The organism is Paenibacillus pabuli, from assembly GCF_039831995.1.
GTDB lineage: Bacteria > Bacillota > Bacilli > Paenibacillales > Paenibacillaceae > Paenibacillus > Paenibacillus pabuli_C.
In genome coordinates, this window is sequence record NZ_JBDOIO010000005.1 from 1038090 (window position 1) to 1095760 (window position 57671).

The window sequence follows — 57671 nt, forward strand, 5'->3', positions numbered from 1 at the left end:
GGGCAGGGAAGCAGGAAGATGATCTGGATGAACTTATTGCGCAGCTGGAGAGAGAAATGAACGCGGAAGCGGGTAATAGTGACAATAAAGCTCCGAGTGCGGAGGAAGAACTCACAGCAATTCAGGAGAAGCTAAAGAATAATTAGGATGGATACGATTATATTTCGTTAATATTGAGGTGAGCAGATGCCAGTTATTGAATACAAGTGTCCCAACTGTGGCAGTGGTATGGTTTTTGACAGCGCGACAGGTTCATTATCCTGCCCAAGCTGTGGGCGACAGGACAACATTGAGCAAATCCCGGACCCGCTCAAGAAACAGGTGTTCACGGAAAATGAAGTGAAGCAGTATCACTGTAACAGCTGCGGCGCGGATATCGTCACGGAACCGGAGACGAGTGCAACCACGTGCAGCTTTTGCGGGGCAGCTGTTGTGCTGAGCGATCGGCTGACGGGTGATCTGGCACCCGTCATGGTTATTCCGTTTTCCATCAGCAAGGAGCAGGCGAAGCAGGCATTCAAAAAGTGGTGCCGGAACGGCCTGCTGACCCCGAGCGGATTCATGAGCGCAGATCGGATTCAGAATATTACCGGGATGTATGTGCCGTTCTGGTTATATGAGTTACATAACAACATCGAAGTTCACGGCCGCGGAACCAAGGTGCGAACCTACACGCAAGGCGACTACCATTATACGGAAACACAGCATTTTGATATTTATCGGAAAATCCGGCTCAACTATGTGAACCTGCCCATTGACGCTTCGGAGAAAATGAAGGATGAGCTGATGGATAAGCTGGAGCCGTTTCCCTATAACGAGTTGAAAGAGTTCAAAACCCCGTATCTTGCGGGATACATTGCAGAAAAATACAGCTATACCGATGAAGAGTTATATCCACGGGCCAAGGAGAAGACCCGATCTTATATTGATTCGTATATCGCTTCAACCGTATCCGGTTATAACAGTGTGAGTTACACGGACAAACAAATTGATACGACGCTTAAAAATGCAGACTATGTGCTGCTTCCCGTATGGATGGTCTATTATGACTTCAATCGTTCCCAATATACCTTTGCCATGAATGGTCAAACGGGGAAGGTGGTCGGCAAACCTCCGATTAGCAAAGCCAAAGTGGCCGGATGGTTCGCCGGCGTTTCCGCCGTGTCCTTATTGTCCTTGAAACTGGTCTCCTGGATGATGGGAGGTGGATTCCTGTGAAACAGGCCAAACAGCTTGCAATGGTGACCACCCTGGTAATGATGGTGTTTGGTCTGGCATTCTCCTTTTTGACGGTTCAGACCGCCTCGGCAGCCGAAAGTAAAAATCTCATCTATGATGAGGCCAATCTGCTGAGTGAGCAGGAGAAAAGTGAATTGAATGCACTGGCGAATGAATATGGTGCCGAGAGACAGACGGATTTTATTATTTTTACTTCTAATAATGAAGAGCACAAGAATGAAGAATTGCTAACGGAGGATTTCTACGACGAGCGAGCGCCCGGTTACGATAAGGCTCACGGAAACACGGTCATTTTGACACTTGATATGTACAATCGAAAAATGTATTTGGCTGGCTTTTACAAAGGAGAAGAGTATATCGACAACGGGAGGGCTGTTAAAATTACAGCCAAAATAGCCCCGGATGTAACGGACGGGAATTATAGACTGGCTTTTGAAAAATATCTGGACCTGTCCTATGAATATATGGGAATTAAGCCTGGTGTGAACCCGGATAACATTCTTTTCAAAACCTGGTTTCAACTCGCTGCATCCTTGGCAATCGGAGGAATCGTTGTTGGTGTGATGGCCTACCGTTCAGGAGGGAGGGTTACCGTCAATCGAGCGACATATGAGGATTCCGGTTCCTCCAGTGTCATTGATCGTCAGGATCGGTATATCCGTACAACGGTCACCAAACAAAAAATAGAAAGAAACAATAACAACGGCGGCGGAGGCGGCGGTGGTGGAGGTACCACCCGAGGCGGCCATTCACATAGCGGCAGCAGTAGATCTTTTTAGCATATAAAGGACCACATAGAAGGGATGGGAACGAGTATGGGATTTTTCAAAAATCAATTTTCGAATGTAGTAGAATGGGAAGAATTCAGAGACGACATGATTTTTTGGAAATGGAGCAACCGGGAGATCAAGAAGGGCAGTAAACTGATTATCCGTTCGGGTCAGGATGCGATCTTTTTGAACAACGGAAAGGTTGAGGGAATCTTTGAAGATGAGGGCTCATTTAATATCGATTCTGAGATCATTCCGTTTCTATCTACATTAAAAGGGTTTAAATTCGGGTTCAACAGCGGCATGCGGGTCGAAGTGCTGTTTGTGAATACAAAGGAATTTACCGTTCGGTGGGGAACGCAAAGTCCTGTACTGATTCCGACACCTCAGCTTCCGGGCGGAATGCCGATTCGGGCCAATGGTACGTTCAACTTCAAGGTGAGTGACTACGTCACGCTCATTGATAAAATTGCCGGCATCAAGCAGAGCTATCTGGTCGAGGATGTCAAAATTCGCATGACTTCTGTACTGGATCAGCTGCTTATGAAGTGGATTAGCCGTGAGGGCAAGGATATGTTCAACCTGCAGGCGAACGCGTCGGAGATTGCAAAAGGCATACAAGAAGACCTGGATATGCAAATGATGGACATCGGAATCGGCATTACCGGATTCCAGGTGATGAGTTTCAATTACCCACAAGAGATTCAGGATATGATTACGAAGACCGCTTCGCATGAGATGATCGGTAATCTGCAGAAATACCAGCAGGTTAGCATGACGGATGGCATCGCATCCGGCAAGGTGAAAGGCGGCGGCGCAGCATCGGATATGGCGGGCATGATGATGGGCATGAATATGGCTAACGAAATGATGAAGAACATGAACCAGAATCAAGGCCAGAATCAAAATAATAATAACAACAGTTCAGGCCAAAATACGGATCAACCATCCGCGCCCAAGGGAGGAGCTTCTTCTGAGGGGGTCAAGAAGCCGAACTTCTGTCCCAACTGTGGTGCCAAAAATGAAGGAGCCAACTTCTGTCCGAACTGTGGTCAAAAGCTGGTTTAACATAACGGTATTTAAGAAGGGCTCACATCGGAGTGGAAACTCCGTATGGAGCCTTTTTTTCTTTTGTTATTTCATTTTGATAAAAGTGTTGACAATAACTCAAAAATGATTTATCTTTAATTTAAGATATTTAATTCAAAGGAAAATGACACCAAGAAAAATATCTGAATCCAAATTACAAGGAGAGAGATCAAGATGATGATTCCAACATTGACCAGAATAAATGAACTTTCCAGAAAAGCTAAAGAGGCAGAACTGACAGAGATGGAGAAAGCGGAACAAATTCGTCTGCGCCAGGAATACCTGCAAATCTTTCGCGGTTCGATCAATGATATTCTGCTGAATGTCACCATCTATGATCCGAACGGCGATGACGTTACTCCGGATAAACTGAAACAGGAACAGGCAAGCCAAAATAACAACTAAATTCAATCGGTCATATATCTTAATTTAAAGATAATACAAATTACAATAAATAATAAATGGCTTAAACCACCATATCCCATTCGAAAATCCAAGGAGGAATTTTTTATGACACTTCAAACTGCAGGTATCCACCATATTACGGCTTTTGCGGGAGATCCACAGGCCAATGTCGACTTTTACGCAGGGGTTCTGGGACTACGTCTTGTGAAAAAAACAATTAACTTCGATGCACCAGACGTGTATCATCTGTACTTCGGGGATGAAAAAGGCAGCCCGGGAACCATTATTACCTTCTTCCCGTCTGCCGGATCACCTCGGGGCAAAATTGGCGGTGGCCAAGTGGGCATTACCTCTTATGTCATTCCACCTGGGACTATTGGCTTCTGGCAGGATCGGTTGGAACGGTATAACATTGAGGTAACCAAAACAAGTCGCTTCAACGAAGAGCTTCTCCAATTCGAAGACAGCGAAGGCCTGCGGCTTGAACTTGTTGAACGGGAAGAAGGGGCTGCCAGCACATGGGAGCATGAAGGAATTCCGGCAGACAAAGCCATCAAAGGCTTCGGCGGTGCAGTCTTGTTCAGTGTGAATCCACAGAGAACAATGGATGCGCTGGAGAACATTCTGGGATTTGTCAGAGTGGATGAAAATGAAGAGTATGCCCGTTTCCGTTCCAGCGGAGATATCGGTAACGTCGTGGACGTTCCGGTTACGCGGATACCTCTGGGTGTAGGCGGCTCAGGCACAGTACACCACATTGCGTGGCGTGCCAAAGATTTTGAAGAGCATGAGGCATGGAGAGGGGCCGTATATCAATATGGCTACCAACCTACCCCAGTCCGTGACCGTCAATATTTTAACGCCATCTACTTCAGAGAAGCAGGCGGAATCCTGTTTGAGATTGCGACAGATCCACCGGGATTTGCCAAAGATGAACCTGCCGATGCACTCGGACAAAAACTGATGCTGCCGGAGTGGTTCGAACAATACCGTGAACAAATTGAAGGCAATCTGCAGCCGATTGTGGTAAGAACATTGGAACCTGCAACAGCTGCTGGGTAATGGACAATATAAACCATAGCGGCCAGAACGATGTTCCGGCCGCGAATGGATTAACTTTTACATAAGGCACATAATGACTTGAAATCAAAGGAGCATCGAAGGATGATGGAGAAAAAGGTTACCTGGCTGGAGCTGTTTTACGATCTGCTCTTCGTCGCAGCCGTATCCAAAGCAGGTCATGTCCTGCTGCATGCCGAGCACGGCGTCATTACGTTTGAATATCTAATGAAATTTGTATTGATCTTCATCCCCGTCTGGTGGGCATGGGTGGGACAGACCCTATTCATTAATCGATACGGTCAGGATGTCCTCAGCCATCGCATCTTTCTCATCCTTCAGCTTCTGTCGGTTCTCGTGATGACGGCAAGTCTTTCGACCCATTTTGATCAGTATTACCTGTCATTCTTCGTAGGGTATATCGGTTCGAGGGCGTTTACCGCGATTCAGTATCTTACGGTTCACAAGTCCAAAAGCCCACATCAACAACAGGCGGCCCGCTATCTGGGGATCTGCTTTATCATCGGTATTCTAATCTCCTCCGGTTCCCTGTTCTTCGATTCATGGGTGCGCTACGTCGTGCTGTATGCGGGGATTGCGGTAGATATCGTGCTTCCGCTGATTGGACGCAAAAATCTGGTAAAGGTACCGATTCAGACGCATCACCTGCTCGAACGCTTTGCACTCTTTACACTCATCCTGCTCGGTGAGTCGGTAGTTAGTATTATTGCTGTACTGCAGGCCGATCACTGGGATCTGAGATCCATCCTGTTTGCCGCCTTTACTTCCATATTCGTCATTGCGATGTGGTGGCAGTATTTCGATAACGTGGAGAAAAAGGTCAGCAAGGAAATTCAGACGGCCGGGCAAGCGATCATCTATGGCCATCTGTTCATCTACATTTCAATGAGCATGATCGCTGCTTCAATTCAGCTGCTGTACCTGAATGAGCTTAATTATGTATTCATGCTGGGATTTGGCTTCGGATCTGTACTGCTCTACTTCTTGTCGACCTCGCTCGTATTTCATCGTTACCGACATGCACACTCAAGACTTCGTCCGTTTCATCTGGTAACGATGGTTGGCGTGCTGGCTGCATTTGTCATTGTGGATCTGATCTATCAGGTTCCGAACTACGTTATCGTGGGTGAAGATATGTTATTCTTTCTTCTATATGCGAAGCTGACGACTTAAATAGCGGATTGAAATTATATCGAAAGTCACGAACGGATTGCGTTCGTGGCTTTTTTTAATTAACGATTTTTCTAAAATGCATGTCGACAATGTGAAAAAGCGGTTTCGTGAGTTATTTTCTTCTATAGAATCTGTTAATATGGGACTATGTACAAGTGAATCTACCAAATCATTGAATAGGATAACGATTCGTGAATTATGGGGATGACAATCAGGAGGGAAATCATTGAGTACACATCAAATCGGAGTTCCATTGGAAGGGTTTGCAGAATTTAGCCGCACAGTTGCCGCAGAAGGCGCGGTGCTTTTGAAAAACGAGGGTCAGGTTCTTCCGCTTCGTGACAACGAAAACGTTTCAGTTTTTGGCCGGATTCAAGTCAACTACTATCGTAGTGGCACAGGTTCAGGCGGAAGCGTGCATGTAGCGTATACTACGAATCTGCTGGATGGGCTTCGTAGCAAAAAGAATATCACCGTTAATGAAGAGCTGGCCGCTGTTTATGAAAAGTGGATTGAGGAAAATCCATTTGATGATGGCGGAAAAGTGTGGGCCGCTGAACCTTGGAACCAGAAGGAAATGCCTTTGGCAGATGAGTTGGTTGCACAAGCGAGAAGCAAGTCCAGCAAAGCGATTGTCGTGATTGGGCGTACAGCAGGGGAAGATCAGGACAATGCCGATGCACCAGGCAGCTACCAGCTGACCGAAGATGAGAAAGCCATGCTGAAGCAGGTTACGACGCATTTTGAACACACCGTTGTGGTGCTGAATGTCTCGAATATTATCGATATGAGCTGGTTGAACGAAACGTATGTGCATCCGATTCAGGGCGTCATTTACTCCTGGCATGGTGGCATGGAAGGTGGTAACGCGATTGCCGATGTACTCGCAGGTGACGTTACACCGAGCGGTAAGCTGACGGATACGATTGCCTATTCGATTGAAGATTATCCTTCGACAAGCAACTACGGCAATGAGTTCAAGAACCTGTATCAGGAAGATATCTATGTGGGTTATCGTTATTTCGAAACGTTTCGACCTGAAAAGGTGCAATTTGAATTCGGTTACGGACTGTCTTATACGACGTTTGCCATTCAACCGCAAGATGCTCGCACGATTTCCACAGAAGGCCAAACCTTCATTGAAGTCCGTGTAAACGTGACCAACTCGGGCACGACATATGCGGGTAAAGAGGTTGTACAGGTGTACTACGAAGCCCCGCAAGGCAAGCTCGGACAACCTGTGAAAGCACTGGCTGCCTTCGGCAAAACGGGACTGCTTCAGCCGGGAGAATCGGAGCTGCTGATCGTAAGCTTCCCGGTACATGCCATGGCATCCTACGATGATGCAGGTGTCACGGGTCATGCTTCCGCTTACGTTCTCGAAGAGGGCACGTATCGATTGCATGTGGGTACCAGTGTGAAACAGGCAGAGCACATCGCAATTGACGGTCACGAAGGGTACATCGTAGAAACGATTCAATTGGTGGAGCAGCTGCAAGAAGCAATGGCTCCAACCGAAGACTTCACGCGGATGAAACCAGGTGTGCGCAAGGCGGATGGGTCGTACGAGCTCATTTATGTAGACGTGCCGAAGCGCCAGGTTTCCATGGCAGACCGGATTGAGCGGAACCTGCCGCAAACGCTGGAGCAAACGGGGAACCAGGGTTACAAATTGAGTGATGTCAAAAACGGAAAAGTAACTCTGGAAGCCTTCATCGCCCAATTGAGCGATCAGGATCTGGCTGCGATCGTGCGAGGCGAAGGGATGAGCAGTCCGCTCGTTACCTCCGGTACAGCATCCGCATTCGGTGGTGTCAGCGATAGCCTGTTTAACTACGGCATTCCTGTAGCCTGCACAGCGGACGGCCCGTCCGGTATTCGTATGGATAGCGGGGAGAAAGCCACGCAAGTTTCGATTGGTACGCTGCTGGCAGCAACATGGAATACGGATCTGGTTGAAGAGCTGTACGTCATGGAAGGTCAGGAGCTGCTGAGAAATCAGGTGGATACCCTGCTCGGACCTGGACTCAATATTCGCCGCAGTCCGCTCAACGGTCGTAACTTCGAGTACTTCTCCGAAGACCCGCTGATCTCGGGTGTGTTTGCTGCAGCATGCACCAAAGGCATTATGAAGGGCGGATCCAACGCGACCCTGAAGCACTTTGCCTGCAACAATCAGGAGAAACACCGCAGCAAGGTTGATGCCGTAGTCTCGGAGCGTGCACTGCGTGAGATTTACCTGAAAGGGTTCGAAATTGCCGTGAAACAAGGCGGCGCCAATTCCATCATGACCTCCTACAACCCGATCAACGGACACTGGGCTGCGTCCAACTACGATCTGAACACGACCATTCTTCGCGGAGAGTGGAATTTCGACGGGATCGTTATGACAGACTGGTGGGCCATTATGAACGATGTGGTCGAAGGTGGAGAAGCTGACCGTAAATACACAAACTGGATGATCCGTGCCCAGAACGATCTGTACATGGTTGTCCCAAACTATGGTGCAGAGATTAACGGCTGGGATGATAACACGATTGAATCCTTGGCAAATGGAACCCTGACACGCGGAGAGCTGCAGCGCTCGGCGATCAATATATGCAAGTTCATCATGAATGCACCGGTTTCCTCGAGAAAACATGAAATTGTGGAGAACGTGGCTTCATTCCAGGCCAATGCGTCCCTTGCTGCAGAAGAGGCTCAAGTTCTGGGCGAGAATGCACAGGTGAAGCCTGCTGTAAACGAGCCAGTCTACATGAAAGTGGACGAGGCAGGCCAATATCGGATTATCGTACAGATCATGTCCCCTGAGCCGGAACTGGCCCAAAGCGCATGTAATGTACTTTTGAACGATCAGTTGATGACAACCATTCAGACCAATGGTACAGAGGGCAAATGGATCAGACAGAAGCTTGTAAAAGTCGAGCTTGAAGTAGGACTGTATGAGTTGAAGCTGGACTTCACCAAACCGGGTCTACAGATTGACTGGATTGAATTCAAACAGGTCTAGGACAGGCATCCAGACATTTGGTGATGGGCATGTTGTCACTGGACAGGCTGACTGTTATGATGTTGTTAGGAGATCCTGGAATTCTGAACAATCTGGTCAGGAGTGTTGCGAAGGATGAGAAGGTATAATTTTTGGAGTCCAATCCTGCTGATTGCAGTGGCGCTGATCGTAAGAAGCCTGGTAACCAACCTGGGCATTCTGTTTGGCATGTCACAGGAAGCAGCGAGTAGTATCGCCATGATTGCCATGGTGATTGCCGCACTTATTATGTTTAATCGAATGACGAAGGCTCGTCGCAAAAAATAAAAGAAGCCTGGATGACCGACAAAGAAATCCAAGGCAAGAGGACACCCTGCGGGGTGTCTTTTTTTGTATTGACGTTCTGAACCTAACGTTTTAGACTAAACCTAAATCATAATAACGATGTATCGATAACAAAAATAACAAATTGTGATCATCCAAAGGAGATTCCATTCGATGGATAGTCCGCGTACTCCACTGGTTGTTCCCTTTTCAGTCGATAATGGCCGGACTTGGGGTGATGAATTCGTACTGGAACCTGACCGTTAACCCATAGTGATAAGTAAGGACCGCAATTGCGCGAGTGATGCGCTTTGTCGGTCCTTATGTCATATGGCGTGGACGGAACTGGTTCGGTGAGAGTCCGGTACCCCGTCTAAATTGCCTGGAGAAGTGGCTGACAGAGTGATAACCGAGTTCATCCGCGATATCCTCAATGGTCTTATTGGTACTGACGAGCAGCTGCTTTGCATGGTTAAGCTTCTTCTCCGTGACATATTGCCGTGGGGAGATACCATATATTTCTTTAAATATTTTGGTGCACTGGCTGCGGCTCAGGTTCAGTTCTTCGGCCATCTGCGTGATGGAACCTTCACTTGAGATCATGGTCTGCAGCTGCTCTTCGATGCGGTGTGCCGTGTCGGCCTTATGCATGGTAGCCTCCGGTATGGCGTCAGGGATATGTTCAGCTTCTCCGGATTGCAGCAGGATGATCTCCTGAATAATCAGGAGGATGTAGGCTTGCAGTGCCATTTTCTGAACCGAGGTCAGGGTGATTCTGGTTTCAGAGCCATTCTGGGCTGACAGTGAAGCCGAGGAAAGACTGTGCTGCATCTCCCGTTCAATCCTGGCTACATAAGCAGGCAGTTCGGTGGTAGCTGCCTTGCTGTGGGGAATGAGGCGATATTCACGCTGGCTCAGCGTTCTTCGCATCTCGGAATCATCAATGTCGAAGTGAATATTGAAAAAGGCAAAACATGAATGTTGGATTAGTTCTATTTCGCCCGTGGACTCATGGGTATAGGCATTCTCCATCTGGTGTCTGGCGCCTGCCCGGATGAATAACCAGTCTCCTGAACCGACCAGAATTTCATCTGTGCCGATCTGCAGTCTGCCTTCTCCGGATTGGCAGTACAGGACTTCATATAAATGATGATGGTGCTTCGGATAGACCCAGCCGGGTGATTTCCTGCCAAAATGACATCCCGTAACCTGGAGTGTGCTCGTCATATTGGGAAAGATCACATCCGTATCCATGGAATCACCGCCTCGAACTTGTTGTCACAGATTATACCACTCGGCAAGTAGGCACAAAAGGTCAAAAAACCGGACGCTTTGTGAATGGTGAGAAGCCTCGAGGACTTATATATTGGAAGAAACGAAGGGGGTCATCAATATGAAGAGACAGCCCATACTGGAAGTGATTGCAATGGATGCAGCAGATGCCCGGGCAGCGGAGCAGGGTGGAGCAGATCGGATTGAACTGGTCTCTGCCATGTCTGAAGGAGGTCTTACCCCCAGCGTTGGCATCATCGAGCAAGTGGTGTCCCGAGTTTCCATTCCGGTATATGTCATGATTCGTCCGCATAGCCGCTCGTTCTGCTATAGCGCCGAGGACATCCGTGTTATGACCCAGAAGGTGCGTATAGCTAAAGAACTTGGTGCCTCCGGCATCGTGATTGGTGCCCTGTCGGAAGGCGGAGAAGTTGATCGGGTAACCATGGAATCCTGTCTAGCCGAGGCTCAGGGACTGGGCGTTACATTTCATCGGGCCATGGATGTGAGCGCAAGTCTGACAGGGACGCTCAAGTCCATCAGCAAGCTGGGCCAGGTAGAGCGTGTACTGACATCCGGAGGAAAACGGACAGCGCCTGAAGCCATGACTGAATTGAAACAGCTTCATGAACTGGGGCAAGCATTGGGTGTCACGGTCATGGCAGGCTCAGGGGTAACCTTGGACAGGATTAGGGATTTGGTAAGGCAAACGGGTATCACGGAAATACATATGGGTTCAGGTGTCCGATATGGAGGCAGTTTTCAAGAGCCCATTCATCCGCAATGGGTCGCAGAAGCCAAACAGCATCTGTTGGGTGCATTCCAATCCACGAATGACGGGAGTGATACGCTATGAGTCATGGACTGCAAGCAGCCGATTGGATCAAGACTGCAGCACAAGTCAGCCCATCCGATCGTCAGCTGAAATGGCAGGAGATGGAGTTCTACGCCTTTATTCATTTTACGGTAAATACATTCACGGATCGCGAGTGGGGGACCGGCGAAGAAAACCCGGCAATCTTCAATCCTGCGGCACTGAATGCAAAGCAATGGGTAGAGACGTGTAAGGCAGCAGGCATGAAGGGATTGATTTTGACGTGCAAGCATCACGACGGGTTTTGTTTGTGGCCCAGTCAGTTTACGGAGCATACAGTCGCAGCAAGTCCATGGAGAAGCGGCACAGGTGACCTGGTAAAAGAAGTGGCCGAAGCCTGCCGCGAGGGCGGTCTGAAGTTCGGGGTGTATCTGTCCCCTTGGGATCGCCATGAGGCATCATACGGTGATTCAGAGAAGTATAACGAATTTTTCCTCCATCAGTTGCGCGAGCTGCTCACGAATTATGGCGACATCTTCTGTGTATGGTTTGACGGCGCATGCGGCGAAGGTCCGAATGGCAAAAGTCAGATCTACGACTGGGACGCATACTATGCGCTTATTCGGGAACTCCAGCCGGAAGCTGTGATATCGGTATGTGGACCGGATGTCCGCTGGTGCGGCAACGAGGCTGGTCATACACGGGATTCGGAATGGAGTGTAGTACCGGCGCATATGCAGGATAATGAGAAGATTCAGGAGCAATCCCAGCAGGTGGATGATGGGGAGTTTGCCAGAAGGATCAATACACAGGACAGTGATTTGGGAAGCAGAGAGGTCATCCGTGACTTAGGTGACGAGCTGATCTGGTACCCTGCCGAGGTGAATACATCCATTCGTCCAGGGTGGTTCTATCATGCAAGTGAGGATCATCAAGTCAAAACACTGGAGGAGCTGCTTGCCGTCTACTACGGCGCAGTAGGAGGAAACGCCAGTTTTCTACTCAACCTGCCGCCGGATCCGCGTGGCCTTATTCACGAACAGGATGTGGAACGGCTGCAGGAATTGGGAGATGTCCTGCGTACTACTTTTCAGGAAAACCTGGCATTGCATGCACAGGCTGAAGCATCTGAGACGATGGATGAACAACATGCAGTCTCGGAAGTGCTGAATGAACAACGGGATACATATTGGTGTCCGCGCGAAGGAACGGAGCAGGCGTGGATGGAGCTGGATTTGCTGACGGAAAAAGCATTTGACCGAGTAGTGCTAATGGAACATATCCAGACAGGTCAGCGGATTGAGCGTTTTACACTGGAGGTGTGCAGGCAAGACGGCACCTGGAATGTGATATATACCGGAACGGTTGTAGGGTACAAGCGAATCTGTCGCTTTCCGCAGGTTACATCGAGAAAGATTCGATTAACCATCCATCAGTCACGGTGGTACCCTACGTTGTCCAGGCTGGGCGTATATCTGAGCGAGCGGGGAGATGTGTAGTATGGCGGTTTTGACGTATCAGGGTTCACAATTCATGTATGATAACAAACCGATTCAAATTTTATCAGGAGCCATCCATTATTTCAGGGTAGTCCCCGAATATTGGGAGGATCGACTGTTGAAGCTGAAAGCTTGCGGTTTTAATACTGTGGAGACATACGTGCCATGGAATTTCCATGAGCCGCAGCCGGGGCAATATCGTTTTGAAGGCATGGCGGATCTGGAACGTTTTATTCAAATTGCAGGAGATGTGGGACTGTATGTGATTGTTCGTCCGAGTCCTTATATATGTGCCGAATGGGAATTCGGAGGATTGCCTTCCTGGCTTCTGGCAGATGATGCCATCCGCCTTCGATGTGATGATGAGCTGTTTCTGGCGAATGTGGATCGTTATTATGATGTTCTTCTGCCCAAATTGCAACCGCTTCTTAGCACCCAAGGCGGACCGATCATCGCAATGCAGATTGAAAACGAATATGGCAGCTTCGGAAATGATGCGAGCTATTTGAAATACTTGCGTGATGGCATGGTGCGGCGTGGTATCGATGTACTGCTCTTTACCTCGGACGGACCGACAGACCACATGCTGCAGGCCGGATCACTGCCGGGGCATCTGGCTACGGTCAATTTTGGCTCAGGGACACAAGGGGCATTTGCCAAGCTGCGCGAATATCAAGCCGAGGAACCGCTGATGTGTATGGAATACTGGAACGGCTGGTTTGATCACTGGGGAGAGTCGCACCACACTCGTGATGCAGAGGATGTAGCTGGTGTATTGGAGGAGATGCTGCGAGAAGGAGCTTCGGTTAACTTTTATATGTTTCATGGCGGAACGAACTTTGGATTCTACAATGGGGCCAATTGTCAGCAGAAGAATCAATATGAACCTACCATTACAAGTTACGATTACGATTCTCCGCTCAGCGAGTCAGGGGAGCCGACAGCGAAATTCCATGCGGTACGTGATCTTATTGCCCGGTACAGCGGCCGCGATATGGGAGAGCTTGTGCTGCCTGAATCAAAGGGTACCTTCGCCTACGGGCAAGTGAAGTTGACGGAACAGGCCGAACTGCTGAAGCAGGTGGACCGGATCTCGTCCCCCGTTCAACGGACTAATCCGGAACCGATGGAGAAGCTCGGTCAGGATTATGGATTTATTTTGTACCAAACCCGAATTTCCGGGCCCAGAGAGCGACAGGAGCTGGTGGTTCAGGAGGTGCATGACCGTGCACTGGTGTTTGTAGATGGGCAATTCCAGGGCGTACTGGAACGCGGAAACACAGCATTATCGGTATCATTTGAAGTGCCTGAAGAGGGCGCGGACATAGCGATCCTTGTTGAAAACATGGGGCGAATCAATTATGGCCCTTATCTCAGAGATCCGAAGGGCATTACGGAGGGGGTACGTCATGGCTTTCAGTTTTTGTTCGATTGGACGATTCATTGTCTGCCGTTGACGGAGTTGTCAGGATTGCAATTCGGCGGAATATCTCCTGAAGTTGAGGGCCCAGCCTTTTACCGGGGGACCTTTCAAGTAAGCGAAGCGAAGGATACCTTTCTGCGTCTGGACAATTGGACGAAGGGCGTCGCTTATGTAAACGGATTCAACCTGGGACGATACTGGGATAAAGGACCTCAAAAAACATGGTATGTACCTGCGCCGCTGCTGCGTCAAGGTGTAAATGAAATCATTTTGTTTGAGCTTCATAAGACGACAGATCCGAGTGTAACTTTTGTGAATAAGGCCGATTTGGGCTAGAAAAAGGAAAAAAGCATAGCAAACGATTATTGAGAATTGTCGTGCCATCCGGAAAAAGGTATACGTTGGGTATGGACATCGACAACAAGAGAGGATGAGGAGAAGTATGAAAGTTGGACTCAGTACGTATAGTCTGCAACAGGCACTGGATCGCAAAGAATTGACCGTGCCGGATGCCATCCGATTTATCGCCGAACAGGGCGGTGAACATGTGGAGATTGTGCCGATGGGATTCAGTTTGATCGACAATCCGGAGTTGATTGATGAAATTAAGAATACCGCAGAAGAAGTCGGAATCGACATTTCCAATTATGCCATTGGTGCAAATTTCGCTGTACAGGAGGATGCCGACGCACTGGAGCAAGAGATTCAAAATGTGATGCGACATGTGGACGTGGCAGCTGCGCTGGGTGTTAAGCTTATGCGTCATGATGTGGCTTTTCGCCCGGCCCTAGAAGGGACTGTAGCGCAGTTTGAGACGGACCTGCCGGTACTGGTGAAGGCCTGTCAGCGAATTGCCGATTATGCAGCAGGTTTCGGGATCACCACGAGTGTGGAGAATCACGGGTACTATGTGCAGTCCAGCGAGCGGATTCAGCGTTTGGTGCATGAGACGGCACGGGAAAATTTCAAAACCACGCTGGATGTCGGTAATTTCCTCTGTGTGGATGAAGATCCGGTGAGTGCCGTGAAAAACAACATTCCATACGCGTCGATTGTGCACGCCAAAGACTTCTACTGGAGATCTTCGTACCGCAATCCCGGTGAAGGCTGGTTCCAAACCTCGCACGGCAATTACCTGCGCGGTGCCATTGTAGGCCATGGCGATATCGACATGCCTGAGGTGTTCCGTGTACTGAAGCAATCAGGATATGACGGATATATTTCGGTTGAATTCGAGGGTATGGAAAATTGCCAAACCGCCTCACGCATTGCGATGGATAACGTTCGCCGCCTATGGGAAGAGGCATAGGGCTGAGTACTTGTTTTAAATAAATGTATCGAATCAAATTCTAAAGAAGGCGTGAGTAACAGAGGGGAAGCTTGGAACTGTAAGAGCGGAAGCGACCGCCTTTGTCTGCGGATTTCAACTGCCAGAGCGGTCGATAAAAGAAATTTGCAGACAACAGCGGCCGAAAGTCCAAGCATTCACCGTCGTTACGTTAAGCCGAATATTATAATTACTTGAGTCAATTCATATGAAAACGATGGAGGGATCAGCACAATGTCCAAATTGAAAGTCGCCGTCATCGGTGCCGGGTCAATATCTGATTGTCACTTGCAAGCCTATGCCAGTAACCCTGACGTTGAGATATACGCCATATGCGACCTGAACGAAGCACGTGCCGCAGACATGGCGAAAAAATATGATGCAACTCATGTATTCACCGATTACAAGGAACTGCTGGCCTTGCCCGAGATCCATTCTGTCAGCATCTGCACATGGAATGATTCCCATGCGGAGATCAGTATTGCTGCACTGGATGCGGGTAAAAACGTGCTGTGTGAAAAGCCGCTCTGCCAAACCGTAGAGGATGCACTCGAAGTGGAGAAAGCCGTTCATCGCAGCGGCAAGCTGCTGCAGGTCGGTTTTGTACGCCGCTATAGTGACAATGCGCAGATTCTGAAGAAGTTCATTGATGCGGGTGAGCTTGGCGAGATTTATTATGCCAAAGCATCTAGCTTGCGTCGCCTCGGAAACCCGGGCGGCTGGTTCTCGGATATCAACCGTTCCGGCGGCGGTCCACTGATTGATATTGGTGTACATGTCATCGATATTTGCTGGTATCTGATGGGCAGACCAAAGGTGAAATCCGTTTCTGCCAACGTGTCCAATCGACTTGGCAATCGTGCCCATATCAAAAATCTGTCATTTTACAAGGCCGCAGACTATGACGCTGAACAGAACACCGTCGAGGATATGGCGAATGCCCTGATTCGTTTCGAGAATGGTGCAAGCCTGCTTGTGGACGTCAGCTTCACGCTTCATGCGAAAGCAGATGAAACCTCGGTCAAACTATATGGTGATAAGGGCGGCGCCGAACTGGAGCCGGAAATCTCGATCATTGGCGAGAAGTTCAACACCATTTTGAACATGACCCCGCAGGTGGATTTCAAATCATTCGATTTTATGGGCTCGTTCCGCAATGAAATCAACCATTTTATCGACAGTACACAGGGCCGCAAGGAAACACTTAGTCCGGTAGAGGATGGCGTCGAAGTAATGAAAATGCTCTGCGCCATCTACGAGTCAGCACGCGAGGGCCGCGAAATTTCACTGTGAAAATGGTTCCGTGATCAGAAGAAGATATCACACTCAAAGTAGTCAGTGTTCACCATGTCCTCACTTGTAAAATTAAACATTTACGCCAAAGCGGGGAGGGTAGAACCAATCTGAAGAGGCACAGTAAAAAACCTTTCTAAAAAGAAGGCTGCTTCGTAACTGTAATCCGAAGATGATACCGCACTCGAAGTGACGAGACTTACTATGCCTTTATTTGTTGAACTGAACGTTTAAGCCAAAACGGAGAGTGCAGAACCAATCTGAAGAAGCGCAGCGTGCGCCTTTATCCCCGGATTTTTATCGATTATAGAGTGAATTCAAAAAAATCCGGGGATAACAGCGATCGGAAGATGGTTCTGCAATCGGAGTGCCAGGGATTAACCTGTGTAGTTTATCTTATATCTAATCCGAAGGAGATGAACGGGATGAGCGAAACCAAAGACGTGGTGCTGGAACAGGAAGAACAGGTCGTTGAAGCCGGGGTACACAATTTTAGCAAAGAGGAAGAATGGGTCAAACCGGAAGATCCGCTGCTCCTTGAGCGGCTGGAGTGGTTCAAGGACCAGAAGCTGGGGCTGATGATGCACTGGGGTCCCTATTCCCAGCTTGGACTTGTGGAGTCCTGGGCACTGAGCGATGAGGATGGCGATTGGTCGCGCGATGACATCGACTGGACAGATGACATGGAGGATTTCAAGCGGGAATATTTCGATCTGAACAAAACCTTTAACCCGATTCGCTTTCAACCTGAAGAATGGGCACAGATGGCAGCAGACAATGGCTTCAAATATTTCCTGTTCACCACCAAGCACCACGACGGTTTCTGCATGTGGGATACCCATACAACCGATTATCGGATCACGGGCAAGGATACCCCGTTTCATACCCATAAATATGCGGACATTTGCAGAGTACTGTTTGACGCTTTTCGGGCCAAAGGGCTTGGCATCTCGGCGTATTTCTCCAAAGCGGACTGGCATACCCCGTATTACTGGGCGCCGGGCATGGAGCGTGGACGTCATATGTGGCGCGGGCCATCGTATGATCCCCACAAGTATCCGTGGCTGTGGGAGAAGTTTGTGGAGTTCACACATGAGCAGATCATGGAGCTGCTGACGAATTACGGCCGGATCGAATGTCTGTGGCTGGATGCCGGTTGGGTACGTGAGGGTCGCCACGGCCAGGATATCCGGCTGGGAGAAGTTGTGGAGAGGGCACGTCAGACAACTCAGCCATGGCTTCTGTCAGCAGACCGCACCGTAGGTGGGCCATACGAGAATATTGTTACCCCAGAGCAGACCATCCCGGAACATCCGATGAATATCCCTTGGGAGAGCTGCATTACGGTGGGCAATTCCTTTGCCTTCGCATTCGATGACCAGTATAAATCGGGGAGACAGCTGGCACATATTTTGCTGGAAGTGGTGTCCAAGGGTGGCAACCTGGCGCTGAATGTTGGACCGCAGCCGGATGGTCGTCTTCCAAAAGGTGCAGTGAGAGGCATCAAGGCACTTGGTGAATGGCTCGCGATTCACGGAGAAGGCATCTATGGAACCCGGATCTGCGGACCTTACTTTACGAAGGATTGGGCCTTTACGCAGAAGGAAGATATCAACACCGTGTACGCCTTCCGTTTATACAGAAACGAGAATGAAGTAGTAGAATCACAAGTCATCATCCCTTATTTGGAAAAGGTAGAGCGAGTCGAACTTGTTGGTACCAATGACGTAATTTCGTATCAGCAGACAGAGAGTGGACTTGTTGTCGATCTGCCACCATCTGCTGTTTCTGGAGCAGCACCGATCACGCATACGTTCAAATTGTTAACAAGTGGGTAGATGGCATGTGAATTCCGGGGGAGCAATCAGGGCCTCCGGGATTTTTGTATTCAAACATATGGAGGTGAATTCCGCATAATAAAGGCGCATAAATGCTTGTGCCGCAAGGGTTTATAGAATATGGAGAGGTGGGAGAAAATTACGAATTGATCAAAAAACACGGTTCCATGTACTATCGAATTAAGAAAGCGCTACCTGATACTATTGCTAACACAGTATGCGCCACAACATCAATATGAGCGAAAAAGAGGATGTTTTAGAGAAGTGAATGTAATGTATTATTACACTTGAGGTGTAGAAGGAGTGACGCAAATGAGTCGAGCTACGGAAAGCATACCCGCCAGCCTGGAACTCCAGCAAAGGAACCATGTGGAGCCCAAAAGGCAGCATCCATTCATCAAAAGCCTCAAGAAGCATTGGGAGCTCTATCTGCTCGTTCTGCCTCCCGTGTTGTATCTGTTGATCTTCAAGTACATCCCTATGGTAGGGGTCCAGATTGCCTTTAAGGATTTTAGTGTAGTCAAAGGAATCTGGGGAAGTCCGTGGGTCGGATTCAAACACTTCGAGGCATTCTTCGAATCCCCGAACTTCTGGCTCCTGATCAAAAACACGATTGGCATCAGCTTTTACTCCCTGATTGCCGGGTTCCCCATTCCGATCCTGCTTGCGCTGGCGCTGAATGAGATCCGGACAGGTTACTTTAAGAAGACCGTCCAGATGGTCACCTATGCTCCGCATTTTATCTCCACGGTCGTGATGGTATCCATTATTATTCTGATGCTGTCCCCGCATGTGGGCGTAGTAGACAAGCTGTTCACACTGCTCGGCTTCCCGATGACCAACTTCATGGGCATCCCGGAATACTTCAAATCGATCTATGTCTGGTCTGGTGTATGGCAGGGCATGGGATATTCATCGATCATATACATCGCTGCCCTTGCTGGTGTTGATCCATCACTGTATGAAGCAGCAAAGATGGACGGCGCTTCAAGACTTCGGAAAATTTGGCATATTGACCTTCCGACGCTCGTTCCAGTCACCGTTATCATGCTGATTCTGAGTTTGGGCAGCATTATGGGCGTTGGCTTCGAAAAAATATATCTGATGCAGAATCCGCTCAACACAAGCGCTTCGGAGGTCATCTCCACGTATGTGTACAAGGTAGGTCTGATCGGTGCGAATTTCAGCTTCTCCTCGGCAGTAGGATTGTTCAACTCCATTATCAACCTGATCCTGCTGATCATCGTCAACGGCATTTCCCGCAAAGTATCCCAGAACAGCTTGTGGTAAAGGAGGAGCTCATCCATGTTCAACCTGTTTAATCGTAACCGGATCAAGGATCCACTCGGTGACCGCATCTTCATGACACTCAACTATATCTTTCTTTTCGCCATACTGTTAACGGTGTTTTACCCCCTTTTGTATATCATCAGCTCTTCATTCAGCTCTTCCCGAGCCGTTACATCCGGTCAGGTGTGGCTGTTCCCGGTGGACTTTAACATCAAGGCATACATTTCCATTTTTAAAAGCCAACAGCTTATGCTCGGTTTCTACAACACGATCATCTATACCGTGGTCGGCACATTCATTAACGTGGCACTGACCGTCATGCTGGCTTATCCTTTGTCACGCAAGTCGTTCTATGGACGAGGAGTCATTATCATTTTCATGATGATTACGATGTTCTTCGATGGCGGTCTGATTCCAACCTACCTCCTGATGAAGGATCTGCATCTGCTGGATACACGCTGGGCGATGTGGCTGCCAGGGGCGCTCGCGGTGTTCCAGGTTATCGTGGCGAGAACGTTCTTCCAGTCTTCCATCCCAGAGGAGCTGGGAGAGGCCGCGGAAATGGATGGATGCCGGGATATCCGATATTTGATCAGCGTTGTTCTTCCATTGTCGAAGCCCATACTGGCAGTCATGACACTCATGTATGCCGTAGGGCACTGGAATGCCTACTTTGATGCCCTGATCTATCTGCGTTCCGAAAAGTTGTTCCCGCTGCAATACGTACTGCGCAACCTGCTCATCCTGAATGCGGCTGATCCGGCGATGCTCGCCAACACCAGTCAACAGATGCGGGATCAGGGCTTCGAGCAGGTATTGAAATATGCACTAATCGTTGTCGCGAGTATTCCAATTTTAATCATGTATCCGTTTGTACAAAAGCATTTTGTCAAAGGGGTCATGGTTGGTTCCCTCAAGGGATAATTCACAGAAATGTTGCCCGGCTGGCCTCTTGAAAGGAGGTGGAAGGAACACGCCGGCTTCCGGGATCGGTTTTAAACGAGTTGCAGTAAACGAGTGGTATGCCGTTTTGAACAAAAAGGAGGAGTCAGATTGAGAAAATCTTGGATTTCGATGTTGTTTCTGGTCTTTGCTTCGATGGCTTTGTTGTCCGCATGCGGTTCATCCGAAGAATCGGGTGCAGGTAGCGACGGTAGCGGCGAGAGCGGTGGCCCTGTAACAATGACTTTCTTTGCCCCGCAAGGCAAAGCGTCCATGGAAGAGAATGAGTTCACCCAATTTATCGAAGACAAGTTCGACGTTACCCTGAAATGGGATCTGGCCCCGACAGACGCATTGCAGGACCGCAGACAATTGCTGCTCGCCAGTGGTGATTATCCCGAAGTGTTCCTTCACGGCAAGTTCACCACCTCAGATCTTCAGAACTATGGAAAACAAGGCGTGTTCCTTCCGCTGCAGGATCTGATTAAGGAATATGGCCCGAATCTGACCAAGATCATGGAAGAGAAACCATATTTCAAAGAAGCGATTACAGCTCCGGACGGCAACATCTATGCCCTGCCAATCTTCAACGAATGTTACCACTGTACGTATGCCCAGAAGTACTGGATCAACACGGAATGGCTCGATAATCTGGGCCTGAAAATGCCAACAACGACGGATGAACTCTACACGGTGCTGAAGGCGTTCAAAGAGCAGGACCCCAACGGCAACGGCAAGGCCGATGAGATTCCACTCACTGGCGCACCGAACAAGTACGTATGGAACGGCAACATTGATGCCTACCTGATGAACAGCTTTATTTACAACGATAACGACAAGTACCTGATTGTGAATGATGGCAAGGTTGATTTTGCGGCAAACAAGGAAGAGTGGAAAAAGGGACTGGAGTACATGCACAAGCTGTACGCGGAAGGTCTGATTGATCCGGCTTCCTTTACGCAAAACGACCAAGCCATTGGACAGCTGGGCAATAAGGAAGGCGACGAAGTGGTCGGCTCCATTACGACGGCGCTAGTTAGCTATCTCGTGAACACTTATGACAAAGATATTACACGTCACCAGCATTGGGAGATCGTTCCCCCATTGAAAGGACCGGATGGCGTACAGACGACAGGTGCTACACAGAGCGTAGGCGAGTTTGAGTTTGCCATCACCAATAAGGCAACAGAAGCCCAGCAGATTGCGGCTATCAAAATTGTGGATTACATGTTCAGTGAAGAAGGTGCGCTGTACGCAGAGTATGGTCCGACGGAAGGCAAGGGATGGAAGAAGGCTGATGCAGATGAGAAAAACATTAATGGTGAGCCTGCCAAATACAGCTACTACAACCTGCCTGAACGGGACCCGAACGTCGTCGTTAACGAAAGCTGGTCGCAGATCGGAGCACATGACTTGTCCAACACGTTCCGCAACCTGTTTGCCGAAGGTCAAAATCCATTAGAGGCAGAAGGCTACGGTACCCGTCTGGCTCAAGCGACCAATGTGTATGAACCATATGCACCAAAAGAAGTATACCCGGCGAACGTATTTATTCGTCCGGAGGATACCGAATCGGCTGCACAGCTCACCACCGCAATCAAGGATTACGTGCAGACCAATATGGCGCAGTTCATTATCGGCAGCAAAAGCATCGATAAGGAATGGGATTCATATGTCAAAGGCTTCGATGGACTGGGACTCAGCAATTACCTTGAGATCTACCAGCGTGCAATTGAGAAGGATCAATAATAGTTGAGGAATTCAAGATCGAGACTGTCCCCAAGTCACTCGTGACCGGGACAGTCTTATCCTTTGACAACCCCACTTCCTCCGATATAATACGGATTATTTATAGGTAGTTAACGACCAGAGCGAGTGGTTGTCGTCACATGTATAAACAGTGGTGGGGGGACCTTGGGGATGAACAACAATTGGTTTAGACGTTTGCTGCTTTCGTATCTGCCTGTGTTCTTTATTGTGACTACGATTCTATTTATTATCTTCTTCCAGATTTTCAATGAACAGAACCGCAAGGAAGCGCTAAAGGCCAATGAATTTCTGGCTTCACAAGTGACGCAGTATTTGGATAATTCCCTGCGCTCGATCGATTTCAAGGTGCTGCGCGAGATTTTGACCAATCCGAATCTGAAAAATTATTACGCGGTAACCGGAAGTGATGATGTCTATGCCGGCATTCAGGCAGTTCAGGTTATCGACGAATTGAAAATAGAATATCCGCTGATCGACTCTATTTATATGGTCCGTTACAGGGATGACAAGGTATTCAGCAATGGCAAGCCCGTGCCCATCGAGGAGTTCCCGGATGCGGCATTTATAGAAGACAGCCGGGCTGCAGAAACGCAGAAATGGGTCGGCGGAAGAACCTTCAGGGCCTTTCCCACAGAGGAAGGGAAACAGGTCATTACACTGATCCGCGGAGTCGGCAATGGGAGTGGCCTGATTGTGGTGAATGTTGATCTGCAGACGCTGCAGAAGTCCATTATGCAGATGTATGATCCGGAGTTCACCTTCGTCAACATATTCAACCGGTCGGGCGGCAATCTGTGGGACAGCGGTGTGACAGAGGAGCATGCAGCCAAAGCCTCTTCCGGCGAAGTTTTCTCTGAGTTTACTTCAAGCTATAGCGGTTGGAAGGTACAAACGGGACTGAACAACGGCAAAGTCATCAAATTTGCCCTGAAATTCTACAATATTTGGTTTGTGTTTGCCGTGGCTGTTGTTCTGATTGGTGTGGTGTGGGTGATCTATGTAACTCGCAGGAATTACAAGCCGATTCAGCAGATCGTCACGTTAATTGAGACGGTTGCTTCACAGAAACAGCCAGGCATGGGCCATTCCAAGGAGAACGAATTCCGATTTATCCAGGCCACGCTGGAACAAATGATTGACCAGACGAAGCAGTATCAGGAGGAGTATGAAGAGAATCTGATCTTGAAGAAGAAATACTTCTTTCAAGAACTGCTGGAGGGAACGAAGGAGTTTACCGCCGATGAACTCTCTGCTGAGATGAACAGGTTTAGCCTGCCGCAATTGGATGACAGATGGACCGTAATGGTCGTTGAGATCGACCGCTATTCCCGCTTTATTGAAGAATATCACGTGCAGGACCAGTCCCTTCTGAAATTTGTATTGTCCAGCATTCTGCAGGAGAGCGCCCGCAAGGAAGATACGGAGGTATGGGCGGAGTGGATCTCGGACCATCGCCTGTATGCCATCTTATGGTTGCCGGACACACCGCAGCCGGAAGAGAGTGAACGCAGGCTGTTGGAAGGCTATCTGGACCAGGTCGAGCAGTATCTGAACTTTACGGTAACCATTGGAATTGGGCGGGTGGCTGTCGATCTGCGCGGCCTCAGAGCTTCTTTCAAGGAAGCTGTCCATGCGCTCGATTACAAAGCGGTGCTGGGTGTGAACCGAATTATTCCGTATGGTGATGTACCAGGCTCAACCAATGATGTGTATGAGTTCTTGAAGACTATATCGCTGTTGGTGCAGGCCATGCGGCTGTCTGATGACGATTGGGATAAGCATTTTGACAAACTGTTTAAGCAGATTCATGCCTCGATGCTATCCCGTCAGGAAATTATGAACACGATCCAGCTGCTGTTCCAGCATGTGAACCGGGAATTCGCAGAGCTGCCGCGTGAGTATCACGAGCTGTGGGCAGAGGTCATGGGTCATCTGCTTCGGAATGTGGAGGATTGGGAAACGGCCGAAGATCTGCAGGAATTGTGCAAGGATGGCTTCCAAAAACTTGCCGGACAGATGCAGGCGCTCCGTTGTTCCAAAAAACATCGGACGCATATTCTGGAGATTCGCAAGTATATCGAAGAGAACTATAACAATCCTGATCTATCTTTGAATTATTTGAGTGACCTGTTCGATATTAATCCGAAATATTTAAGCAAGCTTTTCAAGGATGAGATTGGTGAGAAATTTGTGGATTTGCTGATCAGTCAGCGGATTGAGAAGGCCAAACAGTTGATGCAGGAGACGGATAAGGCCATTCAGGAGATCAGTGAGGAAGTCGGATACACGAATTACAACTCATTCAACCGGGCCTTCAAAAATGTGGTAGGGGTCGCACCGAGCGATTACCGAAAAGCCATTTGATCGCAAGTGGAACACAAGCAGCAAGCCAAGCCAAATGCATAAGGAGAATGTGCACATGGATTATAGAGATGCTTCGTTACCGATCCCCGAGCGGGTACAGAATTTGCTTGAACAGATGACTACGGAAGAGAAAATCGGTCAGCTGATTCAGCCGATGGGCTGGAAGACATACCGGAAAGAGTCGGATGGCACCGTACAAGTGACGGAGGAATTCAAGGAGAATATCGCGCAAGGTGGCGTTGGTTCACTATACGGCGTGCTTCGTGCCGATCCGTGGACCGAGGTAACACTGGAAACCGGATTGACCCCGGGCCAGGGAGCGGCTGCCACCAATGAAATTCAGCGCTATGCGATTGAAAACTCGCGTCTGGGCATTCCCATTTTGTTCGGGGAAGAATGTTCGCATGGCCATATGGCGATCGGGGCAACGGTATTTCCGGTGCCGCTGACCGTAGGAAGCACGTGGAACACGGAATTATACCGCAAGATGTGTGAGGCCATTGCGGTCGAGACTCGCAGCCAGGGCGGAGCAGCAACCTATTCGCCTGTGCTGGATGTGGTACGGGACCCAAGATGGGGACGGACCGAGGAGTGTTTTGCCGAAGACCCGTATCTGATTGGTGAGTTGGCAGTGGAAGCGATTAGGGGATTGCAGGGAGATCGTCTCGATTCGGACCGGACCATTATTGCAACGCTGAAGCATTTTGCGGGATATGGAAGCTCGGAAGGAGGTCGTAACGCTGCTCCTGTTCATATGGGTCTGCGCGAGCTGCATGAGGTAGACCTGCTGCCCTTCAAAAAGGCGGTGGAAGCCGGCGCTTGCTCTGTGATGACTGCGTACAACGAGATTGACGGTGTACCCTGCACATCCAGCACGTATCTGTTGAACGATCTCCTGCGCGAGCAGTGGGGCTTTGAGGGGTTTGTGATTACCGACTTCGGTGCCATTCAGATGTTGGTTAACGGACATAACACAGCAGAGAACGGGGAGCAGGCCGTAGCTCAATCCCTTCAAGCCGGTGTGGACATGGAGATGTCCGGATTCATGTATCGTAAACATCTGGCGCATGCGCTGGAGCAGGGATTGATTCGTAATCAGGATCTGGACACAGCGGTATGGCGGATTTTGGAGATGAAGTTTAGATTGGGGCTGTTTGAGCAGCCTTATGTCGATCCTGACTTCGCGGAGCGAGTAATTGGTTGCGAAGAGCATGTGGAGCTTGCGAGGAAGGCAGCCCAGGAAGGGATTGTTTTGCTCAAAAATGAGGGGAATCTCCTTCCGCTCAGCAAGACGAATGTGAAACTTGCCGTGATTGGCCCGAATGCCAATCATACATATAACCAGCTGGGAGACTACACTTCTCCACAACCGAGTGGACAGATTGTAACGGTGCTGGACGGCATACGCCGAAAGCTCGGGGCAGATGCGGATCAAGTCCTGTATGCACCTGGCTGCCGGATCAAGGGCGATTCCAGGGAGGGCTTTGCCCAGGCGCTTGCTTGTGCTGAACAGGCCGACGTGATCGTAATGGTTATGGGTGGATCAAGTGCTCGTGACTTTGGGGAAGGCACGATTGATCTGCGGACGGGTGCATCGGTAGTAACGGATGGCCCCTGGAATGATATGGAATGTGGTGAGGGCATCGACCGTTCATCGCTGAATCTGATGGGTGTTCAACTGGAGCTGGTGCAGGAAGTGCATAAGCTGGGCAAACCCGTGGTTGTCGTATATATTAACGGACGGCCTATTGCAGAACCTTGGATCGACAAGCATGTCCATGCCATTTTGGAGGCCTGGTACCCGGGACAGGAGGGTGGCAATGCGGTTGCGGACATTCTGTTTGGGGATGTGAATCCGTCCGGGCGTCTGACCATCTCCATTCCCAAACATGTCGGACAGCTCCCCGTGGTTTACAATGCCAGGCGTACCCGTGGGAAGAGATATCTGGAGATGGATCTGGAGCCACAATATCCGTTTGGCTTCGGACTCAGCTATACCGAATTCCAATATGACCATGTGAGAGTTGTGCCTGAAATTATTGACCCGAATGGAGAGGCCGAGGTTCAGGTGGAGGTCACGAATACCGGTACGGTAGCCGGAGCTGAGGTTGTGCAATTTTATATTACGGACGAGGCGGCTTCTGTTACTCGGCCAGAAATATCACTTAAGGGATTTCGCAAGATCCATCTGGAGCCTGGACAGACCCGAACCGTCACTTTTCCCGTGAATGCAGAGCACCTGGAACTCATGGACTCCCGCCATCAGTGGGTGGTTGAGCCAGGCAGGTTCCGGCTGATGGTTGGTAGCAGTTCTAAGGAATGGAAGGCATGCGATTTACAAGTGCGAAGTGAGGTGGGGCCAGCATGATACGGATAAGCCGATTTATAGAGGATATGTCACAGCAGCAATGGTTAGCGAAGATGGAGCTGCCAGAATGGTTGATGCAGAGGGCCAGGTATATACGGCCTGGAGAATACCGGATGGAGCAGGAAGAAGCCTCTATTGAGTCTGTGAATCCCCTTCATAGTACACACGGAACGACTCATTTTATGAGCAAGTTAATTGAAATCCCGGACGAATGGGAGGATCAAGCGATTGCTATGATCTTTGAAGCGGGTGGTGAAGGATTGCTGAAGGTGAACGGCAAGCCGTATCACGGACTGGATCGCAATCATTGGCTGGTCCCACTCCCCAGGAGCCGGGTCGGGGCATCACCCCTGCTGGAGATTGAGCTGTATGATCCCATTCCGGAGCCGCATGACCCACTGAACCGCCAAGCAGTCATACAACCGCCGATCCGGGGCATACATACAGCCCTGGTACATATCAATCGCCCTCTGCAAAGCCTCATGTACAGCGTAACGGTACTTGCAGAATCTCTGAAGGTACTGCCTGAAAAAGACTTGAAGCGGTTCCGGCTGGTTCGTGCCATTCATGAGGTTATGGATGAGATGTACAACGAGCCTAATCGTTGGGTGGAGGCAGCTTGGGTGCGGCGCTTCGAACAGTCACTTGCACAAATCGTACAAGAGCAGGAGCCGGAAGAACAACGGGATGGATTCATGCATCTCGTAGGGCAGTCACATATTGATATCGCTTGGCTCTGGCCTGTACGGGAAACGGTGCGCAAGTCCAGCCGTACCTTCTCTACGATGTGTACCTTGATGGACGAGCATCCGGGGTTCGTGTATTCACAGAGCCAGCCGCAGCTATATGCCTTCGTGAAGGAGCATTATCCGGATCTTTACGAACGGATCAAGGCTCGCATTGCCGAGGGTCGATGGGAACTCGTCGGTGGCATGTGGGTAGAACCGGACTTGAATATCCCGAGCGGCGAGTCCCTGGTAAGGCAAATTTTGTACGGACAGAACTTCTACCAGGAGGAGTTTGGCAAGCGCTCAAGCATCGAATGGCTGCCGGATACCTTCGGCTACTGTGCTTCCTTGCCACAAATACTGCAGCTCGCGGATGTTCCCTATTTCATGACCACCAAGCTCAATTGGAACGACACCAACGTGTTTCCATATGATCTGTTCGACTGGGTAGGGATTGATGGTACCTCGGTACTGGCGTATCTTAACCACGGAGTAAATGAGCATACGCGTCCCAAGGATGTGGATGAACACTGGCAATCCTACAAACAGAAGGATCTGCATCCGGAGCAAATGCTCCTCTATGGACATGGAGACGGCGGGGGCGGGGTTACGCATGAGATGGTCGAATTCGCCGAGCGGTCCCAGTTCATGGTGGGCCAGCCAATCAGCACATTCAGCACGGCTCAGGCCTTTTTCGAAGGAATTTCAACCAATAAACCGACGCTGCCGAAATGGCATGGCGACTTGTATCTGGAACTGCATCGCGGGACGTATACGACCCATGCGCGAAATAAACGAAGCAATCGCAAGGCAGAAGTGCTGTATCGGGATGCGGAGATCTGGGGGCAGTTTGCCGGGACTGAAGCAGGCCAGGTGAAGAGCAACCTGGATGAGGGATGGAAGCTGCTGATGCTTAATCAGTTCCATGATATTATCCCGGGTACATCCATTCCGGAGGCATACGTTACGTCCGCGGAAGAGTACACGAAGGTGTTTGAACTGGGCACAACAGCTCTGAACGACTCACTCGGCAACCTTACGCAGCGCATTGCAACCGATGGATGGGAAGGTGTACCGTATGCCATATTTAACAGTCTGGGCTGGGAGCGCAGAGAAGTAGTGACCCTTAGTGGGGGCGCTGAACTAAGCGGCATGGCAGCGTTTGACCAGCAGGGTAACCGAATGGATTGTGATCTGGTGGAAAAGGAAGACGTACTGACCCTGTCTGTCGATATCCCATCCATCCCTGCGTTTGGTTATACCACGATATGGCTCCGTCCAGACAAGCAACCTGCTCCGGCTGCACTGAAGGATGACTCGTTCCCTTCCGTATGGGAGACCCCATTTTATAGGGTTGAGTTCAACGATATCGGCGAGATTACCAGATGGTATGACAAAACGGTCCGACGGGAGTGGTTGAAGCCGGGCGACAAGGCGAATGAGCTGCAATTTTTCCAAGACAAACCCACCTACTGGGATGCATGGGATATTGATCCCAGATTCGAATCTCAGCTTGCGGGCAAGGTGCAATTGGTCTCGAAGGAGGTTGTACAGCGAGGTGTAACCAAGGATGTACTGCGGTTTCACTGGAAGCTGAATGAATCTGACATCAGCCAGGATATCTTATTTTATCGTCATCAGCGCCGGGTGGATTTCCAGACGAAGGTCAGCTGGAATGAGAGTCATAAGCTGCTCAAGGTTGCCTTTCCGGTGGATCTGGTGGCTGCCAAGGCAACGTATGAAATCCCGTTTGGTGCGCTGGAACGGCCGACACATAACAACACCAGCTGGGAACAGGCACAGTTTGAGGTCTGCGGGCATCGCTGGGCAGATGTCTCCGAGGGCAATAGCGGAGTAAGCCTTCTCAATGATTGCAAGTATGGATACGACATCAAGGATCGGATGATACGCCTGTCTCTCCTGCGTGCTCCGAAGTGGCCGGATGAACATGCTGATCAGGGCGACCATGAATTTACGTATTCGTTATTGCCCCACCAGGGGGATTGGCGGGAAGCTGGGGTCGTTAGGCGGGCGATGGAGCTGAATCATCCGGTTCAGGTAGTTGCAGCAGGCCGGCATGCGGGCATTCTACCTGCGGAGCATGCCTGGATTGAGTATCAGAGCGAGCATGTCATCCTGGACACGGTTAAGGCCTCGGAAGATGGTACGGGAACGGTACTTCGTTTCTATGAATCGTCGGGTGGTCGGGAAACCGTACAGGTCCAGTGGAAGGGACAGAATGTGCAGGCATCCATCGTCAATCTGCTGGAGGATGAAATCGATCCGCTAACTTCTCAGGCGGGCGGATTCGAGCTGACGTTTAGGCCCTACGAGATCAAATCGGTGAAACTCTGCTTCATTAATTAGGAATTGGGCAGGCATAGCCTGGAGAGCGTGGAACATACACGTAAGTAGATATGAAAAAACTGCCGAATTCATGTGACGATGATTCATACTTTAGTTATGATGAGGAAGAGTCGCTTCTCTACCATTAGCGATCTATGATTGGAGGAGGGCTCGGATCGTTCCCTGTTTCGAAAATACCAACTCATGGGAGGGCATGGCATGACATTAACGAACAAGATTGGTGTAATCGTGGATAGCTTCGGCGTAGGTGTACGTGAAGGATTGAAAAAGGCCAAAGATGTGGGAGCAGAAGGGGTGCAAATCTATGCCGTCAAGGGAGAGATGGATCCTGAAAATCTGTCTCCCGCGGCACGCAAGGAGCTAAAAAGCTATATTGACTCCCTGGGTCTTGAAATTTCAGCCTTGGTCGGCGACCTAGGTGGGCATGGGTTTCAAGTGAAGGAAGATAACCTGTGGAAAGTGGAGAAATCCAAACGAATCGTGGACCTGGCTCTTGATCTGGGTACCCATATTGTGACGACCCACATTGGCATTGTCCCGCATGATCCTGCCTCAGAGGTATACGCAACGCTGCACGCAGCATGCGAAGAGCTCGGTCAATATGCAAAAAGTGCAGGTGCGTACTTTGCCATTGAGACGGGCCCGGAGACGGCAGCTGATTTGAAAGGATTTTTGGACACCCTCTCCACGAACGGGGTTTCGGTCAATTTCGACCCGGCTAACATGGTGATGGTGACCGGTGATGACCCGGCTCAGGGTGTGCGTCTGCTGAAGGACTACATCGTACATACCCATGTGAAGGATGGCGTACGCCTGAAGGAAGTCGACCCAAGGGATGTATACGGTGCAGTGGGCTATGCGCCTATGGATCATGAGAAAATTGCCGAAATGGTATCGTCAGGTACCTTTTTCCGTGAGGTGCCGCTCGGAGAGGGTGGAGTAGATTTTGACAGCTATTTTGCTGCCCTCCAGGAGATTGGTTATACAGGGTACCTGACGATTGAGCGTGAAGTCGGCGATCAGCCTGAACAGGATATCCGCAAGGCGGTTGAATTCATCAAACAATATCGGTAGGGAGCTGAGAAGATGAAAGTGGGCCTGAGTACGTATAGCTTGTTGAACGATTTGAAGTCGGGCGAGATGACGGTTCTGGACGTGATCGACTGGGTTGCGGCAAATGGCGGCGAGCATATGGAAATGGTCCCGTACGGCTACACGGTGGAAGATAACCCGGAGCTGGCTGATGCGATTCGGGAGCGTGCCGCTTCCGCAGGCATAGAGCTGTCCAATTATTCGATGCCAGCCAATTTTGTACAGGAGACGGAAGAGGCGTTTGAGGAAGAAATGGCCCGGGTCAAAAGGCATGTCGATGTCGTGCACCGAATGGGTGTCAAACATATGCGTCATGACGTGACGGCCTTTACCTTGCCGAAAGGAAACATGACCATTGCCTGGTTTGAGCAGCATCTGCCGCTCATGGTTCGGGGAAGCCAGATTATCGCGGACTATGCCGCACAGTTCGGCATTACAACGACGATTGAGAACCATGGGTTCAGTGTGCAGGCAAGCGATCGGGTGCAACGAGTGCTGCAAGCTGTAGACCGCCCCAATTTCAAAACAACGCTGGACATTGGCAACTTTATGTGTGTGGATGAAAATCCGATAATCGGTGTCATGAAGAATTTGCCTTACGCCTCCCTGGTTCATTTCAAGGACTTTTATTTCCGTTCATATGACGAACATCCGGGTGGTGGGGATTGGTTCACCACAACGCATGGCAATTTTCTGCGCGGAGCCATCGTGGGGCATGGAGATATCCCGATCCGGAAAATTGTGAAGCTGATTAAGGATTTCGGTTACGACGGCAACATCACGGTGGAATTTGAAGGCATGGAAGAGTGCAAGTCTGCATCCCGAATCGCGATGGACAACCTGCGCCGGTTTTGGGAGGAAGCGTAAGCAATTATTCTATTTCATTGTCAGGGCCACTTTATATGGAAGTGGCTCTTTTGGCGCGTTTATTTGGCAATATTGTTGCAATCCTGATTGCCGGGCATACTCTCGCAAAGCTAACATAAATTGGTTCTATGTAAGGATAAAGTTACGAGCATCACAAGTATGGTATACTTAATCTATTCAGCCTGGAAATTTACTGGCTATGGATAGGAGAGATTGCTGATCTATGCAGGTATTCGAGGACTGGAACCAGAAAGTGAAAAAGACATTTAACGCCACCAACCCCGAAGTTGTATTGACCGTTTCAGAAGCAGGCACTTTGCTCGGTTTATCTAAAGATCAAATGAAACTGTATGTGGACAAAAACAAATTAACCAAGGTGCCAATCATGCGAAGTGTACACCGGTATTTGTTGTTAGAGAGCGAGATTGCCGACATCGTCAAGAAGAACAAATCCATATAGTCCTTGCATCAGCCATCTTACCGACACGAGTATCGGGAGGTGGTTGTTTTTGTTTATATACAAGAAAAGGAGGATAAACATGGCGAACCTGCTATCGAGATGGTTGTACCATTGGGTGAATTGGAAATGGGTTTTGATTGCAATCCTGATCTTTGCCGGCTTTATAATATTCATTTTGCCGTGGCAAGCAGAGCAGTCCGAGAAAGCAACGGGCAAAGGGGCATCACCGGACTCGTCCTTCTTGTATTCTGCTGAAGATCTGTACCAAATGGCCGAACAGTACGGAGAAACAGGGCGGCGTGCTTACATAGAAGCACGGTTTACCTTTGATCTCCTCTGGCCGCTGGCCTATCTGTTTCTGCTGGTGATGCTTATATCCATGCTTTATCGCGTGTTCCCTGTAAAGAGTCACTGGCGCAAGATCAATCTGCTTCCCGTTGGAGGCTGGGCCATGGATATGCTTGAGAATATAGGTGCTTCCATTACGATGCTTCGTTATCCTGGACGTACACCCGTGGTAGCGGAAATAACGCCGATCTTCACCCTCTTGAAATGGTGTCTGATCTATGCCAGCTTCGCGGCGCTTGTACCGGGAATCATTATTGTGGTGATCCATTATATCAGGAGAGTCCGGGGATAAGATCCGACCGGAGAGGGTATTGCTTTAAAGAAGGAAATACCTGCTTGTCAAAGGACAACCTGTCCTATATACTCATGTCGCAAGCGGCATGAATGGTTAGTGAAAACATGAGCTTAAGGAGATGAAAAACGCATGGCGATTAGTTTGAATGTGTATCTTGTAACGGATGGAAATGGAAAGGAAGCAGTTGCGTTCTACAAAGAGGTTTTTAATGCAGAGGTGTTGGCAATTCAGACATTTGGTGAAGGTCCGTCAAGTCCGGATCACCCGATTCCCCCAGAAGCCAAGGATCGCATCATGCATGCTTCTCTGCAGATCGGGGGCTCTGTGCTCATGTTGTCGGATACGTTCCCGGGCATGCCACATGTCATTGGTAACAACATTAGTATTACCGTGAATACGGATACCGCAGATGAAGCCAAACAAATTTTCAGCAAACTTGAAGATGGCGGAGAGGTGAAAATGCCGATCCAGGAGACGTTCTGGAGCCCAGCCTACGGCATGGTTACGGACAAGTACGGCGTTCAGTTCCAAATTAGCTGTGCACCCGGTCAAGCGTAGCCATCTGCCTTCGATCTATCCTTAATAAGCAAGACCTCCACTGCCTGATTTCATCACGCGAGCTGGAGGTCTTTTTTTGGCTTAGACTTGCTTTTGAATCTTGGAAGGATTGTTGATCTTATAGGGAACCGGATTTCGGGTCAGCTTCTTTTTGATCATTTTCGCTTCAAACGTAAGGACATCCCCGACTTCAAGCTCAAGCTTTTTCATCGTGGCACTGTGGCTGGACCAGGCTTCGCCAATATCAACGTGATCAGGCTCGGTGATCGCCACGCCTTCATAAACGATGACCTCATCATCATTGTCCGAGAAATGGTTCGGAACCGTTGTAAATTCCTTGACGACTGCAGTCATTTTCACTTTGCCTTCAGGTAGGTCAATTTTGACCGATTTCGTCTTGCTTGCCGTCTTCGCCTTCGGTTTCACTTCACTGCTTGTCCCGCCTTGTGGGCCAACATATTCCTCAACGAGTCCATCCGGGTCACCTTTCAGTCCGGAATGGCTTCCCTCGGCATCGATGTCCATGTCATTCAGATCGGATGGAATATCGTCCGAATCGGATATTGTATCCACGGCGACTGAAGCAGTGACCGCATGAGCTGTGTCCTCTGTTTGGGATGCGTTCAATGGCTCATTGGCCTTATCCGTTTCTGCTCCCGTCACGGGTCTCACATTGTAGCTCGACGCTTGCATCTCTTTCAGATAAGAGGGATGAATGCAGTGTTTCTGTTCATTATCCAACTGGATGACTGCTGCCATATGATCCACATAACCAACGATGGTACAGGGCATGTTCAGTCCGTTTCCTTTATAGTAGAACGTTTTGAGCTTGGTTGCTTTACCCGAAAGCAGGCCCCACTCCTGGCACTTTTCGATGAGTTCCTCATCGTTATCCAGGGGAATGTAATGCTGGGGCTCTATCATAAAAGCATATGTCATTTCGTGATTCCGCCTTTCCAATTGTTTCTCCATTCATCGTTTCCAATTTACAATCAGTGTATCACAAGTATATACCCGGAGATGCATTTTATAAAAGTCGACCAAAGCACGCCTATGGTATAATTTTAGGAGAATACAGAACAGGAAACTTGTTACTGAACTTTAATATACATATCCTCTGAAAGGATGATCACAATGGAGAAAAAAGTGAATCCCCAAGCCCTATGGCTTGGGCTGGGCTTAGCACTCGGAGTGAGTATTGGCACGGCAACCGATCAGCTTGCGCTCGGTATTGCCTTTGGCATGGCCCTTGGAGTCGTGATTGGTTCAGTGGTAAGCAAACGGACTGCCATCGGGACGGAAGATATGCTGATGGAGCATGTCCGTGAACTCCGCAGACAGGAAGACTGGGAAGAGGCACTTCAACGTTCGGAAGATCATCCTGTACTCATTCTGAAGCACAGCACCACTTGTCCGATCAGCGCGAGGGCGTACAGAGAGTTTATGGCGTTTGTGGGCTCCAGTGCGTCAGATCCCAAACAGCAGATGGACTATCATATCGTCAAAGTCATCGAGAATCGGCCGCTTTCCCGCCGGATTGCGGAGGAAACAGAAGTGCATCATGAATCACCGCAGGTGCTGCTCCTGGATCAAGGGCAGGTCATCAAGCATACATCTCACGGCAAAATCACGAAGAAGAGACTGCTGCAATGGGCACAGAATCCATTTGGATAAAGATCAAATTACCGATAGACCCGTTTTCTTTCAGCCAATGGCGAAGGAGCGGGTCTATTTTTACGTCTTTTTTACACCCTGGCAGGGATTTCTTTACCCCCTTTTTACAGCGTTACGGTATAAGATTTTACACGTAGCAGGTTGATAGAACGGTAGAGAGAGGGAGGAAGGTCGTATGGTGAATGATGCTGCGATGATCGGATTGGTTGCGCTGTTGTTCGTGGTGTTCTGGGGTTTCATTAAGTTTTGCGAGAAAGCCTAGGGCTCATAGCCAGAGAGGGGAAGGTGCATGTGACCGTTATAGGATTGATTGTGCTGGCACTCATGGTCTATCTGGGCTATGTGCTGGTGAAACCGGAGAAATTCTGAATGATTTGGATCGCAGATTAGGGAGGAACTATGGATATGGGTAGCGGTTTAGTACAAGTAGCGGTCACGCTGCTGATCATCATACTGCTGGTGAAACCGGTGGGTAGTTATCTGGTCAACGTATTCGATGGCAAGCGAACAGGACTGGACCGGATATTTGACGGACCAGAGCGACTGCTGTATCGATTAATGGGGGTTCGGGAGAATGAGTCGATGGGCTGGAGAAAGTACCTGTCAGCCGTGCTCATTTCCAACTTCGTGATGTTGATATTGATGTTTCTGGTGCTGCGGCTGCAGCAATTTTTGCCGCTCAATCCGGACGGCATCAGCAACATGCCTGCAGCGCAGGCGTTTAATACGGCTGCTTCCTTCATGACCAATACCAACTGGCAGTCGTATACAGGCGAGAATGCCCTATCGTATCTGTCACAGATGCTGGCCGTGACGTTCCCGATGTTTACATCGGCGGCAACGGGCTTCGCCGTGGCGATTGCGTTCATCCGCGGACTGGTTGGCCGGAGGGATGAACTGGGGAACTTCTATGTCGACCTGGTACGGTCGATTACAAGGATTTTTTTGCCGCTGAGCTTCATTGTGGCGTTATTCCTGGTCTTTCAAGGTGTGCCGCAGACGCTGGCGGGAGCAGTGCACGCGACTACGATGGAAGGTGCAGAGCAGACGATTACTCGTGGACTGGTAGCTTCGCTGGAATCGATCAAACACATTGGTACGAATGGCGGCGGCTGGTTCGGAACCAATGCGGCCCATCCATTTGAAAATCCAACCGCGCTGGCGAATTTGGTCCACATTGTCTGCATGATGCTGCTGCCCACTGCACTGGTATATGCCTTCGGCCTGATGGTAAACAACCGGAAGCAAGGCTTGGCGTTATTTGCAGCGATGAGTTTTCTGTTCCTCGTGATGCTCACGACCGTATTTGTATCGGAATACCGCGGTGTGCCTGCACTGGATGCTACCGGCATTCAAGGGAACATGGAGGGAAAAGAGGTCAGGTTCGGGATATCCGAATCGGCGCTATTTACGGCAGTGACCACAGCTGCGACAACGGGATCGGTCAACAACATGCATGAGTCGCTCACGCCACTCGGCGGAATGGTGGCACTAGCCGAAATGATGCTTAATAACGTATTTGGCGGTAAAGGGGTAGGCTTGCTCAACGGATTGCTGTACGTCATTCTGACGGTGTTTATTTCCGGGCTGATGGTAGGACGGACACCTGAATTTCTGGGCAAAAAAATTGAGGGGAAGGAAGTAAAGCTCGCATCTATTGCGCTGCTGATTCATCCCTTGATCATTTTGGCTCCTACTGCGCTGGCGCTTATGCGTCCGGAGTCGGTAGCCTCGATCTCCAATTCAGGCATGCATGGCCTGACGGAAGTGCTGTATGCTTTTGCATCGGGAGCTGCCAATAACGGGTCCGCCTTTGCCGGACTGAATGCCAATACGGACTTTTACAATATCACCATTGGTGTGGTGATGCTCCTGGGAAGGTACATTTCGATGATTGCCATGCTCGCGATAGCAGGATCACTGGCAACAAAGCGAGTGGTTCCGGTAACAATGGGTACACTTCGCACGCACACGCCTCTATTTGCAGGGATTCTGGTGATGATGATTGTTGTGGTCGGAGCGCTCACCTTTTTTCCATCACTGGCGCTAGGACCGATCGCTGAGCATTTGGCGATGCTCCGGTAACGGAGGGAGAGTCTCTCGAATGGAATACGGGAAGTACAGCAAGGACGTTAAGCATGGAGGTGCACGAGATTAATGGGTGCTATTGAGCGAAAGAAGGAACACATGGTGCAAGGAACAGGTACACAAACAATCACTGAAATGAACAAAGAATCTTATAAATCCAACAGTAATGGTGGGGGGAAGGAGATGGGACCCCAGCATCAAGGTCCAGGCAACCGGAGATTAAGCGGGGACATCGTACGGCAGGCCGCTCTGGATGCCTTTAAGAAACTTAATCCGGTAGTCATGATCAAAAATCCCGTCATGTTTATCGTGGAAGTCGGCACCTTCATCACATTGCTGTTATGTATCGATCCGGATCTTTTTGCTGTATCGGAAGCGGGACGAGGATATAACATTGCGGTGTTCCTGATCCTGTTGTTCACGCTGCTTTTTGCCAATTTTGCCGAAGCGCTGGCCGAAGGCCGGGGCAAAGCACAGGCAGATACGCTGCGTAAGACGAAGTCGGATACGACCGCCAGATTGGTGCAAAAAGATGGGACCATTCGGCAAGTATCATCGACTCAGTTGAAAAAGGGAGATATCGTCCGCGTGGAAGCGGGAGAACTGATCCCTACGGACGGCGAGATTATTGAAGGATTGGCCTCCATTGACGAATCGGCCATCACGGGTGAATCGGCACCGGTCATCAAGGAAGCAGGCGGTGATTTTTCCTCCGTAACGGGAGGCACACGGGTCACTTCCGACTATATCGTCATGCGGGTACAGACCGATCCGGGAGAATCCTTCCTTGACCGGATGATTTCCTTGGTTGAAGGTGCACAGCGCCAGAAAACGCCAAATGAAATTGCGCTGACCACGCTCCTGGCCGTGTTAACCCTGATTTTCCTGATTGTCATTCTGACGATGGTACCGATGGCGAATTATCTGGGCATCCGGCTTGATTTGGCTACATTAATCGCCCTGCTCGTCTGCCTAATTCCCACAACGATTGGTGGCCTATTATCCGCTATCGGGATTGCGGGAATGGACCGGGTCACGCAGTTCAACGTGCTTGCCATGTCAGGGAAAGCGGTGGAAGCAGCAGGGGATATTGATACGCTGATTCTCGACAAGACCGGAACGATTACGTACGGAAATCGCATGGCCTCCGAGTTCATTCCCGTTCAGGATGTGACCGTGCAGGAGATGACCCGGGCAGCGCTGCAGGCTTCGGTGCGTGACGAGACGCCGGAAGGTCGCTCCGTGGTAGAGCTTGCAGGCAAGCAGGGTGAGCGCTGGCTGGAGCAGGAATATGCAGATGCAGAGAATGTGGAATTCACCGCAGAGACTCGCATGTCTGGTCTCAATCTTGGCAGCGGAATGCAGATTCGCAAGGGTGCAGTCGATGCCCTCAAGCGTTATATTGCCTCCCGGGGCGCACGAATTCCTGCTGATTTGGATGACATTGCTCATCGTATTGCCAAGGCTGGAGGCACCCCTCTTGCCGTTGCCATCGATGAACGGATCTACGGTGTGATCTACCTGAAGGATACAGTGAAGCCTGGTCTGAAGGAGAAGTTCGCCGAGATGCGATCCATGGGCATCAAAACGATCATGTGTACAGGCGACAATCCACTCACGGCAGCCACGATTGCGCTGGAAGCGGGCGTAGATGATTTTATTGCTGAAGCGAAGCCGGAAGACAAGATTGCCGCGATCAAAAAAGAGCAGCAGGCAGGCAAGCTCGTCGCCATGACCGGCGATGGCACCAATGATGCGCCTGCACTGGCGCAGGCCGATGTGGGCCTGGCGATGAATTCGGGGACCATGGCGGCCAAGGAAGCGGCCAACATGATTGATCTGGATTCCGACCCGACCAAGCTGCTGTCGGTGGTCTCCATTGGCAAGCAGCTGCTGATCACACGCGGAGCGCTGACCACGTTTTCGATTTCAAATGATATTGCGAAATACTTTGCCATTATCCCGGCCATGTTTATTATCGCTATGCCGCAGCTTCAATCGCTGAATATTATGAATCTGGCTTCCCCGCAATCGGCTATTCTGTCGGCATTGATTTTTAACGCAATCATTATTCCGCTGCTCATTCCGATTGCGATGGAGGGTGTGAAGTACCGGGCCATGTCAGCTGAGCGGCTGCTCGGGCGTAATGTGTTGATCTATGGTGTGGGTGGCGTGATTGTGCCCTTTATCGGGATTAAGCTGATTGACCTGATTCTTTCGGGGCTGCTTTAACCATAAATTAAAAGAAATTTGGATTTACACGCTAACGGAGAGTACAGAACCAGTCTGTAGAAACGAAGTGTTCGCCTTTATCCACGGATTTTCCCCATTAGGAGAATAGTTCAAAAAATTCGGGGATAACAGCGATTGGAAGATGGTGCTGTAATCGAAGTGATACAGTGTAACGCTCAGTATTTGTTTTAAAATAACGAATTCAGGATGTGACTGATATGAAAACAATACTGCCCGCCATCCGCTTATCTGTCGTGCTTATGCTGATCTGCGGCGTCGTGTATCCGCTCGTGACGACTGCTGCGGCACAACTGCTTTTTCCCGCAGAAGCGAATGGAAGCCTGATTACCCAAAACGGAAAAGTGATCGGTTCATCCCTGCTGGCGCAGGAAGTGAAATCACCGGCCATGTTCCAGCCCCGGGCATCTAACGCGGGCTATGATCCGACGGCATCGGCAGGCTCCAATCGGGCTGTAGCCTCGGAGGAGTATATCGATGAGATGAAAGAAAAGATTGCGCAGCTTCGGCAGGAAAATCCGGCATTACAGACGATTCCTCCCGACCTGGTGACAGGCTCGGGATCAGGTCTGGATCCTGACCTTTCACCAGAAGCGGCGAAAGCACAGATCCCGCGAATTAGTCAGGCGACTGGCCTTAGTGAGCAGCAGCTCTTAGAACTTGTGGAAGCTCATGTCCAAGGGCGCCAGCTCGGCATATTCGGTGAGCCGCGTGTCAATGTGACTGCACTGAATCTGGCGCTGACAGCAGAGCTAAATTAGCTGCAGGAACGTATCAGAATTCAAGGCAGAATCAACTTGCATTGTCTATCTATCGTTGGCCTTCTTCCGGATTTCGGAAGGGGCCTTCTCCATTTTTGAATGAATTGGAATGGAAAGGAGACATAAACGGATGGAGGAAAGCTTCAAGCGAAGATCACCCGAGGACATTCTGAAGATGATTACGAAGCTGCAGCAGGGCACGCTCACCATCTATATCGGTCCGGTCAGCGGTTCAGGCAAAACCTATCATATGTTAAGAGAGGGGAATACGCTGCGCCAGCAAGGCATTGACGTCGTGATCTGCGCGGTATCGACCATGCAAAGACCGGAAACGGTAGAACAGCTCGGCGAGCTCGAACGGATTCCAAGTATCCACTGGCGCCGTCAGAGAGATGGCATGGAGATGAAGGATCTGAACCTGGAGGCGCTGCTGGAGCGCAATCCGGAGGTGGTGCTGGTCGACGGGCTGGCGCATAGAAACCGGGAGGGAGCTCTTCATGCTACAAGACTGGAGGATATTCAGTACCTGCTGAAACACAACATCAATGTCATCACAACGGTGAACGTCTACGAGCTGGATGGGTATACCCAGCTGGCCCGTAAACTCACAGGTGTTGCGGCAGAGCATACCGTTCCTGCGGGTACCCTTGAATTGGCCGACGAAGTGAAGCTGATTGATGTGACACCAGAAACGATTTTGACCCGGCTTGCTGAAGGGCATTTGAAGGGGCACACAGGAGAAGCTCTGTTTAGGCAGGGTAATCTGGGCATTCTACGGGAACTGGCGCTGAAACTCGTTGCCGAAGGAGTTAATGAATCGCTGCGGGAACTCCGGGAAGAGATGGGCATTACCGTGACAACAGGCATCATGGAACGGGTGCTGGTGTCGACCCAATATCATTGGAATGGATCGATTTATATCCGCCGGGGGCAGCAGATTGCGAACAGATTGAATGGTGATTTATACGTGGTGACTTTTCGCGACATGAAGAAGGTATTGACCAAGGAAGCCACTGTATTTCGCCGGAACATGATCAAGCTGGTGGAGAAGTTTGGGGGAGCGTTCGAGGAATTGCCCATGACGCATCGCCGCACGATTTCATCCATCTTGGCACGTTATGCAGCCAGGCAGCAGATTACACGTATTGTGATGGGGCACTCGCGCCATACCCGCTGGCAGGAGCTATGGCAAGGGTCAGTCATCAATTCGCTTCTCCACAGGCTGAAGGGGGTAGATCTGTTCCTGCTCGCAGACCGGACCGAACTAGATGGCGAACGGGTGCTTCCAGCGAAACTGCCCGATACCCGCAGCACCACCTATCGCAGATTAAGCGATCACGAAGTAAAGAAACAGATTGGCCAGATTCAGCGGGGCAAATTCAAAGTATACATTGGTGCAGCTCCGGGCGTAGGCAAAACTTATATGATGCTGAGGGAAGGCAACGATCTGCTCCGCAAAGGCATTGATGTCCGAATCGGCTTGCTGGAGACGCACAATCGGGCCGAGACCATGGAACAAATCGGGCAGCTGCCTTTCATTCCACGGGATCGCCTTACCTATCAGGGAGTAGCATTGGAGGAAATGGACACAGAGGCCATTCTTCGCCTTTGCCCTGAAGTTGTGTTGGTGGATGAACTGGCCCATACCAATGTACCCGGAAGCCTGAGGAAAAAACGCTACGAAGACGTGCTTCATCTGCTGGATGCAGGCATCTCGGTAATCACGACCGTTAACGTGCAGCATCTGGAAAGCCTAAACGATGCCGTGGAGCATATTACGGGAATTCGGGTCCGGGAAACGGTACCGGATCAGATTCTGCAGATGGCCGATGAAGTGCAGTTGATCGATGTCGCTCCACAGGCCTTGCGGCAGCGCATGCGGGAAGGTAAAATCTATGCAGCAGCCAAGGTGGAGCAGGCACTTGCGAATTTCTTCCGCATCGGCAATCTGATTGCATTGAGGGAGCTTGCCCTGCGTGAACTGGCCGATGATGTGGACGAACGGCTGGAAGCGAAGGAGCGCAAAAGTGCGCTTCGGGGTCCTTGGCGAAGACAGGAAGCGGTCTTTGTCTGTGTAAGCAGTGACAAACATGCGGAGCGGTTAATTCGTCGTGGTTTCCGCACGGCCTATCGGTTGAAGGCAGTCTGGCATGTATATCATGTTCATGTAGGCAAGGCGATGAGTGACGAAGTGAAGTATCAGCTGGAGGCTCTGAAACAGCTAACCGTCAGGCTGGGTGGTGAATTTCATATTCATCACAGTCCGAATCTGAGGGAAGTTTCAAGCATTTTGGCAAGCAAGGCAGCAGAGGAAAAAGCAACGCAGCTGGTGGTCGGTCAAGCGAAAAGGCTCTGGTGGCTGAATGGCTATCGTAGTGCCGGATCGGTAGTCAATCGGCTGGTACGGCTGTCCAGACATATGGATGTATTAATAGTTGCAGATTACGATTATGCTCCAAGCGGGATGTGAAAAGTACTGTGCCTGAACGAAACGCAGAAGAGAAGGGAGCTCCCCGTTTGTACCGGGTTCCCAAATATGTATGGGTCACCATTGGTATCACCTTGTTAACCCCACTGCTTCATGTCATCGGCATGAGTAATGATCTGGTTAACGTCTCACTCATTTACCTGTTTCCCATTTTGGTGAGTGCCGTTTATTGGGGACTGGGCCCTGCAATCTACGCAGCAAGTCTTAGTGTAATCATGTTTGACTTCTTTTTTGTGCCTCCGAATCTCAGTTTTACCGTTGCGGATCTGCGATATATTTTTTCTTTTGTTGTGTATTTGGCAGTGGCCGTGTTAACCGCCACACTCTCCAGCCGCTTGCGTCAGCAGCTGGAGATGGTGAGGCAACGTGAAGCCACAACCAATTCATTGTATGCGCTAAGCCGCCAGATGACGGCTGTTGCAGATTTGGATACACTGCTGCATCATATTGCCAAGCAAGTATCAGACACACTTGGTACCCAGGCTGCCGTATATTTGCCTGATACTCATGGTGAGCTGAAAGTAACGGCATCTGCTGATGACCAGGGAACCGCAGTCTGGGGTGGAGAGGAATCAGAGATCGCTATTGCCAAGTGGGTGTACAGGAATGGTGAAACTGCGGGAAAAGGTTCTTCCAGCCTGCGGGAGTCTTCCGGTCTCTACGTTCCCCTGCGTACGGAAGATCAGATACACGGCGTGCTTGCCGTCCGTATGGAGGCCAGTGATATCCAGGAGCAGCGGGAGCAGCTGCAATTGTTGGAGGCTTGTGGAGGGCTGGCGGCTAGTGCGATTGCTCGCGTCAAACTGGCAGAGGAAGCAAGAGTGGCACAGATGACCGCCGAATCAGAGCGCATTCGGACAGCGTTGCTGGACTCCGTATCCCATGAACTGCGGACGCCCTTAACGACTATTATTGGATCCGCTACAGGATTGATCGAGAATGACGCCATTTTTACCCCCGAGGATCGGAAAGAGTTGACGGGCAATATTCGGGATGGCGCCATGCGCATGAACCGGCTCGTGACCAATTTGCTGGGTATGGTAAAGCTTGAGAGCGGCATGCTGCAGCTGCAGAGAAAATGGTGTGACGTGGGGGACATGATCAGCGTGGTGTTAACGCAAGTAAGGGAATTCAGCAAGCATCGCAGCATTCGTGTGGATTTGCCTGATCAGCCGTTATTTATATGTGGAGATGAAGTGCTGCTGGAACAGGTACTGATCAATGTCGTCAGCAATGCCATTAAATACTCTCCTGACTATAGCGAGATAGTCATCACTTTTACGAGGGATGAGAGAAATGCCAAGCTGAACATCGTGGTAGCGGACACTGGCGTGGGTATTCCCGATGCCGACAGGGAGCGGATATTTGAGAAGTTTTACCGCTCAGAATCCTCCCGGCATATAACAGGCACAGGGCTAGGGCTGGCCATATGCAAAGGGATCGTTGAAGTTCACGGAGGAACGATTCGAGCAGAATCGAATCCGGGAGGCGGAACAAGAATGAGCATCTGTTTGCCCATGGAAGCTCCTGAAGCATTATTTCCCTATAGAGGACAAGGAGAGGTTGAGTAACATGACGGCATCGCAAGGGGCACGCATATTGGTTGTAGATGATGAACCACAGATTCGCAAACTGCTGAAAGTAACCCTGCAGGCTCATCAATTCGAGATTCATGAATGTGGAGATGGCGACGAGGCTGTCACTCAGGCGAGTATTGTTCATCCGGATCTGATTATACTCGATCTGGGACTGCCTGGGATGTCCGGGATGGACGTGCTGCATCGTGTCCGCGAATGGTCTCAGGTGCCCATCATTGTGCTGACGGCGAAGGAGCGCGAGGAAGACAAGATTGCTGCGCTTGACGGTGGTGCCGATGATTATGTAACGAAGCCGTTTGGCATGGGTGAACTGGTTGCCCGCATTCGGGTTGCGCTCCGCCACGTGGCGAGGACAACGGATGAACCTGTGCTGCGTTTTGGGCCTCTCACTGTAGATCTGGCACAAAGGCAGGTGGAGCTGGACGGTTTGCCGATCAAATTAACACCAACGGAGTACGATATGCTCAAGGTTCTGGCCTCGAACGCCGGCAAAATCATTACCCAGCGCCAGCTGCTGCAGCAGGTGTGGGGCGGGCATCATCACGAATCGGACAGTCATTATCTGCGGGTCTACGTGGGTCATCTGCGGAAAAAATTAAAGGAAGACCCTACGCAGCCACGATTCATTCAGACCGAGCCGGGAATAGGCTATCGCTTTTTACTTCAGGATTAGATTGAAGAGGTAAAAGAGTTCCATTCAAAAAAGCGCCGGGGCCCCAAGGATTTACAGAGGACTTCGGCGCTTTTCTGATCTTCAATAAATAAAAACTATCTTTCGTTTTAAGATGTATACTTCGGCAGCCAGTCGCCATGAGCCTCGATGAGTTCATCGCACATGGCAACGATGTCATCAATAGACAGCTCGGCAGCAGTGTGCGGATCCAGCATGGCGGCATGATAGATATGTTCCTTTTTGCCCGTCATGGCCGCTTCAATCGTCAGCAGCTGGGTGTTGATGTTGGTGCGGTTCAGTGCCGCCAGCTGCGGAGGCAGGTCGCCGATGTAAGTTGGGTTGATTCCGGATCCGTCCACCAGACATGGAACCTCGACACAGGCCTCACGAGGCAGGTTGGTAATTAGACCGGTATTCATTACATTACCGCCAATTTTGTATGGACGGTTCGTTTCCATCGCTTCCATGATGTGCGAAGCATATTCACGGCTGCGGGTATGTTCAATATTTTCACTGGTAAACAGCTTCTCGCGCATTTCCTTCCATCCTTCAATCTGGTTCACGCAGCGGCGAGGATACTCATCCAGCGGGATGTTGAAGCGTTCGATCAATTCCGGATAATTCCGTTTGATAAAGTACGGATGATACTCGGCATTATGCTCGGAAGACTCTGTTACGTAGTATCCAAAACGGTTCATCAGCTCGAAACGCACCATATCATGATGCTGCTCCTTCTGCTTCTCCCTTGCCAGGCGTTTAATCTCCGGATACAGATCCTGACCATCTCTCGTCACTTCCAGCAGCCAGGCCATATGGTTGATACCTGCAACTTTTGCAACCACACCTGTCTGGTCCATTCCCAGCGCTTCAAACAGGTGAGGCACACAGACCTGCACGCTGTGGCACAGACCTACCGTTTTGATACCTCCATGCACGTTCATGACATTGGTGAGTACGGCCATAGGATTGGTGTAGTTCAAGAACCAGGCGTCAGGGCACACTTCCTGCATGTCCCGGGCAAAGTCAAGCATGACCGGAATGGTACGCAAATTGCGGAAGATACCGCCAATGCCAAGGGTGTCAGCAATCGTCTGGCGCAGTCCGTATTTCTTCGGAATTTCAAAGTCCGTGATTGTACATGGATCATATCCGCCCACTTGAATCGCGTTAATGACATATTTGGCACCGCGCAGCGCTTCTTTGCGGTCTGTATATTTTTTTACGGCACAACGGCTTCCAAGAGAACGGCCCATACTGGTCAACAGTCGCTCCGAATCATTCAGCCGTTCGGCATCGATATCATACAAAGCCAATTCAAAATCCTGCAGTGCTTCGGTCATCATAACGTCACCTAATACATTTTTGACAAATACGGTGCTGCCTGCACCGAGAAACGTAATTTTGTTCATCTCAAGTCCAGCCTCCCTGAATAATGGTGTACCCCAACTATAGGCCGATCCGGTTTATATAACTATGGTTCAACCTCTCTCATACATGGCATAATCCCATTTTCGGTATCGCTTTCAGCTGATATTTCCCTGATTCACCTGTTATAATTTAAAATGAGAAAATAGATGCGGGGAAAGGGAAGGAGTGGGAGGATGACACCGATTGAGTTTAATGTGATGCCCATGGACTGGACACAGATGGAGCTGGTGCTGTTGTTTTTCGGCTGGCAAGCCTGCGATCCTTCTCATTATTGGGGTCCGGGGGTGCGAGATTCCTATGTGATTCATTACATTCATGAGGGATGGGGAACTGTTCATATGGAAGATAAGGAGTACCATTTAACCCAGGGTCAGGGCTTCGCCATTCTGCCAGATACCATCATTCATTATGAGGCCGATGCGAAGGAGCCTTGGACATACTCCTGGTTCGGGTTTAAGGGCGTACATGCCAAGACATTCATGCAGCGGGCAAACCTGAGTCCAGCGTGTCCTGTATTTGAAGCCAGGGATCCAAAGGTAATGGATGGTTTGTATGCAGACATGGCTCAAGCCTCATCGCGTAATGGTGGAGATGTATTCAGCCAGAGTCTGCTGTATCGTTTAATTGCCGAACTGATCTCCTCCTCACCCGAAGAGGATAAGCCGCTGAGGCCCCTATCGACCAAGGACGAATACATCAGACAAGCTGTCCAGTTTATGGAGAACAGGTACAGCCAGAAGACCTCCATCCTTGATATTGCGCAGTCCGTGCGTCTGGATCGTACATATCTGTCCGGTCTTTTTAAAGAGAAATACGGGAAATCGCTGCAGGCGTTTTTTCTGGAATACCGGATGAATCGCGCAGCAGAGCTGCTGCAGAGTTCAACGCTTTCGATCAGCGAGGTTGCCCACTCGGTGGGGTATACCGATCCGCTGTTATTTTCCAAGATGTTTAAGCGAGTCACAGGAGTTTCCCCCAAAGGATCGAGAGAGCGGGATTAGGCTGATGCGCTGTTTCAAATTTGAATAAATGCTTTGATCATTATCTGTGAGCCAGCTATACTGGTACAGAATGCATTTCAATTGAATATGTGGAACTGGGTGCTTTACCTTCGGGTAGAAGCTTAATAGGGAAGACCGGTGTAATGCCGGCGCGGTCCCGCCACTGTAACAGAGGAGTCATGCAGCGTTATGCCACTGGTTTAGGCCGGGAAGGTGCTGCAATGATGGAGATTCTGGAGCCAGGAGACCTGCCTAGTTTAACAACACAGTAGTACCTACGGGAGATAGGAAGGTGTTTAGAGAGCATGACTTTTTCTGAAAATCTGTCTATTTAAGACGTCCTTATCCGGTATTTGCGGAGAGAGACGTCTTTTTTGATATGCATGGACAAGTCACAGTGGGGGGTAATTGGGAGAGGATGTCAGACATGTGAGCAGATATATCGTTAAAAGATTCATTCAACTGGCAGCCGTGTTATTCGGCATTTCGTTTCTGACATTTCTGCTGACCTACCTGTCTCCAGGGGACCCGGCAAGGCTTATGCTCATGTCTACCGGGGTCACTCCGTCGGACGAATTGGTTCAGCAGGTACGTCTCCAGCTGGGGCTGGATCAGCCATTTTGGATACGCTATGGAACCTGGCTGGGACAGGTGCTTACCGGAGATTTCGGAACGTCCTATAAATACGACAGGCCTGTGCTCGACATTCTGCTGTCCAGGCTTCCAGCCACGCTTCGGCTAACAGGAAGTGCCCTGCTGCTGGTCATTCTGATTGCGTTTCCACTGGGTATTTTGTCGGCCGTCTACAGAAACAACGTGCTGGATTACGTCATACGCCTGTTTTCGTTTGCCGGGTTGTCCATGCCCAGCTTTTGGCTGGGCATGCTGCTTATGCTGGTATTTGGAGTACAGCTCAAGCTGCTGCCTGTCATGGGAAGTTCGGGCTGGAACAGCCTGATATTGCCGGCATGCACACTGGCGTTACCACTGATCGCCCAATATATCAGGCAGATCCGTACAGTGATTCTGGAAGAGATGTCCCAGAACTATGTAACGGGGGCCAGAGCCAGAGGCGTGAAGGAGAGAGTCATTATGATGCAACATATTCTACCCAATATATTATTGCCCATCGTTACGCTCATGGGCATGTCTACTGGCGCACTGCTGGGGGGAGCAGCCATTGTGGAAAGTTTGTTTGTATGGCCGGGTGTAGGACAGATGGCGGTCGATGCCATCTTTACAAGGGACTATCCCCTGATTCAGGGCTACGTCATCTGGATGGCAACCATCTATGTATTGCTGAATCTGATTGTTGATCTCTGGACACATCTGCATGACCCGCGGATTCGACTGGACGTGGATGTCTAGATGAGAGAATTTAAGCTTATTTTGACACAGCATCGCTGGTTCACGTTTCTATGTTCACTGACCCTCCTCTGGGTCATTCTCGCCATGATTGCGCCACTGCTCGCACCGCATGATCCACTGGCAACGAATTTTGCCAAGGTACTGCAGCCAGCCAGTTCGGAGTATCCGCTTGGAACCGATCAGCTTGGACGCTGCGTGTTATCCCGTATCCTTTACGGGGCCAGGACGTCGCTTCTGCTTACATTTATGATGATCGGAATTGTATTTGTACTTGGTGTAGCCATTGGTGTTATCGCAGGTTTTGCCCGTGGTCTGACGGATACAGTGCTGATGCGGTTATCCGATACGCTGATGGCCTTTCCAGGATTAATCTTCGCTATCGCCGTAGTGGGGATGCTGGGGCCAGGCCTATTTAATACGGTAATTGCCCTGGCTGTTGTCTGGTGGGCGAAGTATGCACGACTGGCAAGAAGTCTAGTGATCTCGCTTCAGCAAAAGGAGTATGTCGCTGCGGCAGCCTTCAGCGGTGCGCGAAAGATTCAGATTATCACCAGAACCATCCTGCCCAACACGCTGTCTCCTCTCATCGTCATGGCGATGATGGATGTGGGCGGCATGATGTTATCCATCTCAGGCCTGTCCTTTTTGGGGCTGGGTGCTCAACCTCCTGAACCGGAGTGGGGGGCAATGTTGAATGAAGGCAGACGATATTTGCAGACAGCTCCGTGGCTGTTGATTTATCCGGGATTTGCGATTTTTTGCACGGTGATCATTTTTAATTTGCTGGGCGACAGTCTGAGGGATGTGCTGGATCCCAAGAAAAAAGCAGCTTAACAGGAGGAACGGGAATGAATTCGAGATATGGAAAAACGCTAACGCTTACCATACTGTCATTATTGATCTTATGTATTATCGCGGCATGTGGCCAAACCACATCCAACACTTCTACCTCGTCACCAGCAGGTGATCGGACGGCTGAGAAGGATAAGGACAGTTCAGGTGCGCCGACTCATCTAAATGTAGCCCTGTTCTGGCTTGGCAGCAATCTGGATCCGGCAGAAGATTGGAATGGCTGGACCCTTACACGGGCAGCGATTGGAGAGACCTTGATTCAATTCGATGAGAATATGAAATTGGTACCGAAGATTGCGGATAGCTGGGATCGTATCGATGATACGACTTGGCATTTTCATATCCGGGACGGCGTAACGTTCCATAACGGCAATAAGGTCACGGCAGATGTAGTGAAGAAGTCCATTGAACGTTCCATGGAGCTGAATGAGAGAGGACAATCGACCTTACCGGTGGCTTCCATGACCGCAGAAGGTCAGGATCTTACCATCCAAACAACGGAGCCATATGCATCCCTGCTTGGTAATATTGCTGAACCCTTGTTTGTGATTGTGGATACGAGTGCAGATACATCGAAATTCAAGAGCGAACCCATCGCCACAGGGCCATTTATGGTAACAAGCTATACCCCGGATCAGGAAATTCAGGTGAAAAAATATGACGGATACTGGGACGGCGCAGCCGATGTGGACACCATTACATTTAAATACATCAAGGATGACAGCACGCGTGCGCTTGCATTGCAGTCGGGTGAGATCGATGTAGCCAGTAACGTGGGACGAAGCAGCTTGGCCTTGTTCCAGGATCAGAGTCAATACACCATTGATGAGATCCCGAGCCTGCGTACGCAGTTTGTATGGTTTAATACGAAAAACCCGCTGCTGAATGAGCCGGATGTACGCCGTGCAATCTCCTACGGGATTGACCGTGAGATGTATGCAAATACACTGGTGGGCGGTCAGGCGGCCAAAGGACCTTTTACCTCGGCTCTGCCTTTTGGCTATGATCAGGTCAAGGGATATAACTACGAACCGGAGACAGCCAAGAAGCTGTTGGATGAGGCTGGTTACGAGGATATAGATGGGGACGGTATTCGGGAAAAAGACGGACAAAAGCTAACGCTCCAATTGATTCTCAATTCGGCTTACGAATCGGATTCCATTGTGGCTGCTGCGATGCAGTCCCAACTGAAGGAGATTGGGGTTAATCTGGAAATGACCTCTTACGAGGATCTGACTGATCATCAAAAAAGCGGGAACTACGATCTCGCTCTGACCAGTATTAATACGGGCATTACCGGAGATCCCCAGTATATTCTCGACTTTTATTTCAAAACGGGAGCGGAGTGGAACATCGGTGGATATAGCAATCCGAAGCTGGATGCGGTGATTCAGCAGCTGCATTCCGAATTCGATGTGGAGAAAAGATATGAACTGGCTGCAGAAGCGCAGCAGATGATCCTGGATGATGCGGCATACATGTTTATTACCTATACTCCAATTAACATTGTGAGCAAAAGTTCTGTGCAGGGTGCGACGATGTATCCGATTGACTTTTATCTCCTGGATCGCAATATCCAGGTTGGGCAATAATGAGCACCTTACTTGGTGTGGATCGGCTTTCTGTAGCGTACAGGAGCGGTTCACCCGCACTGCAGAATGTATCGTTTGCAATGAACGCCGGGGAGATTGTCGGAATCGTGGGCGAAAGCGGAAGTGGTAAATCGACGCTGCTTCGAGCTTTGCTAGGTATGCTGCCAGACGGCGGCCAGTATACGGGTGGAGACGTTATTTTTCAGGGAAAATCAATATTGAGTTATTCGCAGAGGGATTGGGGCGGTATACGCGGCAGGCGGATGGCCATGATTTTTCAGGATAGCGGTTCGTATCTGAATCCCATTCGCCAAGTAGGAAGTCAGTACATTGAGGCGATCCGTACACATTATGAACTATCGAAAAAAGCTGCCTATGTCATGGCGGTGGACATGCTCTCACAGATGGGATTGGATGACCCCGAGCGGATGATGAATATGTACCCCGGCCAGCTTAGCGGAGGCATGAAGCAGCGAACGGCAATTGCCATGGCGGTAACGATGGAGCCAGAACTGCTGCTTGCCGATGAACCGACCAGTGCGCTGGATGTAACCACTCAGGTTGAAGTGATCAAGCGATTGACCAACCTTCGGGCAAGGCAGGGAACGGGGATGATCATTGTGACGCACAACATTGCGGTTGCAGCCCATATGGCAGACCACATCGGTGTGATGCAGAACGGGTCTTTGGTTGAGTTTGGACAAACTTCAAGCATAATTACAAGTCCACGTCATGCTTATACCCGCGAATTGCTAGCTGCAGTACCTGAATTGGAGGGGAATACCGATGGGAAATGAAAGGACGCCTGTGCTGGAACTGAGGAACTTGAGTAAAACCTACGAATCCAGGGGCCAGGGAGCCCATTCAGCTTTGCAATCGATCAACCTGAAACTGTATCCGGGAGAATGTCTGGGAATTGTAGGTGAGAGCGGAAGTGGCAAAAGCACCTTGGCCAAATGCGTGACCCATCTGGAAAAGGCAACCTCCGGGCAGATCATTTATCGTCAGCAGGATATTACACTGATAAGAGGAGAGGCTTTGCGGCTGCAGCGCAAGCAGATTCAGATGGTTTTTCAGGAACCTTCGGCGATTTTCAATCCCCGCATGAGGGTGGGATCGTTTATTCTTGAGCCTTTATTGAACTATAAACTGATCAAGCGCAGGCAGGCTGAAAAGGAGATTCACCGTTTACTGGAGCTGGTGGGATTGCCTGCTGCTATGGCTGACAAGTATCCACACGAAATCAGTGGTGGGGAGCTGCAGCGAGTGGTTATTGCCCGGGCGATCGGAGTGCAGCCGGATGTGATTATATTTGATGAGGCTACCTCGGCACTCGATGTTTCCATTCAGCAGCAAATTTTGAATCTGTTGGTCCGATTGCGTGAAGAGACAGGGATTTCGTGTATATTCATATCGCATGACCTGGCTGTGGTGCAGCAGGTTAGCGATCGCACTGCGGTTATGTACAAGGGAGAGATCGTTGAAGTGTTGGAAAGTGCGCAGCTGAATCGTGCAGCCAGTCATCCCTATACGCGGAACTTAATGGCTTCGGTGTTGTCGGTGAAAGAGATCAAGAATAAGATGCGGGAGTATGCCCTGCAAGGCATCACGGGCTGAGTTGGTAAGGTGTATCGTGGTTTTTATAATTAAGCGAAGAAAAAGGATTATTCCGGGTCATGGTAGTGACATTCGGAGTAATCCTTTTACTGTATAAGGACTATAAGAAATGATGAACTGATGTTGAAAAGTACTAGAAGGTACGCAAACAACCAATGTACGCAAGCATAGGGAACTAAGCCGAGTATTGAGCGCCGTCTACTGTCTCTATTTTAATGTGGCACTTGGGATTGGAAGTCGTTTCGACTCGACCGATTGGCATGGTAGAAGACAACATCCCCGTCTTGGATGGGCCAAGTATTGCCTTCAGTATCGACCGGATTGTTCTGAAAACCCTCCATCTGCCACTGATTCATCAGAGGTGCATAGATGTACTGGAGATGAGGCGCGTCAGTATCGCCATTTCGTAGACTTTCAATATTGAAGTTGACTACGATATACCCATTTCTCAGAAACACTGCGGACTTTTCATCCAACTCATTTTGTCTCGCAAGTGGCTCCATATCCGTGCCTTTCGGCACGGCATATACATCAGCTGGCAGGCTGTATTCTCCATACCAGTGCTGGATGGCTGCATTTGCCCGATCCAAGTTAACGCCTTGCGGGATGTCCGTTTTGGGTCCGATCAATGTACGAATGGATGAGGGCAGGATCATCCAATCATAACGTCCCACCCACGTTTTCTGGTGCGAGATCTGATCGACGAAACGAACCATGTATTCTGCCAGTGTGCCTTGGCTCTGCTCCTCATTGGTCAGTTCATAGGTGTATCGATAACGGGCGGTATCGCCCATTTCGGTACCAGGAACATTTCGTAAACGGGCATTCAGAACCACAAAGCGTTTCTCCAAATCCTGTGCAGATCCGATACGTATAAACCTTTCCTGTCCTCTGTGGTAATACAGATCTACCTCCTGCCTAGAGGTACCATCCTCATTCACAAAATGAAAAGTTGGCGTAATCCGAACACCATCCTGCTCACCAAACATATTACCTTTCGTTTTGAGGTCAAACTTGATATGGTACCCGGTTTTTACAGCCACATTTTTGAATCCCTGTATTGGATGGCTGCCTGGACGAATGGGCAGTACGAAAGGTGCCAGGTTGCCACGAGGGTCACCATCTATACGATTCAAGCCTGTCCAATAGCTGACTCCCGTTGGCTCCGGGCTGCCTGGCTGCTTTCGAAAAACATTTTCCCAGTTATAGTCCGAAATGTCGGTGACATGAAAATCGTATAGCCTACCGATGACTTCGACTGGAACCATATCGGCAGCTACGTGATGGGGCAGGTTGGTATTGGCATCCTGCTGTTCGGTAAAGTTGGAGGGTGCGTTCTCCGCGATATTGCGGAACTCAACCTCATAGTTGCCCTCGTCTACCCATACCGGGAGGTAAAAGCTGGTGTCGAGCTGGTTTACCGGGATATCCACCCAGGTTTTGGCCGGAATAAACTGACTTCTGTCCGCATTGTAGACATCGAAGGGGAATTTCACCTGTTTAATCCGAAAATATTTGGCATAGTCCCGGTTGCCATAACCGGGGTAACCTGCTGCGTCCAAATGCTGACCAGTCGTTGGTATACGTACAATAAATGGACGTTCCAGAATGAGTGCTGACCGGGTTAGATCCGGAGTCGTCTTCTGATTATGAGCCTGATCATCCGATACCAGGGCGTAGTTTACGACAGGGGTGTGCACGGTAACGGTGTTAATGCCGTTAATCGGGAAATCCTTGTTGGCGCCGCCATTTACATTCCCGGGCAGCAGATCGTAATAAATGGTACCGGAACTTGGTGTGTTTTCTTTGTTGACGAGCGTATTACTGATCATGTTATTTGGCTTATACAGGACATCCTGGCCAATGGTTGTAGGGTTAGGAATATTGGATGGCGTAGGTCCATCCTTGGTCGCCTCTGCATCGTCCATAATCTTGGTATTGTTGAATATGACCGAGTCATTATTCACTTTCGCCTGAGGGGTGTTGGACTCAGCCATTCCCTTCAAACGCGATGTATCATCCGGCACATCTGGAGGTGCATTCAGCCCGCCTGTTAATTTGGGTGGGGTATAGGAGATAGACGTTGTTTGCCCTGGTCTGACGTGGCTCTCCACGTTGTCATCATTTTTGGACACCAAAGTTGGCGGTGTATATCCGGATGGAGTCATGGTGACCAGTTCACCCGGCAGGGCATAGTTCTTCATGGTCGCTTTTGCGATCTTGTACACTTCAAGATTGTTGATTTTCCAGTACGAGTAGTCCCGTGTAATCTGGAAATTGTATGGTTTGGTTACTGTGTCATTGGCTGGAACAGGTGGTCCATCCGTACAGCCATCCTCGGTACAGATATCAGGGCCCGGTACAGTCCATTCCCTGTCATAGGATAGCGTGACACTGCAATCATACGTAACTTTGCCCAACATTTTCGCCCAGGCCTGCTTGAAGAGATAGTTGTCAGCAAATGCATTGGTATACAGTGACTCAGAAGTAGGGATTCCTCTTAGTACATTGAATGCCTCATTCCCTCTGTTATCCGACTTTATTACACCGTTGGCATTTGGATCAAGGTCACTCATGCTCATGATGGTCCCTGTAGATGGTGGCCCGATTGTCGGTGAACATCCAACACCACTGCCGCCCCCATTGCCTCCGCCACCCCCATTCCCGGGATCCTCATCTACACCAATCGTTGTGGTTGTCGTTAATTGGAAGTCGTCTTTTTCCCACAGTACGGTGATGGTGGTAGTACCCCTGCTTACGGCTTGGACTAGCCCTGAATTACTAACGGTTGCAACACCAGGGTTGGAGGAAGTCCAGGTCATGCGCCCATTACCGCTATTTACATTGGTTTCAGCACCAAAGCTTCTATCACCGGTTTTGGTCTTTACGGTTGCATTTAATTGCTTGGATTGGTTAATGCTGAGTTGGCCGCCATTGGTGAGATTGATTTCTTTGGTGATCTCGGCTAGAGCTTTCCAGTATAAATCTGTGTTGAATTGATAATCCGCATTCCATTTGGGAGGATTATATTCTTCTGTTTTAATTGGTGGAATAGCACCACCAATTTGTGTGGTGAATTTTGTTCTACGGCCAGTAAATGATTCAACAGAAACCAAGATAGGCTCTCCTGGTTCATAGTAAGCTGTATTATCCATGTAATGAGGCTCATTAGATCTATCAGTAATTTCTGCATTGGAGCGCTTTTCCCCGGCTTTATCATAGTAATCGGTCGGAATGTAAACATCTTTATTCAAGTCAAGGTCGACACAGACTGTTGAGGAAACCGGAAGGTTATTGATAGGGTCGTTTTCTAGTTCGATGTTGTTGCACTGACCATCAACTTTCCATCTAAGACTATCAACCTGGTAAATATATACACCAATGTTGGTCTTTTTTGTCCCCTCAACAGGAATGACCTTTTTTTGCGATTTTGCAGGGGTAGGAGGCTCCATATGAAATGACTCCAATACAGGTTTGACACCTGGCCCCCCACCTGCATGGACTTGGGTTACTGAAGATAACAATAAAACCAATGACAGAACGATCAATATAGCTTTTTTAAAAAATACTTCTTGCCCCAATATTTATCCCCTCTAATCTGTGGCTATTACGCTGTAGGTAGGACCTTCTTTGGCGACAAGGCTTACATCGGAAATCAACTCCTTATCGAAATGTAAAAGCCCTCTACTCCAATAGACCGGATTATTAACAGTGAATACACCTCTACTTTTAGTGACATCATTAATACTAGGCCCACCATATAGAGTAAATGCATCTGATCTTGGAGAATTCATAGGATTAATTGTCGCTGAGTTCAGTAAACTTCCAGCTTGAAGTGAAGTCATAGTTTTACTTTTCACGTTCAATTCAAGTTCTGCAAAAGAATAGTATGCTCCCCTTAAAAGAGTGAATCCTTCGTCTACAAAAACAGGATAATAAATACTTCTTTCTGCACCCTTCGCAAAGGTATTAACAATAATCCAATTCTTTATCTTGAGGTCAGCATAATTTGTATCGGTAATAATATTTTTGTTCCGAACTTTTGAAAAGTCATCTGTAACCTCACTGTAATCAACGTTCGGTGAAATCTTCCTTTCTGGTGTTTTCTTATACTTAGGAGCAATAATGCTCAAATTCGTCCCAGTCAAACCAACTTGGCGAAGCTCACTTAACCCTTTGAAGTCCGAAGGCTTCGTTTTCGCCACACTTGCATAACGAGCGATCAGAACAGCAACCTCGGCCCTTGTCGTTGTGCGATCCGTTCCAAAGTTCTTATCGTTAGCCACACTCATCAACC

45 protein-coding genes and 1 riboswitch (2 of these 46 cut by a window edge) are annotated in these 57671 nt (G+C 49.6%); of the genes, 40 read left to right on the top strand and 5 right to left on the bottom strand.

Annotated elements, in window-relative coordinates:
* The 9 genes from ABGV42_RS31430 to ABGV42_RS31470 all read left to right on the top strand — a co-directional run.
* Nucleotides 1-146, top strand: the final stretch of a protein-coding gene (locus ABGV42_RS31430; protein WP_347385172.1) for a PspA/IM30 family protein. The gene continues 559 nt to the left of window position 1, outside the view; 146 of the gene's 705 nt are visible here — the last part of the coding sequence; its start codon lies off the left edge, out of view; it ends in the stop codon at nt 144-146.
* Between the two features lie 40 nt (nt 147-186).
* Nucleotides 187-1218, top strand: a complete 1032-nt coding sequence (locus tag ABGV42_RS31435; protein ID WP_347385173.1) for a TFIIB-type zinc ribbon-containing protein — start codon at nt 187-189, stop codon at nt 1216-1218.
* A 41-nt stretch (nt 1219-1259) separates the two neighbouring features.
* Nucleotides 1260-2018, top strand: coding sequence for a TPM domain-containing protein (locus ABGV42_RS31440; RefSeq protein ID WP_347385256.1), 759 nt, complete (start codon nt 1260-1262; stop codon nt 2016-2018).
* Nucleotides 2019-2054: 36 nt separating this feature from the next.
* Entirely contained in the window at nt 2055-3077 is a 1023-nt protein-coding gene (locus tag ABGV42_RS31445; RefSeq protein ID WP_347385174.1) for an SPFH domain-containing protein, read from the top strand.
* A gap of 198 nt (nt 3078-3275) precedes the next feature.
* On the top strand, nt 3276-3503 hold the full coding sequence (locus tag ABGV42_RS31450; RefSeq protein ID WP_095293145.1) for a DUF896 domain-containing protein: 228 nt from the start codon (nt 3276-3278) through the stop codon (nt 3501-3503).
* 105 nt (nt 3504-3608) lie between these two features.
* Nucleotides 3609-4565 (top strand): ring-cleaving dioxygenase, encoded by a 957-nt coding sequence (locus ABGV42_RS31455; RefSeq protein WP_347385175.1) that lies wholly within the window; start codon nt 3609-3611, stop codon nt 4563-4565.
* Nucleotides 4566-4667: 102 nt separating this feature from the next.
* The gene (locus ABGV42_RS31460) at nt 4668-5756 is read left to right on the top strand and encodes a low temperature requirement protein A (RefSeq protein ID WP_095362007.1); all 1089 of its coding nucleotides are present in this window, start codon (nt 4668-4670) and stop codon (nt 5754-5756) included.
* 226 nt (nt 5757-5982) lie between these two features.
* Nucleotides 5983-8766: a glycoside hydrolase family 3 C-terminal domain-containing protein gene (locus ABGV42_RS31465; RefSeq protein WP_347385176.1), complete on the top strand. Its 2784-nt coding sequence runs from the start codon at nt 5983-5985 to the stop codon at nt 8764-8766.
* Between the two features lie 114 nt (nt 8767-8880).
* Nucleotides 8881-9072, top strand: coding sequence for a hypothetical protein (locus ABGV42_RS31470; RefSeq protein WP_347385177.1), 192 nt, complete (start codon nt 8881-8883; stop codon nt 9070-9072).
* 318 nt (nt 9073-9390) lie between these two features.
* Here ABGV42_RS31470 and ABGV42_RS31475 read toward each other — a convergent pair whose 3' ends face one another.
* The gene (locus ABGV42_RS31475; protein WP_347385178.1) at nt 9391-10323 is read right to left on the bottom strand and encodes a helix-turn-helix domain-containing protein; all 933 of its coding nucleotides are present in this window, start codon (nt 10321-10323) and stop codon (nt 9391-9393) included.
* A 139-nt stretch (nt 10324-10462) separates the two neighbouring features.
* Here ABGV42_RS31475 and ABGV42_RS31480 point away from each other — a divergent pair, with 139 nt between their 5' ends.
* The 17 genes from ABGV42_RS31480 to ABGV42_RS31560 all read left to right on the top strand — a co-directional run bounded on the left by ABGV42_RS31480 (nt 10463) and on the right by ABGV42_RS31560 (nt 33984).
* Nucleotides 10463-11197, top strand: coding sequence for a copper homeostasis protein CutC (locus tag ABGV42_RS31480; RefSeq protein ID WP_347385179.1), 735 nt, complete (start codon nt 10463-10465; stop codon nt 11195-11197).
* Nucleotides 11194-12654, top strand: a complete 1461-nt coding sequence (locus ABGV42_RS31485; protein ID WP_347385180.1) for an alpha-L-fucosidase — start codon at nt 11194-11196, stop codon at nt 12652-12654. Before ABGV42_RS31480 ends, ABGV42_RS31485 begins: the two co-directional genes overlap by 4 nt.
* Nucleotide 12655: 1 nt before the next feature.
* A complete protein-coding gene (locus ABGV42_RS31490) occupies nt 12656-14413 on the top strand; it encodes a glycoside hydrolase family 35 protein (protein WP_347385181.1) in 1758 nt (585 codons plus the stop codon).
* 106 nt (nt 14414-14519) lie between these two features.
* Complete coding sequence (locus tag ABGV42_RS31495; protein ID WP_347385182.1) at nt 14520-15386, top strand: sugar phosphate isomerase/epimerase family protein; 867 nt, start codon at nt 14520-14522, stop codon at nt 15384-15386.
* A 252-nt stretch (nt 15387-15638) separates the two neighbouring features.
* Nucleotides 15639-16697: a Gfo/Idh/MocA family protein gene (locus ABGV42_RS31500; protein WP_095361999.1), complete on the top strand. Its 1059-nt coding sequence runs from the start codon at nt 15639-15641 to the stop codon at nt 16695-16697.
* A gap of 425 nt (nt 16698-17122) precedes the next feature.
* Complete coding sequence (locus tag ABGV42_RS31505; protein WP_347385183.1) at nt 17123-18535, top strand: alpha-L-fucosidase; 1413 nt, start codon at nt 17123-17125, stop codon at nt 18533-18535.
* A 312-nt stretch (nt 18536-18847) separates the two neighbouring features.
* Nucleotides 18848-19825, top strand: coding sequence for an ABC transporter permease (locus ABGV42_RS31510; RefSeq protein ID WP_347385184.1), 978 nt, complete (start codon nt 18848-18850; stop codon nt 19823-19825).
* Nucleotides 19826-19840: 15 nt separating this feature from the next.
* Complete coding sequence (locus ABGV42_RS31515; RefSeq protein ID WP_347385185.1) at nt 19841-20749, top strand: carbohydrate ABC transporter permease; 909 nt, start codon at nt 19841-19843, stop codon at nt 20747-20749.
* Between the two features lie 129 nt (nt 20750-20878).
* Nucleotides 20879-22516, top strand: a complete 1638-nt coding sequence (locus ABGV42_RS31520; RefSeq protein ID WP_347385186.1) for an ABC transporter substrate-binding protein — start codon at nt 20879-20881, stop codon at nt 22514-22516.
* A gap of 171 nt (nt 22517-22687) precedes the next feature.
* Nucleotides 22688-24901, top strand: a complete 2214-nt coding sequence (locus ABGV42_RS31525; protein ID WP_347385187.1) for a helix-turn-helix domain-containing protein — start codon at nt 22688-22690, stop codon at nt 24899-24901.
* Nucleotides 24902-24956: 55 nt separating this feature from the next.
* Complete coding sequence (locus ABGV42_RS31530; protein ID WP_347385188.1) at nt 24957-27269, top strand: glycoside hydrolase family 3 N-terminal domain-containing protein; 2313 nt, start codon at nt 24957-24959, stop codon at nt 27267-27269.
* Nucleotides 27266-30364 (top strand): alpha-mannosidase, encoded by a 3099-nt coding sequence (locus ABGV42_RS31535; RefSeq protein ID WP_347385189.1) that lies wholly within the window; start codon nt 27266-27268, stop codon nt 30362-30364. Before ABGV42_RS31530 ends, ABGV42_RS31535 begins: the two co-directional genes overlap by 4 nt.
* 198 nt (nt 30365-30562) lie before the next feature.
* Entirely contained in the window at nt 30563-31438 is an 876-nt protein-coding gene (locus ABGV42_RS31540) for a sugar phosphate isomerase/epimerase family protein (protein ID WP_127540531.1), read from the top strand.
* Nucleotides 31439-31450: 12 nt separating this feature from the next.
* Nucleotides 31451-32323, top strand: a complete 873-nt coding sequence (locus tag ABGV42_RS31545) for a sugar phosphate isomerase/epimerase family protein (RefSeq protein ID WP_347385190.1) — start codon at nt 31451-31453, stop codon at nt 32321-32323.
* 223 nt (nt 32324-32546) lie between these two features.
* A complete protein-coding gene (locus ABGV42_RS31550) occupies nt 32547-32783 on the top strand; it encodes a DNA-binding protein (RefSeq protein ID WP_095293111.1) in 237 nt (78 codons plus the stop codon).
* A gap of 79 nt (nt 32784-32862) precedes the next feature.
* Nucleotides 32863-33423 (top strand): hypothetical protein, encoded by a 561-nt coding sequence (locus tag ABGV42_RS31555; protein ID WP_347385191.1) that lies wholly within the window; start codon nt 32863-32865, stop codon nt 33421-33423.
* A 132-nt stretch (nt 33424-33555) separates the two neighbouring features.
* Complete coding sequence (locus ABGV42_RS31560; protein ID WP_347385192.1) at nt 33556-33984, top strand: VOC family protein; 429 nt, start codon at nt 33556-33558, stop codon at nt 33982-33984.
* Nucleotides 33985-34065: 81 nt separating this feature from the next.
* Here ABGV42_RS31560 and ABGV42_RS31565 read toward each other — a convergent pair whose 3' ends face one another.
* Entirely contained in the window at nt 34066-34923 is an 858-nt protein-coding gene (locus ABGV42_RS31565; protein WP_347385193.1) for a hypothetical protein, read from the bottom strand.
* A 195-nt stretch (nt 34924-35118) separates the two neighbouring features.
* On the opposite strand from ABGV42_RS31565, the gene ytxJ reads away from it, so the two are divergent.
* The 8 genes from ytxJ (at nt 35119) to ABGV42_RS31605 (ending at nt 45516) form a co-directional block, all read left to right on the top strand.
* Nucleotides 35119-35658 (top strand): bacillithiol system redox-active protein YtxJ, encoded by a 540-nt coding sequence (ytxJ, locus tag ABGV42_RS31570; RefSeq protein WP_347385194.1) that lies wholly within the window; start codon nt 35119-35121, stop codon nt 35656-35658.
* 246 nt (nt 35659-35904) lie between these two features.
* Nucleotides 35905-36027: a potassium-transporting ATPase subunit F gene (locus ABGV42_RS31575; protein WP_347385195.1), complete on the top strand. Its 123-nt coding sequence runs from the start codon at nt 35905-35907 to the stop codon at nt 36025-36027.
* Between the two features lie 36 nt (nt 36028-36063).
* Nucleotides 36064-37743, top strand: a complete 1680-nt coding sequence (gene kdpA, locus ABGV42_RS31580; protein WP_347385196.1) for a potassium-transporting ATPase subunit KdpA — start codon at nt 36064-36066, stop codon at nt 37741-37743.
* A gap of 186 nt (nt 37744-37929) precedes the next feature.
* Entirely contained in the window at nt 37930-39978 is a 2049-nt protein-coding gene (gene kdpB, locus ABGV42_RS31585) for a potassium-transporting ATPase subunit KdpB (RefSeq protein WP_347385257.1), read from the top strand.
* Between the two features lie 218 nt (nt 39979-40196).
* Nucleotides 40197-40757, top strand: a complete 561-nt coding sequence (gene kdpC / locus ABGV42_RS31590) for a potassium-transporting ATPase subunit KdpC (RefSeq protein ID WP_347385197.1) — start codon at nt 40197-40199, stop codon at nt 40755-40757.
* 130 nt (nt 40758-40887) lie between these two features.
* Nucleotides 40888-43227, top strand: a complete 2340-nt coding sequence (locus tag ABGV42_RS31595) for a histidine kinase (protein WP_347385198.1) — start codon at nt 40888-40890, stop codon at nt 43225-43227.
* 8 nt (nt 43228-43235) lie between these two features.
* The gene (locus ABGV42_RS31600) at nt 43236-44816 is read left to right on the top strand and encodes an ATP-binding protein (RefSeq protein WP_347385199.1); all 1581 of its coding nucleotides are present in this window, start codon (nt 43236-43238) and stop codon (nt 44814-44816) included.
* A 1-nt stretch (nt 44817) separates the two neighbouring features.
* Nucleotides 44818-45516 (top strand): response regulator, encoded by a 699-nt coding sequence (locus tag ABGV42_RS31605; RefSeq protein WP_347385200.1) that lies wholly within the window; start codon nt 44818-44820, stop codon nt 45514-45516.
* A gap of 107 nt (nt 45517-45623) precedes the next feature.
* On the opposite strand, the gene ABGV42_RS31610 is transcribed toward ABGV42_RS31605, so the two are convergent.
* The gene (locus ABGV42_RS31610) at nt 45624-46925 is read right to left on the bottom strand and encodes an alpha-glucosidase/alpha-galactosidase (protein WP_347385201.1); all 1302 of its coding nucleotides are present in this window, start codon (nt 46923-46925) and stop codon (nt 45624-45626) included.
* Nucleotides 46926-47117: 192 nt separating this feature from the next.
* Between ABGV42_RS31610 and ABGV42_RS31615 the strand changes: the two genes are divergently transcribed.
* From ABGV42_RS31615 to ABGV42_RS31640, 6 genes are all read left to right on the top strand, one after another.
* Nucleotides 47118-47945, top strand: coding sequence for an AraC family transcriptional regulator (locus ABGV42_RS31615; RefSeq protein WP_347385202.1), 828 nt, complete (start codon nt 47118-47120; stop codon nt 47943-47945).
* An 80-nt stretch (nt 47946-48025) separates the two neighbouring features.
* Nucleotides 48026-48215: riboswitch (cobalamin riboswitch) on the top strand.
* 159 nt (nt 48216-48374) lie between these two features.
* Nucleotides 48375-49313, top strand: a complete 939-nt coding sequence (nikB, locus tag ABGV42_RS31620; protein ID WP_347385203.1) for a nickel ABC transporter permease — start codon at nt 48375-48377, stop codon at nt 49311-49313.
* Entirely contained in the window at nt 49314-50147 is an 834-nt protein-coding gene (gene nikC, locus ABGV42_RS31625) for a nickel transporter permease (protein WP_347385204.1), read from the top strand. It begins immediately after the preceding gene.
* Between the two features lie 14 nt (nt 50148-50161).
* Nucleotides 50162-51757, top strand: a complete 1596-nt coding sequence (locus tag ABGV42_RS31630) for an ABC transporter substrate-binding protein (protein WP_347385205.1) — start codon at nt 50162-50164, stop codon at nt 51755-51757.
* Nucleotides 51757-52554 carry an ABC transporter ATP-binding protein gene (locus tag ABGV42_RS31635; protein WP_347385206.1) on the top strand — a complete coding sequence of 266 codons (798 nt, stop codon included), beginning with the start codon at nt 51757-51759 and terminating at the stop codon, nt 52552-52554. Before ABGV42_RS31630 ends, ABGV42_RS31635 begins: the two co-directional genes overlap by 1 nt.
* On the top strand, nt 52544-53374 hold the full coding sequence (locus ABGV42_RS31640; RefSeq protein ID WP_347385207.1) for an ABC transporter ATP-binding protein: 831 nt from the start codon (nt 52544-52546) through the stop codon (nt 53372-53374). The genes ABGV42_RS31635 and ABGV42_RS31640 overlap by 11 nt, the downstream gene beginning before the upstream one ends.
* A gap of 212 nt (nt 53375-53586) precedes the next feature.
* Here ABGV42_RS31640 and ABGV42_RS31645 read toward each other — a convergent pair whose 3' ends face one another.
* Nucleotides 53587-56490, bottom strand: a complete 2904-nt coding sequence (locus ABGV42_RS31645; protein WP_347385208.1) for a DUF5704 domain-containing protein — start codon at nt 56488-56490, stop codon at nt 53587-53589.
* A gap of 477 nt (nt 56491-56967) precedes the next feature.
* Nucleotides 56968-57671, bottom strand: partial view of an S-layer homology domain-containing protein gene (locus tag ABGV42_RS31650; protein ID WP_347385209.1) — the 3' portion only. 574 nt of this gene lie beyond the right edge of the window; only the last 704 of its 1278 coding nucleotides appear in the window; its start codon lies off the right edge, out of view; the stop codon is at nt 56968-56970.

Bases quoted from the DNA above. Each gene is read 5' to 3' on its own strand.
- ABGV42_RS31480 (WP_347385179.1), top strand. From the start codon at position 10,463: ATGAAGAGACAGCCCATACTGGAAGTGATTGCAATGGATGCAGCAGAT.
- ABGV42_RS31475 (WP_347385178.1), bottom strand. From the start codon at position 10,323: ATGGATACGGATGTGATCTTTCCCAATATGACGAGCACACTCCAGGTT.
- ABGV42_RS31510 (WP_347385184.1), top strand. From the start codon at position 18,848: ATGAGTCGAGCTACGGAAAGCATACCCGCCAGCCTGGAACTCCAGCAA.
- ytxJ (WP_347385194.1), top strand. From the start codon at position 35,119: ATGGAGAAAAAAGTGAATCCCCAAGCCCTATGGCTTGGGCTGGGCTTA.
- ABGV42_RS31565 (WP_347385193.1), bottom strand. From the start codon at position 34,923: ATGACATATGCTTTTATGATAGAGCCCCAGCATTACATTCCCCTGGAT.
- ABGV42_RS31595 (WP_347385198.1), top strand. From the start codon at position 40,888: ATGGAGGAAAGCTTCAAGCGAAGATCACCCGAGGACATTCTGAAGATG.
- ABGV42_RS31630 (WP_347385205.1), top strand. From the start codon at position 50,162: ATGAATTCGAGATATGGAAAAACGCTAACGCTTACCATACTGTCATTA.
- ABGV42_RS31460 (WP_095362007.1), top strand. From the start codon at position 4,668: ATGATGGAGAAAAAGGTTACCTGGCTGGAGCTGTTTTACGATCTGCTC.
- ABGV42_RS31440 (WP_347385256.1), top strand. From the start codon at position 1,260: ATGGTGTTTGGTCTGGCATTCTCCTTTTTGACGGTTCAGACCGCCTCG.
- ABGV42_RS31555 (WP_347385191.1), top strand. From the start codon at position 32,863: ATGGCGAACCTGCTATCGAGATGGTTGTACCATTGGGTGAATTGGAAA.
- ABGV42_RS31535 (WP_347385189.1), top strand. From the start codon at position 27,266: ATGATACGGATAAGCCGATTTATAGAGGATATGTCACAGCAGCAATGG.
- ABGV42_RS31540 (WP_127540531.1), top strand. From the start codon at position 30,563: ATGACATTAACGAACAAGATTGGTGTAATCGTGGATAGCTTCGGCGTA.
- ABGV42_RS31615 (WP_347385202.1), top strand. From the start codon at position 47,118: ATGACACCGATTGAGTTTAATGTGATGCCCATGGACTGGACACAGATG.
- ABGV42_RS31545 (WP_347385190.1), top strand. From the start codon at position 31,451: ATGAAAGTGGGCCTGAGTACGTATAGCTTGTTGAACGATTTGAAGTCG.
- ABGV42_RS31530 (WP_347385188.1), top strand. From the start codon at position 24,957: ATGGATTATAGAGATGCTTCGTTACCGATCCCCGAGCGGGTACAGAAT.
- ABGV42_RS31515 (WP_347385185.1), top strand. From the start codon at position 19,841: ATGTTCAACCTGTTTAATCGTAACCGGATCAAGGATCCACTCGGTGAC.
- ABGV42_RS31495 (WP_347385182.1), top strand. From the start codon at position 14,520: ATGAAAGTTGGACTCAGTACGTATAGTCTGCAACAGGCACTGGATCGC.
- kdpC (WP_347385197.1), top strand. From the start codon at position 40,197: ATGAAAACAATACTGCCCGCCATCCGCTTATCTGTCGTGCTTATGCTG.
- ABGV42_RS31455 (WP_347385175.1), top strand. From the start codon at position 3,609: ATGACACTTCAAACTGCAGGTATCCACCATATTACGGCTTTTGCGGGA.
- nikC (WP_347385204.1), top strand. From the start codon at position 49,314: ATGAGAGAATTTAAGCTTATTTTGACACAGCATCGCTGGTTCACGTTT.
- ABGV42_RS31525 (WP_347385187.1), top strand. From the start codon at position 22,688: ATGAACAACAATTGGTTTAGACGTTTGCTGCTTTCGTATCTGCCTGTG.
- ABGV42_RS31445 (WP_347385174.1), top strand. From the start codon at position 2,055: ATGGGATTTTTCAAAAATCAATTTTCGAATGTAGTAGAATGGGAAGAA.
- ABGV42_RS31450 (WP_095293145.1), top strand. From the start codon at position 3,276: ATGATTCCAACATTGACCAGAATAAATGAACTTTCCAGAAAAGCTAAA.
- ABGV42_RS31500 (WP_095361999.1), top strand. From the start codon at position 15,639: ATGTCCAAATTGAAAGTCGCCGTCATCGGTGCCGGGTCAATATCTGAT.
- ABGV42_RS31505 (WP_347385183.1), top strand. From the start codon at position 17,123: ATGAGCGAAACCAAAGACGTGGTGCTGGAACAGGAAGAACAGGTCGTT.
- ABGV42_RS31550 (WP_095293111.1), top strand. From the start codon at position 32,547: ATGCAGGTATTCGAGGACTGGAACCAGAAAGTGAAAAAGACATTTAAC.
- ABGV42_RS31640 (WP_347385207.1), top strand. From the start codon at position 52,544: ATGGGAAATGAAAGGACGCCTGTGCTGGAACTGAGGAACTTGAGTAAA.
- ABGV42_RS31605 (WP_347385200.1), top strand. From the start codon at position 44,818: ATGACGGCATCGCAAGGGGCACGCATATTGGTTGTAGATGATGAACCA.
- ABGV42_RS31490 (WP_347385181.1), top strand. From the start codon at position 12,656: ATGGCGGTTTTGACGTATCAGGGTTCACAATTCATGTATGATAACAAA.
- kdpA (WP_347385196.1), top strand. From the start codon at position 36,064: ATGGGTAGCGGTTTAGTACAAGTAGCGGTCACGCTGCTGATCATCATA.
- ABGV42_RS31560 (WP_347385192.1), top strand. From the start codon at position 33,556: ATGGCGATTAGTTTGAATGTGTATCTTGTAACGGATGGAAATGGAAAG.
- ABGV42_RS31635 (WP_347385206.1), top strand. From the start codon at position 51,757: ATGAGCACCTTACTTGGTGTGGATCGGCTTTCTGTAGCGTACAGGAGC.
- ABGV42_RS31470 (WP_347385177.1), top strand. From the start codon at position 8,881: ATGAGAAGGTATAATTTTTGGAGTCCAATCCTGCTGATTGCAGTGGCG.
- ABGV42_RS31485 (WP_347385180.1), top strand. From the start codon at position 11,194: ATGAGTCATGGACTGCAAGCAGCCGATTGGATCAAGACTGCAGCACAA.
- kdpB (WP_347385257.1), top strand. From the start codon at position 37,930: ATGGGACCCCAGCATCAAGGTCCAGGCAACCGGAGATTAAGCGGGGAC.
- ABGV42_RS31435 (WP_347385173.1), top strand. From the start codon at position 187: ATGCCAGTTATTGAATACAAGTGTCCCAACTGTGGCAGTGGTATGGTT.
- ABGV42_RS31610 (WP_347385201.1), bottom strand. From the start codon at position 46,925: ATGAACAAAATTACGTTTCTCGGTGCAGGCAGCACCGTATTTGTCAAA.